The sequence below is a fragment of the Variovorax sp. 54 genome (genome assembly GCF_002754375.1).
Lineage (GTDB): Bacteria > Pseudomonadota > Gammaproteobacteria > Burkholderiales > Burkholderiaceae_C > Variovorax.
Genome location: NZ_PEFF01000001.1, coordinates 4,399,918 through 4,455,692 on the forward strand (window position 1 = coordinate 4,399,918; position 55,775 = coordinate 4,455,692).

59 protein-coding genes (1 of these 59 running past the window's edge) are annotated in these 55,775 nt (G+C 65.1%); 38 read left to right on the forward strand and 21 right to left on the reverse strand.

All coding sequences use genetic code 11. The annotated features are described in order from the left end of the window. Positions 1-26: 26 nt before the first annotated feature. On the reverse strand, positions 27-1,211 hold the full coding sequence (metK, locus tag CLU95_RS20270) for a methionine adenosyltransferase (RefSeq protein WP_099795257.1): 1,185 nt from the start codon (positions 1,209-1,211) through the stop codon (positions 27-29). A 233-nt stretch (positions 1,212-1,444) separates the two neighbouring features. Here metK and CLU95_RS20275 point away from each other — a divergent pair, with 233 nt between their 5' ends. Beyond that, the gene (locus tag CLU95_RS20275; RefSeq protein ID WP_099795258.1) at positions 1,445-2,344 is read left to right on the forward strand and encodes a lysophospholipid acyltransferase family protein; all 900 of its coding nucleotides are present in this window, start codon (positions 1,445-1,447) and stop codon (positions 2,342-2,344) included. Continuing rightward, positions 2,341-3,225 (forward strand): LpxL/LpxP family acyltransferase, encoded by an 885-nt coding sequence (locus CLU95_RS20280; protein ID WP_099795259.1) that lies wholly within the window; start codon positions 2,341-2,343, stop codon positions 3,223-3,225. The genes CLU95_RS20275 and CLU95_RS20280 overlap by 4 nt, the downstream gene beginning before the upstream one ends. Here CLU95_RS20280 and CLU95_RS20285 read toward each other — a convergent pair. Next, positions 3,219-4,133: an alpha/beta fold hydrolase gene (locus tag CLU95_RS20285; RefSeq protein ID WP_099795260.1), complete on the reverse strand. Its 915-nt coding sequence runs from the start codon at positions 4,131-4,133 to the stop codon at positions 3,219-3,221. The genes CLU95_RS20280 and CLU95_RS20285 overlap by 7 nt on opposite strands. Before the next feature lie 90 nt (positions 4,134-4,223). Continuing rightward, on the reverse strand, positions 4,224-4,979 hold the full coding sequence (yihA, locus tag CLU95_RS20290; protein ID WP_099795261.1) for a ribosome biogenesis GTP-binding protein YihA/YsxC: 756 nt from the start codon (positions 4,977-4,979) through the stop codon (positions 4,224-4,226). 70 nt (positions 4,980-5,049) lie between these two features. On the opposite strand from yihA, the gene CLU95_RS20295 reads away from it, so the two are divergent. From CLU95_RS20295 to CLU95_RS20315, 5 genes are all read left to right on the forward strand, one after another. Continuing rightward, positions 5,050-5,730, forward strand: a complete 681-nt coding sequence (locus tag CLU95_RS20295; protein WP_099795262.1) for a c-type cytochrome — start codon at positions 5,050-5,052, stop codon at positions 5,728-5,730. A gap of 120 nt (positions 5,731-5,850) precedes the next feature. After that, entirely contained in the window at positions 5,851-8,031 is a 2,181-nt protein-coding gene (locus CLU95_RS20300; RefSeq protein WP_099795263.1) for a cytochrome c biogenesis protein ResB, read from the forward strand. Beyond that, positions 8,028-9,347: a c-type cytochrome biogenesis protein CcsB gene (gene ccsB, locus CLU95_RS20305; protein ID WP_099795264.1), complete on the forward strand. Its 1,320-nt coding sequence runs from the start codon at positions 8,028-8,030 to the stop codon at positions 9,345-9,347. The genes CLU95_RS20300 and ccsB overlap by 4 nt, the downstream gene beginning before the upstream one ends. Before the next feature lie 116 nt (positions 9,348-9,463). Beyond that, on the forward strand, positions 9,464-10,480 hold the full coding sequence (gene msrP / locus CLU95_RS20310) for a protein-methionine-sulfoxide reductase catalytic subunit MsrP (RefSeq protein ID WP_099795265.1): 1,017 nt from the start codon (positions 9,464-9,466) through the stop codon (positions 10,478-10,480). 28 nt (positions 10,481-10,508) lie between these two features. Further along, complete coding sequence (locus CLU95_RS20315) at positions 10,509-11,162, forward strand: sulfite oxidase heme-binding subunit YedZ (protein ID WP_099795266.1); 654 nt, start codon at positions 10,509-10,511, stop codon at positions 11,160-11,162. Between the two features lie 7 nt (positions 11,163-11,169). On the opposite strand, the gene lysA is transcribed toward CLU95_RS20315, so the two are convergent. From lysA to CLU95_RS20330, 4 genes are all read right to left on the reverse strand, one after another. Continuing rightward, positions 11,170-12,447: a diaminopimelate decarboxylase gene (gene lysA, locus CLU95_RS20320; RefSeq protein WP_099795267.1), complete on the reverse strand. Its 1,278-nt coding sequence runs from the start codon at positions 12,445-12,447 to the stop codon at positions 11,170-11,172. After that, entirely contained in the window at positions 12,444-12,695 is a 252-nt protein-coding gene (gene lptM, locus CLU95_RS20325; protein ID WP_099795268.1) for an LPS translocon maturation chaperone LptM, read from the reverse strand. The genes lysA and lptM overlap by 4 nt, the downstream gene beginning before the upstream one ends. Positions 12,696-12,886: 191 nt before the next feature. After that, positions 12,887-13,831 (reverse strand): hypothetical protein, encoded by a 945-nt coding sequence (locus tag CLU95_RS30675; RefSeq protein ID WP_143606020.1) that lies wholly within the window; start codon positions 13,829-13,831, stop codon positions 12,887-12,889. 219 nt (positions 13,832-14,050) lie between these two features. Beyond that, the gene (locus CLU95_RS20330) at positions 14,051-14,626 is read right to left on the reverse strand and encodes a recombinase family protein (protein WP_306512874.1); all 576 of its coding nucleotides are present in this window, start codon (positions 14,624-14,626) and stop codon (positions 14,051-14,053) included. A gap of 65 nt (positions 14,627-14,691) precedes the next feature. Between CLU95_RS20330 and CLU95_RS20335 the strand changes: the two genes are divergently transcribed. Further along, a complete protein-coding gene (locus CLU95_RS20335; protein WP_143606021.1) occupies positions 14,692-14,940 on the forward strand; it encodes a hypothetical protein in 249 nt (82 codons plus the stop codon). Positions 14,941-15,047: 107 nt separating this feature from the next. Here the strand turns inward: CLU95_RS20335 and CLU95_RS20340 are convergent, their stop codons facing one another. From CLU95_RS20340 to CLU95_RS20385, 12 genes are all read right to left on the reverse strand, one after another. Continuing rightward, complete coding sequence (locus CLU95_RS20340) at positions 15,048-16,256, reverse strand: zonular occludens toxin domain-containing protein (RefSeq protein WP_099795271.1); 1,209 nt, start codon at positions 16,254-16,256, stop codon at positions 15,048-15,050. A 3-nt stretch (positions 16,257-16,259) separates the two neighbouring features. Next, positions 16,260-16,583, reverse strand: coding sequence for a DUF2523 domain-containing protein (locus CLU95_RS20345; protein WP_099795272.1), 324 nt, complete (start codon positions 16,581-16,583; stop codon positions 16,260-16,262). Positions 16,584-16,585: 2 nt separating this feature from the next. After that, positions 16,586-18,187, reverse strand: coding sequence for a hypothetical protein (locus tag CLU95_RS30680; RefSeq protein WP_143606022.1), 1,602 nt, complete (start codon positions 18,185-18,187; stop codon positions 16,586-16,588). A gap of 128 nt (positions 18,188-18,315) precedes the next feature. Then, on the reverse strand, positions 18,316-18,543 hold the full coding sequence (locus CLU95_RS20355) for a major capsid protein (protein ID WP_099795274.1): 228 nt from the start codon (positions 18,541-18,543) through the stop codon (positions 18,316-18,318). After that, positions 18,540-18,749 carry a hypothetical protein gene (locus CLU95_RS30685; protein ID WP_143606023.1) on the reverse strand — a complete coding sequence of 70 codons (210 nt, stop codon included), beginning with the start codon at positions 18,747-18,749 and terminating at the stop codon, positions 18,540-18,542. Before CLU95_RS30685 ends, CLU95_RS20355 begins: the two co-directional genes overlap by 4 nt. A 2-nt stretch (positions 18,750-18,751) precedes the next feature. Beyond that, a complete protein-coding gene (locus CLU95_RS30690; RefSeq protein ID WP_143606024.1) occupies positions 18,752-19,030 on the reverse strand; it encodes a hypothetical protein in 279 nt (92 codons plus the stop codon). A gap of 178 nt (positions 19,031-19,208) precedes the next feature. Then, positions 19,209-19,409 (reverse strand): hypothetical protein, encoded by a 201-nt coding sequence (locus tag CLU95_RS30695; RefSeq protein WP_143606025.1) that lies wholly within the window; start codon positions 19,407-19,409, stop codon positions 19,209-19,211. A 53-nt stretch (positions 19,410-19,462) separates the two neighbouring features. Beyond that, complete coding sequence (locus CLU95_RS20360; RefSeq protein WP_099795275.1) at positions 19,463-19,771, reverse strand: hypothetical protein; 309 nt, start codon at positions 19,769-19,771, stop codon at positions 19,463-19,465. 24 nt (positions 19,772-19,795) lie between these two features. Then, positions 19,796-20,947, reverse strand: a complete 1,152-nt coding sequence (locus CLU95_RS20365) for a replication initiation factor domain-containing protein (RefSeq protein WP_099795276.1) — start codon at positions 20,945-20,947, stop codon at positions 19,796-19,798. Positions 20,948-21,397: 450 nt separating this feature from the next. Next, positions 21,398-21,610, reverse strand: coding sequence for a hypothetical protein (locus CLU95_RS20375; protein ID WP_099795278.1), 213 nt, complete (start codon positions 21,608-21,610; stop codon positions 21,398-21,400). Between the two features lie 145 nt (positions 21,611-21,755). Continuing rightward, on the reverse strand, positions 21,756-22,007 hold the full coding sequence (locus tag CLU95_RS20380) for a hypothetical protein (protein WP_099795279.1): 252 nt from the start codon (positions 22,005-22,007) through the stop codon (positions 21,756-21,758). Further along, on the reverse strand, positions 22,004-22,357 hold the full coding sequence (locus CLU95_RS20385; protein ID WP_099795280.1) for a hypothetical protein: 354 nt from the start codon (positions 22,355-22,357) through the stop codon (positions 22,004-22,006). Before CLU95_RS20385 ends, CLU95_RS20380 begins: the two co-directional genes overlap by 4 nt. 84 nt (positions 22,358-22,441) lie before the next feature. Here CLU95_RS20385 and CLU95_RS20390 point away from each other — a divergent pair, with 84 nt between their 5' ends. Further along, positions 22,442-22,726: a helix-turn-helix domain-containing protein gene (locus tag CLU95_RS20390; protein ID WP_099795281.1), complete on the forward strand. Its 285-nt coding sequence runs from the start codon at positions 22,442-22,444 to the stop codon at positions 22,724-22,726. Next, positions 22,726-23,058, forward strand: coding sequence for an iron donor protein CyaY (gene cyaY, locus CLU95_RS20395; RefSeq protein WP_099795282.1), 333 nt, complete (start codon positions 22,726-22,728; stop codon positions 23,056-23,058). The genes CLU95_RS20390 and cyaY overlap by 1 nt, the downstream gene beginning before the upstream one ends. A 34-nt stretch (positions 23,059-23,092) precedes the next feature. Here the strand turns inward: cyaY and CLU95_RS20400 are convergent, their stop codons facing one another. Next, a complete protein-coding gene (locus CLU95_RS20400; RefSeq protein WP_441351512.1) occupies positions 23,093-25,528 on the reverse strand; it encodes a penicillin-binding protein 1A in 2,436 nt (811 codons plus the stop codon). Between the two features lie 226 nt (positions 25,529-25,754). Between CLU95_RS20400 and CLU95_RS20405 the strand changes: the two genes are divergently transcribed. The 20 genes from CLU95_RS20405 (at position 25,755) to CLU95_RS20500 (ending at position 47,693) form a co-directional block, all read left to right on the forward strand. Further along, positions 25,755-26,834: a pilus assembly protein PilM gene (locus tag CLU95_RS20405; protein WP_062471776.1), complete on the forward strand. Its 1,080-nt coding sequence runs from the start codon at positions 25,755-25,757 to the stop codon at positions 26,832-26,834. Beyond that, complete coding sequence (locus CLU95_RS20410) at positions 26,831-27,451, forward strand: PilN domain-containing protein (RefSeq protein WP_099795283.1); 621 nt, start codon at positions 26,831-26,833, stop codon at positions 27,449-27,451. Before CLU95_RS20405 ends, CLU95_RS20410 begins: the two co-directional genes overlap by 4 nt. Positions 27,452-27,457: 6 nt before the next feature. Then, positions 27,458-28,138, forward strand: a complete 681-nt coding sequence (locus CLU95_RS20415; RefSeq protein WP_099795284.1) for a type 4a pilus biogenesis protein PilO — start codon at positions 27,458-27,460, stop codon at positions 28,136-28,138. Continuing rightward, positions 28,135-28,677, forward strand: coding sequence for a pilus assembly protein PilP (locus CLU95_RS20420; protein ID WP_099795285.1), 543 nt, complete (start codon positions 28,135-28,137; stop codon positions 28,675-28,677). Before CLU95_RS20415 ends, CLU95_RS20420 begins: the two co-directional genes overlap by 4 nt. After that, positions 28,674-30,821 carry a type IV pilus secretin PilQ gene (pilQ, locus tag CLU95_RS20425; protein ID WP_099795286.1) on the forward strand — a complete coding sequence of 716 codons (2,148 nt, stop codon included), beginning with the start codon at positions 28,674-28,676 and terminating at the stop codon, positions 30,819-30,821. Before CLU95_RS20420 ends, pilQ begins: the two co-directional genes overlap by 4 nt. A 23-nt stretch (positions 30,822-30,844) precedes the next feature. Next, entirely contained in the window at positions 30,845-31,393 is a 549-nt protein-coding gene (locus CLU95_RS20430) for a shikimate kinase (protein ID WP_099795287.1), read from the forward strand. 33 nt (positions 31,394-31,426) lie between these two features. After that, a complete protein-coding gene (aroB, locus tag CLU95_RS20435; protein ID WP_099795288.1) occupies positions 31,427-32,551 on the forward strand; it encodes a 3-dehydroquinate synthase in 1,125 nt (374 codons plus the stop codon). Continuing rightward, entirely contained in the window at positions 32,548-33,684 is a 1,137-nt protein-coding gene (locus CLU95_RS20440) for a deoxyguanosinetriphosphate triphosphohydrolase (RefSeq protein ID WP_099797404.1), read from the forward strand. The genes aroB and CLU95_RS20440 overlap by 4 nt, the downstream gene beginning before the upstream one ends. Continuing rightward, entirely contained in the window at positions 33,681-34,961 is a 1,281-nt protein-coding gene (locus tag CLU95_RS20445; RefSeq protein WP_099795289.1) for an MFS transporter, read from the forward strand. The genes CLU95_RS20440 and CLU95_RS20445 overlap by 4 nt, the downstream gene beginning before the upstream one ends. After that, positions 34,958-35,533 (forward strand): DUF1415 domain-containing protein, encoded by a 576-nt coding sequence (locus CLU95_RS20450; RefSeq protein ID WP_099795290.1) that lies wholly within the window; start codon positions 34,958-34,960, stop codon positions 35,531-35,533. Before CLU95_RS20445 ends, CLU95_RS20450 begins: the two co-directional genes overlap by 4 nt. Positions 35,534-35,547: 14 nt before the next feature. Continuing rightward, positions 35,548-36,429 (forward strand): class I SAM-dependent methyltransferase, encoded by an 882-nt coding sequence (locus CLU95_RS20455; protein ID WP_099797405.1) that lies wholly within the window; start codon positions 35,548-35,550, stop codon positions 36,427-36,429. Between the two features lie 29 nt (positions 36,430-36,458). Continuing rightward, complete coding sequence (locus CLU95_RS20460) at positions 36,459-37,160, forward strand: transposase (protein WP_099795291.1); 702 nt, start codon at positions 36,459-36,461, stop codon at positions 37,158-37,160. A gap of 178 nt (positions 37,161-37,338) precedes the next feature. Next, positions 37,339-42,084 (forward strand): glutamate synthase-related protein, encoded by a 4,746-nt coding sequence (locus CLU95_RS20465; protein WP_099795292.1) that lies wholly within the window; start codon positions 37,339-37,341, stop codon positions 42,082-42,084. Positions 42,085-42,119: 35 nt separating this feature from the next. Then, positions 42,120-43,598 carry a glutamate synthase subunit beta gene (locus CLU95_RS20470; RefSeq protein WP_099795293.1) on the forward strand — a complete coding sequence of 493 codons (1,479 nt, stop codon included), beginning with the start codon at positions 42,120-42,122 and terminating at the stop codon, positions 43,596-43,598. A 65-nt stretch (positions 43,599-43,663) separates the two neighbouring features. After that, positions 43,664-44,527 carry an ABC transporter ATP-binding protein gene (locus CLU95_RS20475; protein ID WP_099795294.1) on the forward strand — a complete coding sequence of 288 codons (864 nt, stop codon included), beginning with the start codon at positions 43,664-43,666 and terminating at the stop codon, positions 44,525-44,527. Beyond that, positions 44,524-45,306, forward strand: a complete 783-nt coding sequence (mlaE, locus tag CLU95_RS20480; RefSeq protein WP_099795295.1) for a lipid asymmetry maintenance ABC transporter permease subunit MlaE — start codon at positions 44,524-44,526, stop codon at positions 45,304-45,306. The genes CLU95_RS20475 and mlaE overlap by 4 nt, the downstream gene beginning before the upstream one ends. A gap of 41 nt (positions 45,307-45,347) precedes the next feature. Then, the gene (gene mlaD, locus CLU95_RS20485; RefSeq protein WP_062471729.1) at positions 45,348-45,836 is read left to right on the forward strand and encodes an outer membrane lipid asymmetry maintenance protein MlaD; all 489 of its coding nucleotides are present in this window, start codon (positions 45,348-45,350) and stop codon (positions 45,834-45,836) included. Further along, positions 45,833-46,582 carry an MlaA family lipoprotein gene (locus CLU95_RS20490; RefSeq protein ID WP_099795296.1) on the forward strand — a complete coding sequence of 250 codons (750 nt, stop codon included), beginning with the start codon at positions 45,833-45,835 and terminating at the stop codon, positions 46,580-46,582. Before mlaD ends, CLU95_RS20490 begins: the two co-directional genes overlap by 4 nt. A gap of 160 nt (positions 46,583-46,742) precedes the next feature. After that, positions 46,743-47,405, forward strand: a complete 663-nt coding sequence (locus CLU95_RS20495) for an MlaC/ttg2D family ABC transporter substrate-binding protein (RefSeq protein ID WP_099795297.1) — start codon at positions 46,743-46,745, stop codon at positions 47,403-47,405. Positions 47,406-47,417: 12 nt separating this feature from the next. Continuing rightward, a complete protein-coding gene (locus tag CLU95_RS20500; RefSeq protein WP_099795298.1) occupies positions 47,418-47,693 on the forward strand; it encodes an STAS domain-containing protein in 276 nt (91 codons plus the stop codon). Positions 47,694-47,697: 4 nt separating this feature from the next. Here CLU95_RS20500 and CLU95_RS20505 read toward each other — a convergent pair whose 3' ends face one another. Continuing rightward, positions 47,698-49,314 (reverse strand): serine hydrolase domain-containing protein, encoded by a 1,617-nt coding sequence (locus CLU95_RS20505; RefSeq protein WP_099795299.1) that lies wholly within the window; start codon positions 49,312-49,314, stop codon positions 47,698-47,700. Positions 49,315-49,466: 152 nt separating this feature from the next. Here CLU95_RS20505 and CLU95_RS20510 point away from each other — a divergent pair, with 152 nt between their 5' ends. The 8 genes in view from CLU95_RS20510 to CLU95_RS20545 are tightly spaced (at most 42 nt apart) and all read left to right on the forward strand, a layout consistent with a single transcriptional unit that may run on beyond the window. After that, positions 49,467-50,414 carry an ABC transporter ATP-binding protein gene (locus CLU95_RS20510; protein ID WP_095949878.1) on the forward strand — a complete coding sequence of 316 codons (948 nt, stop codon included), beginning with the start codon at positions 49,467-49,469 and terminating at the stop codon, positions 50,412-50,414. Continuing rightward, entirely contained in the window at positions 50,411-51,175 is a 765-nt protein-coding gene (locus tag CLU95_RS20515; protein ID WP_099795300.1) for an ABC transporter permease, read from the forward strand. The genes CLU95_RS20510 and CLU95_RS20515 overlap by 4 nt, the downstream gene beginning before the upstream one ends. 19 nt (positions 51,176-51,194) lie before the next feature. Further along, a complete protein-coding gene (locus tag CLU95_RS20520) occupies positions 51,195-51,437 on the forward strand; it encodes a BolA family protein (protein ID WP_056572757.1) in 243 nt (80 codons plus the stop codon). A gap of 42 nt (positions 51,438-51,479) precedes the next feature. Then, positions 51,480-52,769, forward strand: coding sequence for a UDP-N-acetylglucosamine 1-carboxyvinyltransferase (murA, locus tag CLU95_RS20525; protein WP_099795301.1), 1,290 nt, complete (start codon positions 51,480-51,482; stop codon positions 52,767-52,769). Then, a complete protein-coding gene (hisG, locus tag CLU95_RS20530; RefSeq protein WP_099795302.1) occupies positions 52,766-53,407 on the forward strand; it encodes an ATP phosphoribosyltransferase in 642 nt (213 codons plus the stop codon). Before murA ends, hisG begins: the two co-directional genes overlap by 4 nt. 11 nt (positions 53,408-53,418) lie before the next feature. After that, on the forward strand, positions 53,419-54,741 hold the full coding sequence (gene hisD / locus CLU95_RS20535) for a histidinol dehydrogenase (RefSeq protein WP_099795303.1): 1,323 nt from the start codon (positions 53,419-53,421) through the stop codon (positions 54,739-54,741). A gap of 37 nt (positions 54,742-54,778) precedes the next feature. Beyond that, entirely contained in the window at positions 54,779-55,600 is an 822-nt protein-coding gene (locus CLU95_RS20540) for a hypothetical protein (protein ID WP_099795304.1), read from the forward strand. 11 nt (positions 55,601-55,611) lie between these two features. Beyond that, positions 55,612-55,775, forward strand: the start of a protein-coding gene (locus tag CLU95_RS20545; protein ID WP_099795305.1) for a hypothetical protein. It continues 217 nt past the right edge of the window; the window shows 164 of its 381 coding nt (coding positions 1-164); it begins with the start codon at positions 55,612-55,614; its stop codon lies beyond the right edge, outside the window.

The window sequence follows — 55,775 nt, forward strand, 5'->3', positions numbered from 1 at the left end:
TTTGGCGTCAGGCGTTCGCGGTGTGCTTACTTGAGGCCGGCCGCAGCGCGCAGTGCAGCAGCTTGCGTCGTGGCTTCCCAGGTGAACTCGGGCTCTTCACGGCCGAAGTGGCCGTAGGCGGCGGTCTTCTGGTAGATCGGGCGCAGCAGGTCGAGCATCTGGATGATGCCCTTCGGACGCAGGTCGAAGTGCTCGCGCACGAGTGCGGCGATCTTGTCGTCGGGGATGAGGCCCGTGCCTTCGGTGTAGACCGTGATGTTCATCGGCTCGGCCACGCCGATCGCGTAGGCCACCTGGATCTGGCATTGGCGCGCGATGCCGGCGGCCACGATGTTCTTGGCCACGTAGCGTGCGGCGTAGGCGGCCGAGCGGTCGACCTTCGACGGGTCCTTGCCCGAGAACGCGCCACCGCCGTGCGGGCAGGCGCCGCCGTAGGTGTCGACGATGATCTTGCGGCCGGTGAGGCCGCAGTCGCCCTGCGGGCCGCCGATGACGAAACGGCCGGTCGGGTTGATCAGAAAGCGCGTGTCCTTCAGCCATTCCTTCGGCAGCACCGGCTTGATGATCTCTTCGATGATGGCTTCGTTGAACGAAGCCTTCATCTTGGTTTGCGTCTCGCTCTGGTCGGGATGGTGCTGCGTCGACAGCACGACGGTGTCGATGCTGTGGGGCTTGCCGTCCACGTAGCGCATCGTCACCTGGCTCTTGGCATCAGGGCGCAGGAAGGGCAGGCGGCCGTCCTTGCGCAGCTGGGCCTGGCGCTCCACGAGGCGGTGCGCGTAGTAGATGGGCGCGGGCATCAGCTCGGGCGTTTCGTCGCAGGCGTAGCCGAACATCAGGCCCTGGTCGCCGGCGCCGGTGTTCAGGTGGTCGTCGGAGGCGTGGTCCACGCCCTGCGCGATGTCGTTGGACTGCTTGTCGTAGCAGACCATCACGGCGCAACCCTTGTAGTCGATGCCGTACTCGGTGTTGTCGTAGCCGATGCGCTTGATGGTGTCGCGCGCGACCTGGATGTAGTCGACGTGCGCGTTGGTCGTGATCTCGCCGGCGAGCACCACGAGGCCGGTGTTGGTCAGCGTTTCGGCTGCCACGCGGCTGCGGGGGTCTTGTTCGAAGATCGCGTCGAGGATCGCGTCCGAGATCTGGTCCGCGACCTTGTCGGGATGGCCTTCGGAGACCGATTCGGAGGTAAAGAGAAAGTCGTTCGCCACTGTAGTCACTCCTTGAAGTTGCAATTGGCGCGTTGCCAACTCTGCGGAGCCCTGGCGAACGCTTTAGCAGATGTCGATGAATCGACGGGACACAAGCGCATTCGCGCTTGTGGGTGTCGCCCTGCAAGTTGTTCCGTAACTCGGCGACAATTTGCATTCTATTCGAGCCGCGCAATACCATGCGCGCGCGTCCGCCTTTTGACGCTTCCTGACTCTCTCCCCCTCCCCGTTCAATGATCACCCTGTTCCGCCTGCTTGCCCGCGTGCCGATGCCGTTGATGCATCGGCTCGGCGCCTTGCTGGGATGGCTGGTCTGGTGGTGCGCGCCGGACTACCGCCGCCGCTTCAAGGCCAACGCCGAGAGCGCCGGTTTCTCGCCCGCGCAGTACCGTCCCGCCATCGCCGCCGCCGGCCACATGGCCTCCGAGTTGCCCTGGCTGTGGCTGCGCCCGCAGGGTGAGAGCGTGCTGCCCCGCGTGGTGCGCTGGGAAGGCGTCGAAGCTTTCGAGGCCGCGATGCGCGCCAAGAAGGGCGTGATCCTCGTGGCGCCGCACCTGGGCAGCTGGGAAATGTGCGGCCAGGCCATCGGCGAGCGCTTTCTCGCCGACTTCGGCCCGATCACCGCGCTGTTCCGTCCGGCGCGCAAAAAGTGGATGGCCGACCTGATCGCCGCGGGCTCGCGCGACCGGCCCGGCCTGCAGACCCTGCCGACCAACAACACCGGCGTGCGCGGCCTGATCCGCACGCTGCGCAGCGGCGGCTACACCGGCATCCTGCCCGACCAGGTGCCGCCGCTGGGGCAGGGCGTGTGGGCGCCTTTCCTCGGCCGCCCCGCGTACACCATGACCCTGCTTCCCCGTTTGGCCCAACAGACCGGTGCCGCCTGCTTCCTCAGCGTGTGCGAGCGCCTGCCGCGCGGCGCGGGCTACGTGATCCGCTTCGAGCCGATCGTCGGCACCGCGCTCACCGACCCCGACGCGTCCATCGAGGACGCCGCCGCTGCGATGAATGACGGCATCGGCCGCCTGATCCACAGCCTGCCCGGCCAGTACGTCTGGGACTACGCGCGCTACAAGGAGCCGCGCGGCGAACCCGCCGTGGTGGCTGGCACCGCCGGAGGGGCTGCGCCATGAGCCTCAGCTCCCGACTCGGCATCGGTTTCATGCGGGTGCTGGCCCCGCTGCCCCTGCCGCTCGTGCGCGGCTTCAGCAAGGTTCTCGGCCGCGTGCTGCACACCATCGCCGTGCCGCGGCGGCGCGTGGTCGACCGGAACCTGGCCCTGTGCTTCCCCGAAAAATCGGAGGCCGAGCGCCGCGCCATCGCACGCGAGACCTTCGTCTTCGTCGCGCAGTCGTGGCTGGACCGCAGCTGGCTCTGGCATGCGCCCGAACAGGTGGTGAAGAGCCGGCTGAAGATCGTTGGCTCTGCCTCCGAAATCCGCGAGATCGCCGAGGGCGACGCGCCGATGATCCTGTTCGCACCGCACTTCTACGGGCTCGATGCCGCGGCCACCGCGCTCACCATGCACACGGCGCGCCCGTCGGCCACGATCTACACGACGCAGCGCGATCCGATGGTCGACGCCTGGATTCGCGAAGGCCGCACGCGTTTCGGCGACGTGGCGGCACTGAACCGGGTGGACGGCATCAAGCCCATCCTCTCGGGGCTGCGCAAGGGCGGTTTGCTGTACCTGCTGCCCGACATGGACTTCGGGCGCGACCAGACCATCTTCGTGCCCTTCTACGGCGTGCAGGCGGCCACCGTGCCCTCGCTGTCGCGCTTCGCGCGGCTGGGCAAGGCCAAGGTGGTGCCGGTGGTGGCGAAGCTCACGCCCAGCGGCTACGAGATCCAGGTGCTGTCGGCGTGGCAGAACTTCCCGACCGACGACGTCGAGGCCGACACGGCGCTCATGAACGAGCGCCTGCAGGGCTACATCGACACGATGCCGTCCCAGTACTACTGGGTGCACCGGCGCTTCAAAACGCGCCCTGAAGGCGAGCCCCCGATCTACTGATTGCGGGCCAGGAAGCCTTCGATCTCGCGCGCGACCAGCTGCGGCTGTTCGTGCACGATCCAGTGGGTGGCGTTCGGCACCTTCTTGACCTCGAGCTTCGGCACGTAGTCTTCCAGCCCTTCGAGCAGGCCCGGCAGCAGCGCCGCGTCATCGAGCGCCCAGAACACGAAGGTCGGCATGGTCACCGTGAGGCGTTCGCGCGGCAGCACCGGAATGCTGTCGACGGTCTGGCCCGGCAGCGGCGGCTTCATCGGCGTCACGCGGTACAGGTTGCAGGCGCCGGTGAGGCCCGCGCTCCAGACTTCGCGGTACTGCTGCTTCACTTCTTCGGTGAGCCAGCCGAAACCATCGGGGCCGGCCTTCATCAAGAGGAAGAAGGGCCACATGCGCTTGAAGTCGTCGGCCGCGAGCAGGGCTTCGGCGTCGGGGCGCGCCAGGAAATGCATGTAGGCGCTGGCCTGCTGCTGCGCCGGGTTGTTGCGCAGCTCGCGCGTGAACGTGCCCGGGTGCGGCGAATTGATGATGACCAGCTTGCCGACCTGCTGCGGGAAGGCGTTGGCGTAGCCCCAGGCGAAGGCGCCGCCCCAGTCGTGGGCGACCAGCGCGGCCATGGTGCCGTCGGCGCTCTCGGTGGCCACGAGCTGCTGGATGTCCTGGATCAGCAGGTGGGCCTTGTAGTCGGCGACTTCCGTGGGCGCGCTGGACTTCTCGAAACCGCGCAGGTTGGGCGCCACGCAGCGGTAGCCGCCGTGGGCCGGGTCCGAGAAGTAGGCGAGCAGCTCGTCCCAGATGAACGCGGCCTCGGGAAAGCCGTGCAGGAACACCATCAGCGGCTGGCCCGGCTTGCCGGCGGCGCGGCAGCTCAGGGTGGTGCCGTTGGGCAGGCTGCGTTGGAAGGTCTCGGTCATGCTTCGTGTCTCCTTGGGTTGACTGTCGCTATTGTTTTGATAGTGAACTTCGCAGGCGAGGCGCTCGATGCAGCCGGTTCCGCTAGCGCATCAGGCGTCTTCGGCCGGTGGCGGCTCGGAGGCCACCGGTGTCGCCGGTGCCGCGGCAGCGTCGTCGGGATGCACCCAGCGCCACAGCAGCTCGGCCGCCTCGCCGACCCCTTGCTTCTTCAGGGCCGAGAACAGTTTGACCTCGCCGCCGCCGGCGTTCAGTCGCGTAATCGACAGCACCTTGGCGGCTTCGCTGCGCGTGAGCTTGTCGGATTTGGTCAGCAGGATCAGGAACTTGAGGCCTTGCTGCACACGCGGGCGGATCACGTCGAGCAGGATCTCGTCGAGCTCGGTCAGACCGTGGCGCGGATCGCACATCAGGACAACCCCGCGCAGGCTTTCGCGCGTCATGAGGTAGTTGCCCATCACGCGCTGCCAGCGCAGCTTGGCTTCCTTCGGCACGGCCGCGTAGCCGTAGCCGGGCAGGTCGGCCAGCACGGCGTCGTCGACCTTCTGCTTGCCGATGCCGAACAGGTTGATGTGCTGCGTGCGGCCCGGCGTCTTCGAGGCAAAAGCCAGGCGTGTCTGCTGCGTCAGGGTGTTGATGGCGGTCGATTTGCCGGCGTTGGAACGGCCGACAAAAGCGATCTCGGGCAGGTCGACCGGGGGCAGGTGTTCCAGCTGCGGAGCGCTGGTCAGGAAGTGGGCGGTGTGCAGCCAACCCAGGGCCACGCGCTCGCGTTCAGCGACCTGCGGGTCCACGGCAGGGGCCGCGCGGGGAGGATAAGCGGCGGACTTGGCGCGCGGGGAGGTCATCAATGGGCTTTCGGAACGGGGCGCCATTGTAGAATCGCGGGGTTTTGCGCCATAAATCTAAGCCCCCGATATGAAGTTGTTTGCCAATATTCTGCTTGCAGCCCTCATGGGCGTCACAGCCAGCGCGAGTTTTGCAGCCGATGAGCATGCCGCTGCCCCCGCAGCGGCGGCCATCAAGCCGGCCAAGCCAGCCAAGCCCGATCCCGCCAAGGGCGACACGCTGTTCAATGCGACGCCGGCCAACAGCCAAAGCTGTGCTTCGTGCCACAACGCGGACGGCAACTCGGCCATCGCAGCCAACCCCAAGCTGGCGCAACAACACCCCGAATACATCCTCAAGCAGCTCGAAGACTTCAAGTCCGGCAAGCGCAAGAGCGCGATCATGAAGCCGCTGGCGTCGGCGCTGTCTGAAGAAGACATGCGCAACATCGCCTGGTTCGTCGGCTCCAAGAAGATCAAGCCGGGCTTCTCGAAAGAGAAGGACACGGTCGCCCTCGGCGAAAAAATCTACCGCGGCGGCATCGGCGATCGCCAGATCCCCGCCTGCGCCGGCTGCCACAGCCCGAACGGTGCCGGCCTCCCGGCCCAGTACCCGCGCCTGGGCGGCCAGCACGCCGACTACACCGTGACCCAGCTCGTGGCCTTCCGCGACAACGTCCGCCTGAACAGCTCGCCGATGAACGGTGTGGCCGCCAAGCTTAACGACCGCGAAATCAAGGCCGTCGCCGACTACATCGCCGGCCTGCGCTGATTTCCGCTGTCGCGCTGTCCAGCGTGAACTAACCGCCGATAAAAATCCCAAACAAAGGGCGGGCCGATCCAGCAGGATGGCCCGCCCTTTTGTTTTTTCCCCTTTCCTGGTTCCCTTCCGATGACCGTTTCCACCCATGGCCTTCGCGTGCATCGCGGCCCGCAGCTGCTTCGCGCCGCGGTGGAACTGCTGTCGTCGATGCGCTTCGCGATCGCGCTGCTGACGGTCATCTGCATCGCCTCGATCATCGGCACCGTGCTCAAGCAGCATGAGCCGATCAACAACTACATCAACCAGTTCGGGCCCTTCTGGGCCGAGTTGTTCCGCGCGGCCCGGCTCGACTCGGTCTACAGCGCCTGGTGGTTCATGCTGATCCTGCTGTTCCTGGTGATCAGCACGTCGCTGTGCGTCGCGCGCAACACGCCGCGCATCCTGATCGACCTGCGCACCTTCAAGGAAGACATCCGCGCGCAGAGCCTCAAGGCCTTCGGCCAGCGCGCCGAAAACCGCCTGGCGGAAACGCCCGACATGGCAGCCAACCGCATCGGCCAACTGCTCGTGAGCGGCGGCTGGAAGGTCAAGCTGCAGCAGAGGAACGCCAGCGCCGACGGCAAGGCCGGAGCCGGCTGGATGGTGGCCGCGCGCGCCGGCGGTGCCCACAAGCTGGGCTACATCGCGGCCCACAGCGCCATCGTGCTGGTGTGCATCGGCGGCCTGCTCGACGGCGACCTCGTCGTGCGCGCCCAGACCTGGTTCAACGGCAAGAGCGTGTTCACGGGCGGCGGCATGATCGCCGACGTGGCGCCCGAGCACCGGCTGTCGACCAGCAACCCGACCTTCCGCGGCAACATCCTCGTGCCCGAGGGCGGGCGGGGCAACGTGGCCATCCTGAACCAAGCCGACGGCGTGCTGCTGCAGGAACTGCCGTTCACCATCGAGCTGAAGAAGTTCATCGTCGACTACTACTCGACCGGCATGCCCAAGCTGTTCGCCAGCGAGGTGGTGCTGCACGACCGCGAGAGCGGCGAGCAGGTGCCCGCCCGCATCGAGGTGAACCATCCGGCGAGCTACAAGGGCGTGGAGATCTACCAGTCGAGCTTCGACGACGGCGGTTCCACGGTGAAGCTCAAGGCGGTGCCGATGGCGGCCGCGGCCAAGCCCTTCGAGGTCGAGGGCATCATCGGCGGCCCGAGCACCGAGATCACCAACGGCAAGGACAAGCTCACGCTCGAGTACGCCGCGCTGCGCGTGATCAACGTCGAGAATTTTGCCGACGGCGGCGCGATGGGCAGCGGCGCCGACGTGCGCAAGGTCGATCTGCGTCACGGCATCGAGTCGCGCCTGGGCGCCGCCAACAAGACCAACAAACCCAAGGTGCTGCGCAACATCGGCCCGAGCATCGGCTACAAGCTGCGCGACGCGTCGGGCCAGGCGCGGGAGTACCAGAACTACATGGTGCCGGTCGATGCCGGCGACGGCCAGCCGGTGTTCCTGCTGGGCATGCGCGAGAAGCCCGAAGACCCGTTCCGCTACCTGCGCGTGCCCTCCGACGAGCAGGGCTCGATGGACGGCTTCGTGCGCATGCGTACCGCGCTGGGCGACCCCGCCACGCGCGAGCGCGCCATCGAGCGCTACATCGCCAAGGCGACCGACCCCAAGCGCCCTGAAATGGCCGAGCAGCTGCGCGTGTCGGCTGCCCGCGCGCTGGCGCTGTTCTCGGGTGCCGAGCGCGCCAAGCCCGATGCCGCGTCGCAGGGCGGCTGGCAGGCGATTGCCGAGTTCATGGAAGCCAACGTGCCCGAGGCCGAGCGCGAGCGCGCCGGCACGGTGCTGGTGCGCATCCTCAACGACGTGCTGTTCGAGGTGCTCAACCTGAGCCGCGAAGGCGCCGGGCTGGCCGCGCTGCCGAACGACGAGAAAACCCAGGGCTACCTGACGCAGGCTGTGCTGGCCCTGAGCGACGCGCACTTCTACCCGGCGCCGGTTGCGATGATGATGACCGACTTCACCCAGGTGCAGGCCAGCGTGTTCCAGGTGGCGCGCGCCCCTGGCAAGAACATCGTCTATCTGGGGTGTCTGTTGCTGATCATCGGTATTTTTGCCATGCTGTACGTGCGCGAGCGCCGTTTGTGGGTGTGGCTGACACCCGGCGGCGGCGCCTCTGGAGACAACGACGGGCACGAAACCGTCGCCACGATGGCGTTCTCGGTCAATCGCAAGACCCTGGACAGCGATCGCGAATTCGAGCATCTGAAGCACAAGCTGCTCGCCCTGAAGAAAGAAGAACCGGCGTCACCATGAACACCACGACCCTCACGCTCCACGAAAGCTGGCTCTCCCGCCGCAACCTGTTCGACTGGGTGTTCGCGGCGCTGGTGCTGGCCGGCGGCGCGTTTGCCTTCATGCGCCACGCCGCTTCGATGGACAGCTACGAAAAGCCGATCCTCGTGGCGGCCCTGGTCTCGGTCATCGGCATCTGCTGGTTCTGGCGTCCGCTGCGGGTGCTGGCGCTGGTGGTGGCCGCGGCCTCGCTGCTGGCCATCAGCTCCTACCAGGGCGACCTGGCGCGCGCCGATTCGGTGTTCTGGCTCAAGTACTTCCTGTCGAGCCAGTCGGCCATCCTCTGGATGAGCGTGCTGTTCTTCATGAGCACGCTGTTCTACTGGATCGGTTTTGTCGCCGGCAAGCAGCAGGCCGACACCTTCGACCTGATCGGCTCCCGCCTGGCCTGGGCGGCCGTGACCATGGCGCTGATCGGCACCATGGTGCGCTGGTACGAAAGCCACCAGCTCGGCCCGGACATCGGCCACATCCCGGTGAGCAACCTGTACGAAGTGTTCGTGCTGTTCTGCTGGCTGACGGCCGCGTTCTACCTCTACTTCGAAGAGCGCTACAACACGCGCGCACTGGGCGCCTTCGTGATGCTGGTGGTCAGCGCGGCGGTCGGCTTTCTGCTCTGGTACACGATCGTGCGCGAGGCGCATGAAATCCAGCCGCTGGTGCCTGCGCTGCAGAGCTGGTGGATGAAGCTGCATGTGCCCGCCAACTTCATTGGCTACGGCACCTTCGCGCTCGCGGCCATGGTGGCCTTCGCCTACCTCATCAAGGAGCAGGCCGACGAAACCCGCTGGTACAAGCTCACGCCGATCTGGCTGCTGGGCGCGGCGCTGTGCTTCGTGCCGGTGGCGTTCCGCCAGCGCGTGCAGGAAGCCGGCGGCAGCTACTGGGTGGTCTACGCGGGCATCTCGGCGCTGATCGCGGCGGGCATTCTGCTGGGCCGCAAGCGCATCGCGGCGCGCCTGCCGGCCAACGAGGTGCTCGACGACGTCATGTACAAGTCGATCACCGTCGGTTTCGCCTTCTTCACCATCGCCACCGTGCTCGGCGCCCTGTGGGCCGCCGATGCCTGGGGCGGCTACTGGAGCTGGGACCCGAAGGAAACCTGGGCGCTGATCGTCTGGCTCAACTACGCGGCCTGGCTGCACATGCGCCTCGTGAAGGGCCTGCGCGGCACCGTGGCGGCCTGGTGGGCGCTGGCCGGCCTGGCCGTGACCACCTTCGCCTTCCTCGGCGTGAATATGTTCCTGAGCGGCCTGCACAGTTACGGCACGCTGTAAGCGCAGGCTTTGCGCCTTTCGCGAAGAATTGAAACCACGCGCCGCCATGGCGCGTAACCGAACCGGGGCATGTCACGAACTACCCTGAGCATCCCGATTCACGCGAAAGGCCTGTCATGTCGCTTTCTTCCCGTCCGCACCGCCGCAGCAGCGGCGCCGGTTTTGTCCACCCGCTGTCGAGTGAGATCACGCCGCGCGCGGCCTACGAGGGCCGGCGCGACCTGCTCAAGCTGATGGCCGGCGGCGCCGCGGGCGCGGCGCTCGCCACCTTCGCCGGGCGGGAGGCCTTTGCCCAGGCGACCGGCCCGCACAAGCTGGCCTTGCTGCCGGGCGCCAAGTCGGCCGTGCCGGGCGCGCAGACCATGGAAAAGCTCACCGACTACAAGGACGCGAGCAGCTACAACAACTACTACGAGTTCGGCGTCGACAAGGGCGATCCGGTGAAGAACGCCGGCACCCTCAAGACGCGGCCGTGGACCGTGGAGGTCGAGGGGCTGGTCAAGAAGCCGGGCAAGTACGGCATCGAAGACCTGCTCAAGCTCAGCGCGCAGGAAGAGCGCATCTACCGCCTGCGCTGTGTCGAGGGCTGGTCGATGGTGATCCCGTGGGTCGGCTACTCGCTGGCCGAGCTCATCAAGAAGGTCGAGCCGCAGGGCAATGCCAAGTTCATCGAGTTCGTGACCCTGGCCGACCCGAAGACCATGCCCTTCGTCGGCTCGCGCGTGCTCGACTGGCCCTACACCGAAGGCCTGCGCATGGACGAGGCGATGCACCCACTCACCTTGCTGGCCTTCGGCATGTACGGCGAGGTGCTGCCCAACCAGAACGGCGCGCCGGTGCGGCTCGTGGTGCCGTGGAAGTACGGCTTCAAGTCGGCCAAGTCGATCGTCAAGATCCGCTTTGTCGAGAAGGAGCCGAGCACCGCCTGGAACAAGGCGGCGGCGCAGGAGTACGGCTTCTATTCGAACGTGAACCCGAATGTCGACCACCCGCGTTGGAGCCAGGCGACCGAGCGCCGCATCGGCGACGGCGGCGGGCTGTTCGCCAAGCGCAACAAGACGCTGATGTTCAACGGCTACGAAGCCCAGGTCGGCCAGCTGTATGCGGGCATGGACCTGAAGAAGAACTACTGAGCGCGCGGAGCGGCCCGGTCTTCGTCCCATGAACAAGCTGCTCATGCATCCGGCGACCAAGCCGGTCATCTTCCTGCTGTGCCTGCTGCCGTTCGCGTGGCTGGCCTATGGCGTGGTCGTCGAACAATTGGGACCCAATCCTCAGGAGTACCTGATCCGCGCGACCGGCGACTGGACGCTGCGTTTCATCTGCATCGTGCTGGCGGTGACGCCGTTGCGTGTCATGAGCAAATGGAACGCGCTCGCGCGCTTTCGCCGCATGCTGGGCCTGTTCGCGTACTTCTACGTCGTGCTGCACCTGCTGTGCTACAGCGGGTTCGACCAAGGCTTCGAGTGGGGCGAGATCGCCAAGGACATCGCGAAGCGGCCGTTCATCCTCGTGGGGTTCTCGGCCTTCGTGCTGCTGACGCCGCTGGCCGCCACCTCATTCAACCGCGCGATCAAGGCCCTGGGCGCGAAGCGCTGGCAGCTGCTGCACAAGCTGGTCTACGTGATCGCGGGGCTCGGGCTGTTGCACTTCTTCTGGATGCGCGCGGGCAAGAACAACTTCGCCGAAGTGTTCGTCTACGCCGCGATCATCGGGGTGCTGCTGGCGTGGCGTGTCTGGAATTTCGCGCGCAAGCGCCAGGCCAAGCCCGCCGTGGCTGCGCGCAGCAGCGAGAAGCCGCTGCGCACCGGCTGAGACCGGATCAGCCGTCGATCTCGGCGCGCAGCTGGTCTTCCATCGTCTCGCGGCGGCGGATCAGCTTCGCTGTGGCGCCGCTCACCAGAACCTCGGCGGCACGGCCGCGCGTGTTGTAGTTGCTGGCCATGCTCATGCAGTACGCACCCGCCGACAGCACGGCCAGCAGGTCGCCGGCCACCACGTTGAGCGCGCGGTCGCGGCCGATCCAGTCGCCGCTTTCGCAGACCGGGCCCACCACGTCGTAGGTCGGCGCATCGCCGGTGCGCTCGCGCAGCGGCACGATCTTCTGGAAAGCCTGGTACATCGCGGGGCGCGGCAGGTCGTTCATGGCCGCGTCGACGATGCAGAAATTCTTGTCTTCGCCGGGCTTCGTGTAGAGCACCTCGGTCACGCACACGCCGGCATTGCCGACCAGCGAGCGGCCGGGCTCGATCACCAGCTTGCGCTGGCCGAAGCCGCGCGCGTCGAGCTTGGCCAGCAGCTGCTGCCACAGCGCATCGGCCTTGGGCGGCACTTCGCCGTTGTAGTCGATGCCCAGGCCGCCGCCGAAGTCCAGGTGATGGATCGGCACGCCCGCCGTCTCGATGGCTTCCACCAGGTCGAGCACGCGGTCGCAGGCGTCCAGGTAGGGCGAGGCTTCGGTGATCTGCGAGCCGATGTGGCAGTCGATGCCGACCACCTCGAGACCCGGCAGCCGGGCGGCGTGCTGGTAGGCCTGCACCGCGCGGTCGTGCGCGATGCCGAACTTGTTGCCCTTGAGGCCCGTGGAGATGTAGGGATGCGTCTTCGGGTCGACGTTCGGATTGATGCGGATGCTGATCGGTGCGCGCGTGTTCTCGGCCAGCGCCACCTCGTTGAGCACGTCGAGCTCGGCCTCGCTCTCGACGTTGAAGCAGGCGATGCCGGCCGCCAGGGCCTGGCGCATCTCGGCGCGCGTCTTGCCGACGCCCGAGAAGATGATCTTCTTGGGATCGGCGCCCACCGCCAGCACGCGCGACAGCTCGCCGCCCGAGACGATGTCGAAACCGCAGCCGGCCTCGGCGAACACGCGCAGCACGCCGAGCGACGAGTTGGCCTTCATCGCGTAGCAGATCAGCGCTTCGCGGCCCTCGAAGCCGCGCTGGTAGGCGGCCAGGGCGTCGAGCATCCACTGCTTCGAATAGACGAACAGCGGCGTGCCGTGCGTGCGCGCCAGCGCGTCGAGCGCGACGCCCTCGACGTGCAGGGCGCCGTCGCGTTGGGCGATGTGGGGGTGGCCGGGCAGGGGGGTGTTCGTCGTCATTTCTGGGGGGAGGTGGGGGCGCTGCTCGCTGCGGCGGGCTTGGGGGCCGCTTCGTCGGAGGCTTTGGAGGAGCCGCCGGGCGTGAGCAATTGGGGCAAGGTGGCGCGCTGGGCGGCCGCCGGATCGGTCGGCAGGAAGAGCGCACCGCGCTGTCCGCACGCCGCAAGGCCGGCCGCGCTGGCGGCAAGGCAGACCATGAGCGCGGTGCGGGCGCGAGCGCTCACTAGAATTTGGCGAACATTCAACATGCTGAAATTGTACTTTTCGACACTGCAGGGCAGACCTCGATCTATGCGTGCATGGTTTTCGGCGAGTCTTCGACATTTCGACTGGGTGCCCAGCCTCTAGCGAAGGCGGCAAAACACCGAGCGACCCAAGCTCGAACGGAGTAAGTGCGAGTGTCCTGCGCCCACATCAGCACACGCAAGGGAGTCCCCCGTCAGATCAGCTTTTCGAGCTTGGAAGCAAGAATGCCAAGAGCGATATTCGAAGCAGCAGCAATAAAAAACTTCCAAACAACCCCTCTTTTCTTCTTCTCAAAGTCGGAAATTAGATTTTCATCCCCTTTGTTGAGTTTTAAATAGGAAAGCGTGGGGTAGCAATCAATCGCATCTTCTAGGGCCCGACCCGCTGCCGCCATCAGGTTGATGACGATAATTCCGCACCCACCATAAATGACGAAAAATCTTGCCAAGGTAACAAGATTGGATGGCTCTGAAAATAAATCAGGAATTGCTTTCCATGCAAATGCCGTGACAAGAATTGCACCCACGGTCTTTGCTATAGAAGGAATGGTATACGACCATTTGGTAAGAAAGCCCTGCGACTGATTTTTTGGGGTTTTCTTGCAGCCCTTTATCCATTCGTCAAATGCCTCTAGATATCCTCTTGCGACTACGTAATCGGCATAGTCGACTGATATCTCGGCAGTGCTCTCGCCCACAAAACCCAAAAGCCTCCCTCTCATAAAAGGCGGTGCCTGCTCCTCCAGTTGCCGGATGAAGGCAATTCGCGAAGTCAACCGAACATTGACCACATACTCTTGCGGATGATCCAAGCCGGCAGGTATTAGAGAGAAGTTGTACTTTAAAACAACACTCACGCAATGATTTGGCGAATTGGTGTTGTAAGCCTTGAATCGATCAAAAGAGGTAAAAACCTCTTTTCGGTCCTTGTCATGAAATACGGAAATAATTTCATTCTTGGCAACAATGTGGTGAATGTCGCAAAGCTGAAATATTTTGTGATTTAATTGCTCGATGTCGGAAAATTCAATCAGTAAATTTTCTGAGTATTGTTTTTTTATTTGTTCCGTCCGGCCTGTAATTTGATGGTAGAAATCCTGATAGGTCTTTAGCGAGATGACTTCATTTGAAGCCCCCATTCTGACTGTTCGATTGATTCGACCATTGCCGTTGCTATTGTGTTCTATTAAGCCAGACATACGAGGGTGAAAATATTAAAGGCCCGCGGGGCGGGTAGGTTGGAAATCGATGGTTACATGAGGGGCGGCGGGCTGTCCATGCTACGAACCCTTCTGCGGCAAAAAATGTGCGTAGCTCGACGGGTTTTGTAGTGAATGAGTCGTTCGATTGATGAAGCCCTATCGAAGGTACCGAGTTGAAAGCAATCCAGCCCGGCACAGCGGCCCGCGCACTGCACCCAGCCCAACGCCCAGCATCTGGGCAATCTGCGGAACGGTGTAGAACCCAGAGCGATACATTTCGACCACTCCGGCCTCATCCTCGCTCCCCAGCACCCGAGGCCTTCCCCACACTTGACCACGAGCTCGGGCCGCAATCTGCCCGGCCAGGCAGCGATCGCGAATCAGCGCGCGCTCGAACTCCGCGAACGATCCCAACATCTGCATGAATAGGCGCCCCACGGGCGTCTCTGTCTCGATAGGCTCAGTCAGTGACCGAAACCCCGCAGAGCGAGCCTCAAGATGCGCAAAAACGCTCAGCAGGTGGACCAGCGAACGCGCAAGACGATCCATCTTGTAGACCACCAACGTATCGCCCGGACCAATCCTCTGAAGCACATCCTCGAGCACAGGACGCTTCTTCACCGCAGATCGCTTTTCCTCGACAACGTAGCTCACGCCTGCCCTCAGAAATGCCTCGTATTGAATCGACGTGTTTTGATCCGCAGTAGATACCCGCGCGTATCCAATCAGCACCAGTAGCCCTCCCGTCCTCTTGAAGCTTTTGTAAGCACTTGTAGACTAGCCCAAAGGAGAAGAACGTGCGACCAGATCACCAATTCGAAGCATGGGCAATGCAGCTGCAGCGAGACGCCCAAATCTTCATCGCCATCAACCTCATTGCCGGAATTGCAGTGCTGGCTCTCATGTGCTGGGGCATCGCTTGGTCAATCAGCGTAGTGCGTCGCTGGGAGCAACGCGAAGAAGCAAAGCTTCGAGCCTTCCAGCGATTCGTCGCCAACATGAGCCCGAAGGAATCCCCAAATACCGACTATTTCCGCGCCGACTAGCGAACCGGTAACGAAACTCGAATCTCTCTCGGCGATACCAGCGCACCCGCACACCTCGAACGCGCTCAAATCGCGCGACTCACTACATAGAAAAAACAGCCGGCGATCTACTGCGGCTGTGTGGTGAAGGACCACTTTGAGCCGGGCTGGACGCGAGGCGTCGCCCCACCTTCCGCGATAGGAGCCACAGGAGCGCTCGGAGCAGTGGGGATGCCCCCACCTATCAAGACGAGGCCCGGGGACGCGCTGGCGACCATCTGCGCAGACTCCGGTGTCTTCGGCGATTGAATCTGCCGACCCACGCCCAGCCGATCCTCGCCTTCCGGTTGGAACGCAAGGAAAGCTCCATGCGCCACGAGCTGACGACACATCATCAGATCGACAGGGTAGGGCGTCGCATCCTGCGTGTAGCACTTGCACCCCTTACTCGCCATTTCCACACACGCAGCAGGCACAGGAACGCGCTTAGGCGTGGTCAAGCCATCGTAGGCCGGAGCGGTGTGCATCAGCCCCGGAATCCGCGGCTGATAACTCGCGATGTACTCCGAAGGGGTCTTCACCTGCACGACTGCACCGCCAGCGGCCGAGCCGCGCTGCGCCGAATCTGCTTTCGCCCCCGACTTCTTCGAAGGCTCATCGCCGCCGACGCGCGAGAACCCGCGCATGAACAAAATTGGGATCAACACGACCGCCGCAAGGATGAACCACACCCGCCACGGAATGCGTTTCTTGCCGGTGTGGATCGTGGCCGAGTCATACCACTTGTAGACGTCACTCGGATATGGCCGAGTCTTCGTGTCGGCATTCTTGGCACTACCGAACTTGTGGCACTCCAGCTCGACTGCATCCCACTGGTGAAAGTTTGCGACCGGCATCGCGCCGCCCAAACGCTTGATGTGTTGATGCCAACCCGGAGCCTGCACCAGATTGCGCACGAAGCTATCGACATTCTTGGGATGCTGGGTCAGCAGGAAAAAATCAAAGCCGCGTGAGCGATGCTCTGTAAGCCGCTGAATGTGACTCGGTGGCCGCTGGCTCGCTGGTCGTCCTGGCAGATCGTAGTGGCACTCATCGATGAGGAAGATGGTGCCGTCCTCTTGCGCTTCCCAATCCTCGAAGCGAACCTTCTTCCACCCGAACTCTTCGAGCTTCTCGGGCTTGATATTGCAGTAGGGCTCATTTGGCTTCTTCGGGTCATTCGCCGGGCGAATGTTGATGCACACCGGACGCCCGCTTTCCAGCTGAAGCGCGCGAACGTCCTTCAGCGTGAGCAGCGTTTTGCCCGAGCCATTCCCACCAGTGCGAAGGTAGAACATGGCTTACAGCTTGAAGAAGCGCTTGACCACAAGCGCACCGGCAGCGTTTCGAATCATGGTCATGCTCATGCGCGCGACCATGGCGCTTGTCACGATGTTGATGAACACACCAACCTTTGCGAACCCGAGCGCGCCGATGACTTCCGCAGGCAAGCCGCCGAGCGCCTGCATAGCCTGCTGCTTTAAAAAAGTGAGGCTGATATCCATGCCCGTATACGTGGCAACACCGATGCCGAGGCCGACCAACACCTGAACAGCGAGCGATCCTGCGACGTAGCGCAGGCCACCGAAAAAGGCCGCAAGGACCCAAGGAAGAAATGCAGGCATGGTCAGCCCCTTACGACGATACGTGCCGCGAGCAACGAGCCAACGACAACGAGGATGTTTCCCAGGATCTCAAGCCACGGGCAGACGACGGAAAGGGGAATCACGATGCTGCGCCCCCAGATAGATACGTTGCGATCACGGAAGCACTGCTGTGATCCGATCGCGCTGGAGTAATCGAAATCGCTGGGCCCAATCGTGTAATCACGCTTCGATCCTTCAGGCAGGTCGCCAGTTTGATCGCCGCCCTGCTTGCCCTTCGCGAGCATCGCGTCATAGGCGCGCGTCTCGTCGGTCGCATCAGGCTTCTTCTCAAAGAACTCGCAATTGCGCCTGTACTGCTCCTCTGCCATCGCGTTCAACACAGCGTCATCGCTCACTGCTTTAAAACCACCGGCGCATGCCCCACCAAAACTGGTATCAGCCCCATCGCCGTCGCACTGCTTGTCCTTGGAATTTTTCTCGCAAAAGCCAGACTGAGCTTCCGACGAAGTACCACTGGTCGTTCCGGTACACGTCCTGCGAGTCTGACCATTCACCGTCTTCGTACCGGGAGTCTGACCACTGGGACACGCATCGTTGCCGGGCGCATTCGTCGTCACATTGGTGACATTTGTCGTTGTCGTGCACTGCCCCTCTGCGCACTTTGTCGTGCCAGTCCTAGTGCTCGTGGTCGAGCTTCCATCACTGTTATTTGTCGTGCTATCGCCGTTCCCAGGAGCATCAGCGACCTGAGGACGATCAGTGCCGACAGGCTTACACATACTCGTTCCGTTGAAAGTGCCAGGAGCCTGCCCCACAGGGCAAGGCGCTGGCGCAGCCGTTCCCGGCGCAGGCTGATCCGGTGCTTTTGGTGGCATACCAACAGGGGGCGTCGATGGCATCGGATCGCTCGCGCTATCGCCAGTCCCACCGGGACCGCTTTGAGAACACTTCGAAGGCGCGGCGGCAGTACTGCCCGTATAGAACCCCTCACCAGAACACCGCCACCAACCGCCCTCCGCCTGACCGCACAGAGCCGTGCGAGACGGAACAGTCACCACGCACAAGCCGTTGCCCGCCGACTGATATTTGTCACAGACGCTAAAACCCACTTTCGCGGGCAAGCCGTTGTCATCGCCGGTGTCTTTCCACCAAACACCAGCTGACTGCCCCTTCAAAGCCAAGCAAGGGTCCGGCGGCGCCTCGCACGCTGTATGCGCAGCGTTCTCCACATAGGGCGCTGTGCACTGACACCCGCCAGCAACCTGAGCGCTATTGGCCGGGCAAGTCAAACCGCCCTTGACCGCATAGCCATTGGCGTTGTGCGTGAAAAGCGCACCAGTCGACTTATTGGTCAAGTCCGCATAGCACTGCCAAGAGTTGCCGCTGCTTCCGAACGGTGCGTTGCCCACATACACGGCGGAATAGGGACCACTCTGCGTGTTGTAAAAACTTTGAAAAGCAGTGCATGCACCATCGACCGTCGGGTAAGCAGTCCCACCGATGAAACCACCATCAGAAGCGGTTCCCGGCATATACCCGCTGGCCTGCGGGACAAGAGCGCTTGCCGACAGCGACAGTCCCAGCAATACGAAGGCAACGATCAGACGGAGAAGATGAGCCATGCCGCCCCCAAGATCGCGATGATGACGAACAGACCCATGTGACTTGCCCTCTGCGAAGCACTCGACGCGAGCACTTTGAAGAAGCCCCCGGGTGATCAAGCCGGGGTCCCGCGATCAACCGACCGTGATCACTTGAGGGAGCGACGCACCCAGACGAGGGCAGCGATGGTCAACACCACCAACAGGATCGCGCCGCCGATCTCCACGATGGGCGAATCGACACCGCTGTACTCGGCGATCTTGGCAACCACAGCCGAGACGTCGATGGCTGCACGTGCCGGAAGAACCGACAGCGCACCAGCGCCGACCACGACAGGCGCAAGACTGCGCTTCACATAGCTCGCAAACTTCTTCATGACTCTGTTTCCTCTTTTGATGCTCCGGATTGACGAACAGCGACGATCACTTGCCGGATGCACCAAGCAATCGCCCACACGCCCAAAATTGCGAGCGCGATTTCTTCTCCCTGCTCAGGCGTTAACTGAAGCAACGGAATTGAGAGTTCGTGCACCACCGTGACGGTGCACGCGGAGGCGCATTCGATGACGATCGGGTCAGCCACGGCTAAACCTCATCGACCCAATCACCGCGCCGAATGGCTTCACGACGATTGCGTGCAGCGATGCGCGAATGCGCTGCTGCCCAACGCCGAGCGCGCCGCTCGAATGCCTCCGCACGTTCAACGAACGGAGCACGTGCACCGCGACGACGCAACCAGTCCACACCGACCTGCATGAGCGTTCCGAAGAGAAATCCACCGACGTAGCCAGTCACGCCGGACACGAACGCCGTGATCGAAACAACTTGGAACAGGACCTTCATGTCCTCGGGTGTCAATGTCACGATGCGGCTCCTATCACCGCACGTATGCACGGCACTTTCGAGTGATCGCGACGGCGCGCACGATCGATGCGAACACGACGCTCAGCCGACTCGCCGGACCACCACGCGAGAGCGCAGAAGCCAAGCCCGAAGAGCAGACCGGTGAGCGCCGCAGCCATCAGATGTTCAGCTGTGAACATCACGACTCCAGCTGATAGCAACGGAACACAACCGCTTCACCGCCGCAGTGGTCCTGCACAGCATCAGCTGCTGCATCCGCACTAGTGAACGGCGTAGCGTTGGTAATGAGCGGCGTGTAATCCACACCGCCCTCGCCATCGGCACGCAGGAACGAGTGATCCTCTGTGCCTTGGACGTAGTAACGTGGTGCGACTTGCATGGCCGTGTACCGGAAACGAAATGCGGATTGCGCTTCCGAATACCCTTGGTGCGTCAGGCCGCTTTGTTGGCCGCACGGGCCACAGGCTTGAGGGCATGCATGACGGTCTTCGTCAGCTTGCCGTTCGTGACGATCTCCATTTCAGCCTCGGCCTCGAACGGAAACGGCAGGTGCTTGTACTTCGAGAATTCATCGCTGGTGCCCAGATTGAATTCCGAACTGGCCATGCCCTTCGCAGTGCCCTTGGACGCGTCAAGATCGACCAGTGCGTAAACCTTGGTGGAGTCGTAGCCGTTGCCGTTCTCCAGCGTGCCCTTGCTGGACTTCATGCCCACAACGTGGATGACTTGATTGAACTTCATGGTGATTTCCTTTAACCGGCTGAATCAAAGAACCGCGAGGGCCGGAACCTCGGGATTTGTGTACTTGCGCAGCGCCTCGGCGATTCCGTGCTGCATGGTGTGGTGATTGAGGCCGCGCAGCGAACGCGGCACGCGGCGGTTCTGTTCTTCAAGAACGAGGCCGACAAGCCAGCCCTCATCGGGCATCACCTTCGTGATTTGCACGAGGGTCGGCGCAACAACGCGGCGCACCCATGCAATGCAGCGCTCAGCACTTGCCTCGGCAACCTTGGTCGCCGTGGGCACACGAACAGCAATGTGGTGATTGCACAGCCAGTTGGTGGCCTCGTAGGCCCCCGCGTAGAACTGCGCGGGCTCGATGACTGCATCCCACGGAATGACGCGGTTGACGTTGCGCAGCTCGACTTCTCCGCGCAGCCACTTCGAGGACAGGTCGCCGAAGGCATGGCCCTTTTCGTAGCCGCGAAAGAGCTTGCCGCTTTCACGCAAGCCGACTTGAAACGTGCGCGAGTCGCCGGGCTTGAAAAGCGTCACAGCCGCGATCTTGCGAAAGTCGATACGGTCGAGCTTCACGCTGGTGAAGTCATCAGCATCGTCGTCATCGATGCCGATCCATGCGCCATGGCAGTTGTGCTTAGGCCTGCGATTGCGGTAGCTGAAGCCGTGAGCCTTGTAGAGCCCGACCAGCTCGCTGATATCGACCTCACCCTCGAAAAAATCTTTCGCCAGGTCGATGCGGGTGATCGTCGGCGCAAACTCGCCGAAGTACTCGTGGACACGCTTCTCCCAGCCCGGTAGAGCGTAGGTGCAACCCTCGCCCTTCACAGTCACGCAGATCGTGCCGCGCTGCGATTCGCCGCCCGCTGATACGCTCGCCACTTCATGGCCGAAAGCGTTGTCTATGGTCGTCGTGAACTCGTAGTAGTCACGACCCGGACGATCTACGCCGACGACAAAGCCGAGCAGCTGGGCGAAGACGTGCGCGAACCAGCGAGCCAGATTCTGGTCATCGGTGTCACCGGGAACCTTGCGGGTATGCGGCACATTGGCGCGCTTGAACGTGAAGCGGAAGTAATCAACGATCACTCCAGACTGAGCAACAGCGGCGACTTGCCGACCTTGGGTCAACACCTTCACGCGGTTGCCTTCGAGAACCAGCTTTTCGTCAACCGCCATTGCCCACCTCATCAACTTCGTTGTTTACCCCCGTGTTACTCGGGGGGGTATGAATACCGAGCGCCGCCGCGTCGGCGCCGGGCAAGCCCTGTCGCGCGACGCTGGCGTCGCCGGTCGTCGCAGCACAGCCCTCGCATCGGCGGTCGCAACGGTCGGCGAGGTAGAGGCATTGCAGGAGGCATGCGCCATCGAGTGCGGGCGCGTCCTGCGGACCGGGCTCTTGCCCTTCGGGTTGAGCCACCGGGTACGGCGTCTCAATCGCTTGCGCGACTAACGATCCCTCGCGCTTCAGGGGGATCACACGCTGCTGGCGGGCTACGTCTCTTCGAGCCGCAGCGATAGGCAGGCCGTGGCTGCACGCCACGGAGCAGCCGCTTAGCAAAGAAGGGGGCGAGGCGAGGGACCAGTCACGTAGCGCGCGCTGCACCGCCTCATAGGCCGTAATCGAGGTCATAGGCGACCCTGCTGACCTTCCAGGCGCAAGCACGCGACCATGGCGCGGTCGGGCTGCACACCGCGACGAACGAAGGCCGCGCAGACGGCAGCATCGTCGCGGTACTGAACCGAGACATTGGCCGAGCCGTCGCGAATAGCGGGAGGAATCGGCGCGGTGATCGCCGCACGTGCGCGGCGCTTCCATTCGAGCTTTTCGGCGGCGGTCATCGCACACACGGCGCGTTCAGCAGACAGTTCCAGTAGCCGTAGACGATCCCCGAGGCGATGCCAGCAGCGAGCGCAATCCCGATGCCACACAGAGCCCGATACGCCCAACGGTCGAAAGGCGTTTCATGTTGGCTGTCGTTCGCGCTCATTGCAGCCCCTTGGAGCCGTAGAGGCCGACCTGCTTCCAGTTGCGATTCGTCAGCGCGAAACGAGTAATAGACCGCAGCACATCGGCCTCAGAGCAGCCGAGTTCGCTGGCAATACCAGCAATGGTCTGCTTGATCTTGGGATCGTCTGTGAACTCGATACGGCCCTTCGCGGCACGATGCGCGCGGACCTTGGCGGCGTTATCGACGTGAATGGCTGGACGACCAACAGCAGCGCGAACGATGCTCATGCTGCCACCTGCAAACGAACCAAGGTCTCAACGAGATGCCCCTCGATCACCATCGCCGGCTTGGGCCGCCCCGCGAACTTGTAGACCCTCGGCCCCTCATCGCAATGAGCAACAACCGCCCAGCGATCGCACGAACCGACAAACCCGGCAGCACCCCAACGCCGCACCGCAGCACGCGATACAGCCTCAATTCGGCGATCACGAAGGGAGCACGCCCTCGACCCCGACGAGGCCGGAGCCGCCATGGCCTTGACCTCCTCGGTTTGGACGGCCGAGGGCGCGCAATCGAGGAAATCAGCATCGCGCTCAGCGTGCCGTTTCGCGAAGGCGGAAAAAGAGATTTGGTGCATGGCGGCTCCGGTGGCAGAATTACTAGACCTGCTAACGCTTAGCAAAGTTGCTAACGTAAGAGGATATTAGCAAAGGTGCTATCTATGAGCCAATTGAATATTCTTATCGAGCAAGCAGCATCGATAGCTGGAAGCGAATACAAGCTCGCTCAGGTGCTGGGCATGCAGCAGCCAACGATCAGTGCGTGGAAGAGTGGGAAGCGGGCATGCAGCCCGACGGACCGCGCAGCACTAGCCGATATCGCGGGGAAGGACCCGGCAGCCGAGGCGCTAGAAGGCGTAATCGCAGGGATCGACCTGGACACACCAAAAGGACAGCGAGCAAAGGCGGCGCTTACGAAAGCGCTTGCCCGGATTCAAAAACTGTAATGACCGACACCGAGTACATGGACCACGCCGAGGCGGCACTTGCCGCCATCGAGCAGGGCTGCGACCGCATCAACGACGCGACCGACGCCGACATCGACAACCAGCGGGTCGGCGGAATGATCACGATGTCGTTCCAGAACGGCAGCCAATTGATCGTGAACCTGCAGAAGCCGCTGCATGAAATCTGGCTGGCGGCACGCTCCGGCGGCTACCACTACCGGCACGACGGCCGGGTGTGGGTGGACACCAAGACCGGCGAGGAGTTCTTCGGCAACCTCTCCCGTGAGGCGACCCTGCAGGCGGGGCTGCCGCTGGTGTTCGCGGCGGCCTGAGCCGCCGCTTCCCGCCGCTTTCCTTCTTTTTTGATCAGTTCCTGAACAGGTCGAGGATGCGGTTGCGCTCCTCGGGCGGCGCGGGCGCGCTGATCGCCGGGCCACTCAGGGCTTCCGCAGGGGCCACCGGCGCAGAAGACTCCACGCCCAGGCTCGACACGCCGCGGCCTGGCGCGTAGTCGTCGTAGTACCACTCGCCGCCGACGGTCACGATGCCCGAGGGCGGCGTGGTCGACAGGTCGGTCACAGGCACGCCCTTGAGGGCGGTTTCCATGTAGTTGATCCAGATCGGCAGGCTCAGGCCGCCGCCGGTTTCGCGGTCGCCCAGGTTGCGCGGCGTGTCGTAGCCGATCCACGAGATCGCCGTCATGGTGGGCTGGAAGCCTGCGAACCAGGCGTCGAGCGAGTCGTTGGTGGTGCCGGTCTTGCCGTAGAGGTCGGGTCGCTTGAGCATCGCCTGCGCCTTTGCGGCCGTGCCGGCGCGCGTGATGGACTGCAGCAGCGTGTCCATGATGAAGGCGTTGCGCTGCGGGATGGCGCGCGACGTTTCATTCAGCAGCGGCGGCTGGACGTCGACCAGCACGCGGTCTTTGTGGTCGGTGATGCGGGTCACGAGGTACGGATTCACGCGGTAGCCGCCGTTGGCGAACACCGAGTAGCCCACCGCCATCTGCATCGGCGTGACGGCACCGGCGCCCAGTGCCATCGGCAGGTAGGCGGGGTGCTTGTCCTTGTCGAAGCCGAAGTTGGTGATCCAGTCTTGCGCGTAGCGCGTGCCGATGGATTGCAGGATGCGGATCGACACGAGGTTGCGCGACTTCATCAGCGCCGTGCGCATCGACATCGGACCGTCGAAGCCGCCGCCGTAGTTCTTGGGTTCCCAGGGCTGGCCGCCGGTGGTGCCGGCGTCGAAGAACAGCGGGCCGTCATTGATGACCGTGGCAGGGGTGAAGCCCTTTTCGAGCGCCGCCGAGTAAATGAAAGGCTTGAAGCTCGAGCCCGGCTGGCGCCAGGCCTGTGTGACGTGGTTGAACTTGTTCTTGCCGAAGTCGAAGCCGCCGACCAGCGCCTTGATGGCGCCGTCGCGCGGGTCCATGGCGACGAACGCGCCTTCGACCTCGGGCAGTTGGGTGATTTCCCAGGTGTTCTTGGGCGTCTTCGCGACGCGGATCACGGCGCCGCGGCGGATCTTGATGTTGGGCGGTGCCTTGTCCGACAGGCCGGACTGCGCAGGCTTGAGGCCGTCGCCGGTGATCTGCACGGCATCGCCGTTGGCCCGGATGGCCTGGATTTCCTTGGGCGTGGCCTTGAGCACCACGGCCGCCATCACGTCGCCGTTGTCGGGGTGGTCGTTCAGCACGTCGTCCACCGCTTCGTCGAGCTCCTTGGGGTCGTTCGGCAGGTCGATGAACTTCTCGGGGCCGCGGTACACCTGACGGCGTTCGTAGTCCATGATGCCCTTGCGCAGCGCCTTGTAGGCAGCCGCCTGGTCGGCCGCGACCAGCGAGGTGTAGACCTTGAGGCCGCGCGTGTAGGTGCTGTCGCCGTATTGCGCGTACATCAGCTGGCGCACGGTTTCGGCGACGTACTCGGCGTGCAGGCGGTTCGGATCGGCAGCGTCGCGCAGGTGCAGCTGTTCTTTCTTGGCCTCGGCCGCCTGCTCGGCGGTGATGAAACCGGCTTCCTGCATGCGGTCGATCACGTAGAACTGGCGTCCACGTGCGCGCTGCGGGTTGTTGACCGGGTTGTTCGCCCCGGGTGCCTTCGGCAGGCCGGCGAGCATGGCGGCCTCGGCGATCGTCATCTCGGACAGGGGCTTGCCGAAATAGGCTTCGGAGGCGGCTGCGAAACCGTAGGCGCGGTTTCCGAGGTAGATCTGGTTCAGGTAGATCTCGAAGATCTGGTCCTTGCTGAGCATGTGCTCCAGCTTGAAGGTCAGCAGCACTTCGTAGATCTTGCGCGTCAGCGTCTTCTCGGAGCTCAGGTAGACGTTGCGAGCCACCTGCATGGTGATGGTCGACGCGCCCTGGCTCTTCACGCGATTCAGATTCGCCAGGCCGGCGCGAACCAGGCCCTTGTAGTCGACCCCGCCGTGGTCATAGAAGCGGCTGTCTTCGGCGGCGAGGACGGCGTCCTTCACGACCTTGGGGATCGCGGCAATGGGGGTGAGGTTGCGTCGTTCTTCCCCGAATTCGCCGATCTGCGTGCCTTCGGCGGAGAAGACGCGCAGCGGCAGCTTGGGGCGGTAATCGGAAAGCTCAGAGATGTCCGGCAGGTTGGGATAGGCCACTGCCAGGGCCACGGCCACCACGCACAGGATGGAAAGCAGGCCCGCCGCAGCGATGCCCGCGCCCCAGAACACGAAACGCAACAGCCATTTCAGCCAGAAGGGGCGTTCGGGGGAGGGGTCTTGGCGCGCCCCTTGGGGCTGGAAGTTTCTTGCATGGGGGCCCGGAGAGTCACCGGACATTATAAAAAGCCGCCCCCTCGGCGCCTGCTGATCTTTGTTACCTCGCGCATTCCCTCTCCTGGGGCTAAGCAGAAAGTTACAGAATGCGGCTTTGACGTCACGTTTTGACAACGGTTGTCGGTTCCGGGCTTTCTGCACGCTTGGTGGGCGCTGTGCCTGCTGCTAGCATGCAACCGAACGCATATTTTTCCATTGGTTACAAATAACAGGGGGAGAGGGACCTAACTTGGCTGCTCTTGGATCATTGTTTCGTCGTCAGAATGCCCCCCTGCTGGGACTGGATGTCAGTTCGTCCAGCGTAAAGCTGGTGGAGCTCGGCCGCGAGGCCAGCGGCAAGCTGGTTCTGGAGCGCTGCGCCATCGAGCCGCTCGAACGCGGCTGGATCACCGACGGCAACGTCGAAAAATTCGACGAAGTCGCCGAAGCCGTGCGCCGTGTGGTGCGCAAGAGCGGCACCAAGACCCGCAACGTCGCGCTGGCGCTGCCGCCCTCGGCGGTCATCACCAAGAAGATCATTCTTCCGGGCGGCATGAGCGAGCAGGAGCTCGAGATCCAGGTCGAGTCCGAAGCCAACCAGTACATCCCGTTCTCGCTCGATGAAGTGAGTCTCGACTTCTGCGTGACGGGTCCGAGCACGACGTCCGTTGGCGACGTTGAGGTGCTGATCGCCGCCTCCCGCAAAGAGAAGGTGCAGGACCGCGAAGGCCTGGCGGAAGCCGCCGGCCTCAAGGCGATGATTCTTGATGTCGAGTCATACGCCTCTCGGCTGGCCACGGCGCGCCTGATCGAGCAGCTTCCCGGCAAGGGCGTGGACGCCATCGTGGCGCTGTTCGAGGTGGGCGCCTTCACGACCAGCATGCAGGTGCTGCGCAACCAGGAAGTGCTGTACGACCGCGACCAGGCTTTCGGCGGCGCACAACTTAGCCAGTTGATCGTGCGCCAGTACGGTTTCTCCGCTGAAGAGGCCGAGGCCAAGAAGCGCAGCGGCGACCTGCCCGACGACTACGGCTCGGGCGTGCTCAAGCCCTTCGTCGAAAGCATCGCGCAGGAAATCGCGCGCGCGCTCCAGTTCTTCTTCACCAGCACGCCGCACAACCGCGTCGACTACGTGCTGCTCGCGGGTGGATCGTCGTCGCTGCCGGGGTTGACGAATGCCGTGACCCGCCAGACCTCGTTCGCCTGCTCGCTCGTGAATCCGTTCGACGGTATGGACTTCGGCCCCAGCATTCGCGAGAAGAAGGTTCGCCGTGAAGCGCCTTCCTATCTGACCTCGTGCGGCCTGGCCATGCGGAGGTTCCTGCAGTGATCCTGATCAATCTGCTCCCACACCGCGAAGCCGCGCGCAAGCGCCGCCGCGAGGCCTTCTACGGCACCCTGGGCGCCGCCGCGCTGCTTGGCGTTCTGATCGCCGGCCTGGGCTACCTCTGGTTCGAAGCCCAGATTTCCGCGCAACGTTCGAAGAACGGTTTTCTGCAGGCCGAGATCAAGAAACTCGAAGTCGAGATCAAGGAAATCTCGACGCTGCAGGACGAAATCGCGGCCCTTCGCGCGCGCCAACTGGCTGTGGAAGACCTGCAAGGCGACCGCAATCTGCCAGTGCACCTGCTCAACGAGCTTGTCCGGCAATTGCCCGACGGCGTCTATCTCACCAGCATGAAGCAGGACAACCAGACCGTGACCCTGCAAGGCATGGCGCAGTCGAACGAACGCGTGTCGGAATTACTGCGCAACCTCGGCAACAACAGCCCCTGGCTGGTGAAGCCCGAGCTGGTCGAAATCACCTCGACCAACGTGAACCTGAGCCAGCGCGACCAGCGCCGTGTGGCGAACTTCACGATGCGCATCGGCCTCAAGCGGCCCACCGATGCCCAGAAGGCGGAGGCCGACAAAGCCCTGGCCGCCAAGGCACAGGCGAAGGGGTAACCGATCATGGCCATCAGCAACCGATCTCTCCCCAAAGTCGACGTCGCCACCGCACTGCGGAACTTCGGCGACCAGTTCCGCGGACTGAATCCGAACGATCCCTCGATGTGGCCGGCGGTGCCGCGCTACGCGCTGTGCCTTGCCGTGACCGCAGCGGCGCTGGCAGGCCTGTGGTTTGTCTGGCTCACGAACTCCAATGACGAGCTTGAAGCCGAGCGCGCCAAGGAAGTCACGCTCCGAGCTGACTACAAGAAGAAGGTGGCCCAAGCCGCCAACCTCGACCTGCTGAAAAAGCAGCGCGAACAGGTGCAGCAGTACGTGATCCTGCTCGAGAAGCAACTGCCCAGCAAGGCGGAAATGGATGCACTGCTCTCCGACATCAACCAGGCCGGCCTCGGCCGCAGCCTGCAGTTCGAGCTGTTCCGCCCGGGCCAGGTCTCGGTCAAGGACTATTACGCCGAGCTGCCGATCGCCGTGCGCGTCACGGGCCGGTATCACGACATGGGCGCCTTCGCGGCCGACGTGGCCAGCCTGTCGCGCATCGTGACGCTCAACAATGTGACCGTCACACCGCAGAAGGACAAGGACGTGCTGACGATGGACGCCACCGCGCGCACCTACCGCTACCTCGATGAAGACGAGCGGGCCGCCCAGAAACGCGCCACGGCGCCGAAGGCGAAGAAATGAAGCCGGTCGCCAGAGTTCTGTGGCTGGCATTGGCCACGCTGGGCCTGAGCGCCTGCGGCAATTCCGACCAGGAAGACCTGCAGCGCTGGATGGTCGAGGAGCGCGCCCAGGTGAAGCCTTCGGTGCCGCCGATCTCGGAGCCCAAGAAGTTCACGCCACAGGCCTACACCGAGGCCTCGTCCTTCGAGCCCTTCAACATGCTGAAGCTGACGCAGGCGCTGCGCCGCGAGTCGAACCAGCCGAGCACCTCCGAGTTGATCGCTCCTGAACTGGCGCGCCGAAAGGAGGCGCTCGAGGGGTTTCCGCTCGACACCATGGCGATGGTCGGCAGCATGAACCGCAACGGCCAGCCGGTGGCGCTCGTGCGCGTGGACAAGCTGCTCTACAAGGTGCGCGTCGGCGAGTACCTGGGGCTCAACTACGGGCGCATCACCCGTATCAACGAAACCGAAGTCGCCCTGCGCGAGATCGTGCAGGACGCCGCCGGCGAATGGATCGAACGCGTAGCCACGCTGCAGTTGCAAGAGAGTGCGAAATGAACCAAAAAAAATCAACGATGGCACAGTGGCTGCGCGCCGCCGGGCTGGGTCTGCTGGCTTTCGGTGCCCTGACCGTCGCCCATGCGCAAAACGCGATTGAATCGGTAACGAGCTCGACCCAGTCGGGTGCGGAAGTGATCCGTATCGACCTGGCCCAGCCGCTCACTGCGGTGCCCGCCGGGTTCTCCGTGCAGACACCGGCGCGCATCGCGCTGGACTTCCCGGGCGTGACGAACGCCATCGGGCGTTCGGCCATCGAGGTCAACCAGGGCAACCTGCGTTCGGTCAACGTGGTGCAGGCCGGTGATCGCAGCCGCGTGGTGTTGAACCTGAAGCAGGCCACGGCCTACAAGGCCGAGATCCAGGGCAAGTCGTTGCTGGTCGTGCTCGAGCCGGTCGCCGGAACGGCGCTCGCGGTCTCTGCCGCGACCACTTTCGCCGAGAACCGCAACCGCGACACCCTGCCATTGCGCGATGTTGATTTCCGCCTCGGTGCCGACGGCACCGGCCGCGTGCTGGTCGACCTGCCGAACAACCAGGTCGGCGTCGATGTGAAGCAGCAAGGCAAGAGCCTGGTCGTGGAATTCACCAAGTCGACGCTGCCCGAAGGCCTGCGCCGCCGCCTGGATGTGGCCGATTTCGGAACGCCTGTGCAACTCATCACGTCGCAGCAATCGGGTGACCGCGTGCGCATGACGATCGATGCCAAGGGCGACTGGGAGCACAGTGCCTACCAGAGCGAGAACCAGTTCGTGGTGGAAGTCCGTGCCCGCAAGATCGATCCGAGCAAGCTCACGCAGGGTGTGGGCTACAACGGCGAGAAGCTGTCGCTCAACTTCCAGAACATCGAGATCCGCTCGCTGCTGCAGGTGATTGCCGACTTCACGAACTTCAACATCGTGACCTCCGATTCGGTCAACGGTGCGCTGACGCTGCGGCTGAAGGACGTGCCCTGGGACCAGGCGCTGGACATCATCATGCAGGCGAAGAACCTGGGCATGCGCAAGAACGGCAGCGTGCTGTGGATCGCGCCCAAGGATGAGATCAACGCCAAGGAAAAGCTCGAATTCGAAGCCAAGGCGGCGATCGAGAACCTGGAGCCGCTGCGGACGCAGTCGTTCCAGCTGAACTACACGAAGGCTATTGCGATTGCACAGGGCCTGACGGGGACTGGCGCATCGGCGGGCGGTGGTGGTGGTGGCGGCGGTGGTACCACCTCGCGCATCCTGAGCCCTCGCGGCAGCGTGATCGCTGAATCGCGGACCAATCAGCTGTTTGTTTCCGACATTCCCTCGCGCCTGGCGCAGGTCACCGATCTGATCCAGAAGCTGGACATTCCCGTTCGGCAGGTGCTGATCGAAGCGCGCATCGTGGAAGCCTCCGACACCTTCGGCAAGTCTCTCGGCGTGCGGATGGGCGGCGGTATCTCCCGCGAACGCGTCGCGTCGGCCAACGGCAATCCGGCATACGGCACCTTCGGCGTCATGCCCACCACCACCACCGGTGGCGTCGGCGCCGCCGCAGCCACCTGGACCAACTCCAACTTCATCAACCTGCCCGCAGGCGATGCCGGCGGCACCGGCAATGCGGCCGGTGCCTTCGCGATCTCGCTGTTCAACTCGAGCTTGTCGCGCATGCTGAACCTTGAAATCTCGGCCCTCGAAGCCGACGGCAAGGGCAAGCTGGTGTCCAGCCCCCGCGTCATCACGGCCGACCAGACCAAGGCGCTGATCGAGCAGGGCGAAGAAATCCCCTACCAGCAGGCCACCTCCAGCGGCGCCACCTCGATCTCGTTCCGCAAGGCGGTGCTGAAGCTGGAAGTCACGCCGCAGATCACGCCCGAGGGCAACATCATCCTGACCCTGGATGTGAGCAAGGACGCCCGTGGCGTCAACACCTCGGCGGGTCCGGCCATCAACACCAAGCACGTGCAGACCGAGGTGCTGGTCGAGAACGGCGGCACGGTCGTCATCGGTGGTATCTTCGAACTCACCGAAACCAATGACGAATCGCGCGTGCCGGTGCTGGGTGAAATCCCCTACATGGGGGCATTGTTCCGCAAGCGCGAACGCGTTGCCAACAAGACTGAAATGCTCGTCTTTATCACCCCGAAGATGATTACCGACCGCAACGCCGCGCGCTGACGCGCGGGCGTAGCAGCCACCGCGTGGCGGTCGCACTCGTCGGGTTGCCCGGCGCCGGAAAGTCCGCAGTGGGCCGGCGCCTGGGCGCTCGGCTGAACACTCCCTTCATCGACACCGATCACGTGATCGAGCAGCGCATCGGCTGCACGATCCGTGATTTCTTCGATCGCGAAGGCGAAACCGCCTTTCGCGACATCGAGCAGGCGGTCATTGCCGACCTGGCCACCAGCCCCCACGGCGTGCTGGCGACGGGCGGTGGCGCCGTGCTGCGCGAGGCCAACCGCCAGCAGTTGCGCGGCCATTTCCACGTCATCTACCTGCGTTCGTCGCCCGAAGACCTGTTTCGGCGCCTGCGCCACGACGTCAAGCGCCCGCTCCTGCAGGTGGCCGATCCACTGGGCCGGCTGCGCGAGCTGCACGATGCGCGTGATCCGTTCTACCGGGAAACGGCCCATGACGTGGTCGACACCGGCCGCCCGTCGATTGCGGTGCTCGTCAACCTCATCGTGATGCAGCTCGAACTGGCCGGCGTGGTCGAGCCCGGCGCCCATCCGGAAGAGCCCTCCGACTGACCCCGGCAGGCCCGAGCGCCTAAACTCGCGGCCATGTCCCTGTCCGTTTCGCCCGCACTTTCCGCCTCACAACAGCCCGAACGCGTCGAGATCCAGCTCGGCGAGCGCAGCTACCCGATCCTCATCGGTGGCGGCCTGCTGGGAGACCCCGCCAGCTTCGGCGTCGTTCCCGCGGCCGCGAGCGCATTGGTCGTCAGCAACACCACCGTGGCGCCGCTCTACGCCCAGGCACTGCGCACCGTGCTGGCTGACCGGTTCCGCACGGTCCACCTGCTCGAACTGCCCGATGGCGAGGTGCACAAGAACCTCGAAACGCTCAACCTGATCTTCGACGCGCTCCTGGGCCACGGCAGCGACCGCAAGACGGTGCTGTTCGCGCTCGGCGGCGGGGTGGTGGGCGACATGACGGGTTTCGCGGCCGCCAGTTACATGCGCGGCGTGCCCTTCGTGCAGGTGCCGACCACGCTGCTGGCGCAGGTCGATTCCTCGGTGGGCGGCAAGACGGCCATCAATCATCCGCTGGGCAAGAACATGATCGGCGCGTTCTACCAGCCGCAGCTCGTGTTGTGCGATCTGGACACGCTGCAGACGCTGCCCCCGCGCGAACTGAGCGCGGGCCTGGCCGAAGTCATCAAGTACGGCCCGATCTACGACACGGCCTTTTTCGACTGGATCGAGTCGAACATCGACGCGCTGGTGGCGCGCGACCCTGCTGCGCTGGCCCATGCCGTCAAGCGCAGTTGCGAGATCAAGGCGCTTGTGGTCGGCCAGGACGAGCGTGAAACCGGCTTGCGCGCCATCCTCAATTTCGGCCACACCTTCGGCCATGCCATCGAGTCGGGCCTCGGCTACGGCGAGTGGCTGCACGGCGAGGCCGTCGGCTGCGGCATGGTCATGGCGGCGCAGCTGTCGCAGCGGCTCGGCGGCGTCGACGCGGCCTTCGTCGCGCGGCTCACCCGCCTGATCGAGCGGGCCGGCCTGCCCATCGTGGGACCGGCACTGGGCGCCGAGCGCTACCTCGAGCTGATGCGCGTCGACAAGAAATCGGAAGCCGGCGAGATCCGCTTCGTGGTGATCGACCGACCCGGCTCCGCCGTCGTGCGCAGCGCGCCCGACGCGATGGTGCGCGACGTGCTCGCGCAGTGCTGCGCGGCATGAGCCTTGCGGCGTACGCCTGCCATCCCGCGCGCTCGCGCGGACGGCGTCACGCGGAGCCGCCCGCGCCCACGCGCGACGCCTTCCAGCGCGATCGCGACCGCATCGTTCATTCGACCGCCTTCCGCCGGTTGGTCTACAAGACCCAGGTCTTCCTGAACCACGAAGGCGACCTGTTTCGCACGCGGCTCACCCATTCGCTCGAAGTCGCGCAGCTGGGCCGCTCCATCGCGCGCGCGCTGCGCCTCAACGAAGACCTGGTCGAGGCGATCGCGCTGGCCCACGACCTCGGCCACACGCCCTTCGGCCACGCCGGCCAGGACGCGCTCAATGCCTGCATGGCCGAACACGGCGGCTTCGAGCACAACCTGCAGAGCCTGCGCGTGGTCGATGCGCTGGAGCACCGCTACCCGCAGTACGACGGCCTGAATCTCAGCTTCGAAACGCGCGAAGGCATCCTCAAGCATTGCTCGCGCGCCAACGCCGAACGCATCGAGGCCGCCGAGCCGCAGGGCGTGGCGCGCCGCTTTCTCGACCGCACGCAGCCGGGGCTCGAAGCGCAGCTGTGCAACCTCGCTGACGCCATCGCCTACAACGCGCACGACATCGACGATGGCGTGCGCTCGGGCCTCATCAGCGTCGAGCAACTGGCCGATGTCGAACTGTTCGAGCGCTACCGCCGTGAGGCGCTGGCCGAGCATCCGCAGCTGCCGGGCCAGGGTCGACGCGTGCTCTATGAAACCATCCGCCGCATGCTCAGCGCGCAGGTCTACGACGTGATCGACACGACGCGTGCGGCCATCGAAGCGCTGGGGCCGTTCGATGCCGACGCCGTGCGCCAGGCGCCACCGCTGGTGGCCTTCAGCGGCGCCATGCAGGCGCAGTCGGAGGCGCTCAAGCAGTTCCTCTTCCGCAACCTCTACCGCCACCCGCAGGTCACGCAGACCACCGACCAGGCGAGCGAGGTCGTGCGCGAGCTGTTCGATGCTTACCTTGCGCGCGGCACCGAGATGCCCGCGTCGTACGCCGAGCGCCGCGACCGGCACCGCGCCGTGGCCGACTACATCGCCGGCATGACCGACCGCTTCGCCATGCGCGAGCACGAGCGGCTGACCGGTCGCCGGGGCATCGCATGACGGCGGCCGTGCGCTCGAACAGCACGTCGGCCCGCGTGCCGGCCGCGGCTTTCGCCGTCGTGCTGGGTGGCGTCAGCGCCGCGCTGCACCTGGGCAAGCTGCCGCCTGCCGTTCCGGCGCTGCAGGCATCGCTGGGCATCGACCTGGTCGAAGCTGGTTTCCTGCTCTCGCTGGTCCAGGTCGCGAGCATGACGCTCGGGCTGCTGGCCGGGCTCGCGGCCGATTCCATCGGGCTGCGGCGCAGCATGCTGGTCGGGCTGGCGGTGCTGACGACGGCCAGCCTGCTCGGAGGTGCCGTCGGCGCCGGCCTGCTGGGCGAGTCGCACGCGGTGCTGTGGCTGTTCGTGCTGCGCGCAGCCGAAGGCATCGGTTTCCTGATGGCGGTGATGCCCGGCCCGGGGCTCATCCGCGCACTGACGCCGGCGGGCGCCGACAAGGCCGCGCTGGGCTTGTGGGGCGCCTACATGCCGCTCGGCGTGGCGCTCGCGCTGCTCATCGGGCCGGCCCTGATCGCCTGGGGCGGATGGGCCGACTGGTGGTGGACGCTGTCGCTGGTGTCGGCGGGTGCTGCGCTCTGGGTATGGCTGGCGGTGCCACACGACCGGGCCCGCGTCGTCGGCGCGAGCTCCCAGCCCGCATCGTCCGGCTGGGCCTCGCGGCTGCGCGAGACGGTCGGGGCGCGCGCGCCGTGGCTGATCGCGCTGACCTTCGCCGTGTACTCGTCCCAGTGGATGGCCGTGATCGGTTTTCTTCCCGCCATCTATGCCGACGCGAAGGTGCCGGCCGCCTGGAGCGCGGTGCTGACCGCGCTGGCCGCGGCGATGAACATCGTCGGCAACCTCATGGGCGGCCGCTGGCTGCAACGCGGCGTGGCACCTGAACGCCTGCTGCAATGGGGTTTCCTGACCATGGCGCTGGGCGGTGTCGCCGCCTTCGCGCAGGTGGGGCAGGGCGCCGAGGCGCTGGGCCTGCCACCCGCGCTGCGCTACGCCGCGATCTGTGCTTTTTCGCTCGGCGGCGGCATGGTGCCTGCGACGCTGTTCCTGCTGGGTGTGCGGCTGGCGCCGGGGCCGAGCACCGTGTCGACCACGGTCGGCCTGATGCAGCAGGCGTCGTCACTCGGCCAGTTCCTGGCGCCGCCTGCGGTGGCCTGGGTGGCGCACCGCGTCGGTGGCTGGCACTGGACTTGGACCGCCACACTGGCTTGCTCGCTCGCCGGCATGGCGGTCGCCACGCGCCTCGGGCGCATTCGCAAGCTGGCGGAGGCCACGCCATGAGCGACTCAAACATCATTGAAACCGCACAAGCCGAAGCCGACACCCGCCGTTGGCTTGAGCGTGCCGTGATCGGCCTCAACCTGTGCCCCTTCGCCAAGGCGGTGCATGTGAAGGGCCAGATCCACTACGTCACCTACCTCGATACCCACGAAGGCCGCCTGATCGACGCGTTGCTGGCCGAAGCCCGCGCGCTCGTGGCGCTCGACGCCGAGGTGCGCGACACCACCTTGCTGATCGTCCCCCACGCCCTGGCGGACTTTCTCGACTTCAACGATTTCACGGAGCGCGCCGAGCACAAGCTGGCCCGTGCGGGCTTCGACGGCGTGCTGCAACTCGCCAGCTTTCACCCGCACTTCCAGTTCGGCGGCACCGAGCCCGACGACATCACCAACGCCACCAACCGCGCGCCGTACCCCACGCTGCACCTGCTGCGTGAAGACAGCATGGACCGCGCGGTCGAAGCCTTTCCGGAGGCCGAGGCCATCTTCGAGCGCAACATCGAGACGCTTGAAGCCCTGGGTCCGACCGGCTGGGCCGCGCTCGACGTCGGCCCGGGAAGCGCCACGCCATGAACAACAAGAGCACCATGATCCGTCCCGCGAAAGCGCACCCCACAAACAAGGCTGCCAAGGCCGAGGCCGAGCTGGCCGAAGTCCTGCGGCCGGGCCAGTCCATCGAGCTCCTCAAGGAGCTGCACATCCTCACGCGCGAAGGCCGGCTCAACCAGGATTCGCGGCGCAAGCTCAAGCAGGTCTACCACCTGTTCCAGTTCATCGAGCAGCTGCTGCGCGAGCTGCCGGGCGAGGGCGCCGAGGCCACGCTGGCCGATCACGGGGCGGGCAAGTCGTACCTCGGCTTCATCATTTACGACCTGTTCTTCCGCGCGCGGCAGGGCGGCCATGTCTACGGCATCGAGACGCGCAGCGAGCTGGTCGAGCGCTCCCGCGCGCTGGCGCAGCAGCTGGGCTTCGGGCGCATGTCGTTCCTGAACCTCACCGTGGCCGAGTCGGCGCAGGCGAGCGAACTGCCGGCGCAGATCGACGTGGTCACCGCGCTGCACGCCTGCGACACCGCCACCGATGACGCCATCGCCTTCGGCCTTGCCAAGAAGGCGCGCTGCATGGTGCTCGTGCCCTGCTGCCAGGCCGAAGTGGCGGCTTGCCTGCGCGAGACCAAGGCACTGGCCCTGTCGCGCACGCCGCTGGCCGAACTCTGGCGCCATCCGCTGCACACGCGCGAGATCGGCAGCCAGCTCACCAACGTGCTGCGCTGCCTGTACCTGGAAGCCAACGGCTACAGCGTCACCGTGACCGAGCTGGTCGGCTGGGAGCACAGCATGAAGAACGAGCTGATCCTGGCGCGCTACACCGGCCAGCGCAAGGCGAGCGCGGCGACGCGGCTGCGCGAGCTGCTGGCGCAGTTCGGGCTCGACACGCTGGGCGACACGCGCTTCCGCCTCGCCGACTGAGTACCCGGACGGCGTCGTCCACCGCCCCCATGGCCCGTCTCCCCCGTCTCACGCTGGCCGGCATGCCGCACCACGTGATCCAGCGCGGCAACAATCGCCAGCCGATCTTCGTCGACCGTGCCGACCACGAAAAGCTGCTCGGCCTGCTGGCCGAGAACGCTGCGCGCTTCGGCATCGCGCTGCACGCCTACGTGCTGATGGACAACCATTTCCACCTGCTGGCCACGCCCGACAGCGCCACCGGCCTGCCGCAGTTCATGCAGTCGGTCGGGCGCAGCTACGTGCGCTATTTCAACGACCGCCACGGCCGCAGCGGCACGTTGTGGGAAGGGCGCTACAGATCGACCCTGATCCAGACCGAGCGCTACCTGCTGACCTGCATGGCTTACATCGACCTGAACCCGGTGCGCGCCGGCATGGTTGCCGAGGCGCGCGACTTTCCGTGGTCCAGCCACGGCCACTACGCTGGCCTGCGGCAAGACCGGCTGCTGACCCCGCATCCGCTGTACTGGGAACTCGGCAACACGCCCTTTGCGCGGGAGGCGGCGTATGCCGAACTGGTGCGTGGCGGGGTTCGTGCGGCCGATCAGCAGGCCCTGACCGACGCCACGCTGCGCGGCTGGGCGGCCGGCGATGGTGACTTTTTGGACACGTTGCAGAGGTCCACAGAGCGCCGAGTGATCAAGGCCAAGGCCGGCCGGCCGCCGACATCCCCCAAAGATCAAGACTGAAAACGGCGAGATGCCGCATGTGTGTTGGGGTTTGTGCTTCTATTTTTAACATGTCCCCAATTTAATTCTGACAAGAAAACTCAAGATTTAATGGGAATCTGACCCCCATTAAAGTGTTTGGCATTCTTTGTGCATCGCAATATGCTCCCTTTCCCTGCGAAAACTGAAGGAGCGCGCCATGACGACGGCTGCCGAGATTCAACACCTCCAAGAACACGGTCTGTATTCCGGTGCCGATGAGCACGACGCCTGCGGCGTCGGCTTCGTCGCCCATATCAAAGGCGAGAAAAGCCACGCCATCGTGTTGCAGGGTCTGAAGATCCTCGAGAACCTCGACCACCGCGGTGCCGTCGGCGCCGACAAGCTGATGGGCGACGGCGCCGGCATCCTGATCCAGCTGCCCGACCTGCTGTACCGCGAAGAAATGGCCAAGCAGGGCGTCACGCTGCCCCCGCCCGGCGAATACGGCGTCGGCATGATCTTCCTGCCCAAGGAACACGCCTCCCGCGAAGCCTGCGAGCAAGAGATGGAACGCGCCATCAAGGCCGAAGGCCAGGTGCTGCTGGGCTGGCGCGATGTGCCGGTCAACCGCGACATGCCGATGTCGCCCACCGTGCGCGAAAAAGAACCGCTGCTGCGCCAGATCTTCATCGGCCGCGGCAACGACGTGATCGTGCAGGACGCGCTGGAGCGCAAGCTGTACGTGATCCGCAAGACCGCCAGCGCCAACATCCAGCGCCTGAAGCTCAAGCACAGCAAGGAATACTACGTTCCGAGCATGTCGAGCCGCACCGTGGTCTACAAGGGCCTGCTGCTGGCCGACCAGGTCGGTACCTACTTCCTCGACCTGCAAGACAAGCGCTGCGTCTCGGCCCTGGGCCTGGTGCACCAGCGCTTCTCGACCAACACCTTCCCCGAGTGGCCGCTGGCCCACCCGTACCGCTATGTTGCGCACAACGGCGAAATCAACACGGTCAAGGGCAACTACAACTGGATGAAGGCACGCGAAGGCGTGATGTCGTCGCCCGTGCTCGGCGCCGACCTGCAGAAGCTCTACCCGATCAGCTTCGCCGGCCAGTCCGACACCGCCACCTTCGACAACTGCCTCGAGCTGCTGACGATGGCCGGCTACCCGATCAGCCAGGCCGTGATGATGATGATTCCCGAGCCCTGGGAACAGCACGCCACCATGGACCCGCGCCGCCGCGCGTTCTACGAATACCACGCCGCCATGCTCGAGCCGTGGGACGGCCCGGCTTCCATCGTGTTCACCGACGGCCGCCAGATCGGCGCCACGCTCGACCGCAACGGCCTGCGCCCCTCGCGCTACTGCGTGACCGACGACGACCTGGTCATCATGGCTTCGGAGTCGGGCGTGCTGCCCGTGCCCGAGCAGAAGATCGTGCGCAAGTGGCGCCTGCAGCCCGGCAAGATGTTCCTGATCGACCTGGAGCAGGGCCGCATGATCGACGACGAGGAGGTCAAGTCCACCCTCGCCAACAGCAAGCCCTACAAGCAGTGGATCGAGAACCTGCGCATCAAGCTCGACAGCGTCAAGGCCGAGCCGGCCGCGATCCCCGTGAGCCAGGTCGCGCTGCTCGACCGCCAGCAGGCCTTCGGCTACACCCAGGAAGACATCAAGTTCCTGATGAGCCCGATGGCGCAGGCCGGCGAAGAAGGCATCGGCTCCATGGGCAACGACAGCCCGCTGGCCGTGCTCTCCAGCAAGAACAAGCCGCTGTACAACTACTTCAAGCAGCTGTTCGCGCAGGTGACGAACCCGCCGATCGACCCGATCCGCGAAGCGATCGTGATGTCGCTCGTGTCCTTCATCGGCCCCAAGCCGAACCTGCTGGACATCAACCAGGTCAACCCGCCGATGCGGCTCGAAGTGAGCCAGCCCATTCTCGATTTCGCCGACATGGCGAAGCTGCGCGACATCGGCACCTACACGCAGGGCAAGTTCAAGAGCTACGTGCTCGACATCACCTACCCGCTGGGCTGGGGCGATGAAGGCGTCGAAGCCAAGCTGGCCTCGCTGTGCGCCGAAGCGGTCGATGCCATCAAGGGCGGCCACAACATCCTGATCGTGAGCGACCGCGGCGTGGGCCCGACGCAAGTGGCGATCCCCGCCGTGCTGGCCCTGTCGGCCGTGCACCAGTACCTCGTGCGTGAAGGCCTGCGCACCACCGCCGGCCTCGTGGTCGAGACCGGTTCGGCGCGCGAAGTGCATCACTTCGGCGTGCTCGCCGGCTACGGCGCCGAAGCCGTGCACCCGTACCTCGCGATGGAAACGCTGGCGGCGATGCACGCCGACCTGCCGGGCGACCTGAGCGCCGACAAGGCGGTCTACAACTACGTCAAGGCCATCGGCAAGGGCCTGTCGAAGATCATGTCGAAGATGGGTGTCAGCACCTACATGAGCTACTGCGGTGCCCAGCTGTTCGAAGCCATCGGCCTGAACACCGAGACGGTGAACAAGTACTTCACCGGCACCGCCAGCCGCGTGGAAGGCATCGGCGTCTTCGAGATCGCCGAAGAAGCCATCCGCATGCACAAGGCCGCCTTCGGTGACGACCCGGTGCTCGCCAACATGCTCGACGCCGGCGGCGAATACGCCTGGCGCACGCGCGGCGAAGAGCACATGTGGACGCCCGACGCCATCGCCAAGCTGCAGCACAGCACGCGTTCCAACAACTGGAACACGTACAAGGAATACGCGCAGCTCATCAACGACCAGAACCGCCGCCACCTCACGCTGCGCGGCCTGTTCGAGTTCAAGATCGATCCGGCCAAGGCCATTCCGGTCGACGAGGTCGAAGCGGCTGCCGAGATCGTCAAGCGCTTCGCCACCGGCGCGATGTCGCTGGGCTCGATCAGCACCGAGGCACACGCCACGCTCGCCATTGCGATGAACCGCATCGGCGGCAAGAGCAACACGGGCGAAGGCGGTGAAGACCCCGCGCGCTACCGCAACGAACTGAAGGGCATCCCGATCAAGCAGGGCGACACGCTCAAGAGCGTGATCGGCGCGGCCAACGTCGAGGTCGACCTGCCTTTGAAGGACGGCGACTCGCTGCGTTCGCGCATCAAGCAGGTCGCGTCGGGCCGCTTCGGCGTCACCGCCGAGTACCTGCACTCGGCCGACCAGATCCAGATCAAGATGGCGCAAGGTGCCAAGCCGGGCGAGGGCGGTCAGCTGCCCGGTGGCAAGGTCACCGAGTACATCGGCAAGCAGCGTTATGCCGTGCCGGGCGTGGGCCTCATCTCGCCCCCGCCGCACCACGACATCTACTCGATCGAGGATCTTGCGCAGCTGATCCACGACCTGAAGAACACCGCGCCGCACGCCAGCATCAGCGTGAAGCTGGTGAGCGAAATCGGCGTCGGCACCATCGCCGCGGGCGTCGCCAAGTGCAAGAGCGACCACGTCGTGATTGCCGGCCACGACGGCGGCACGGGCGCTTCGCCCTGGTCGTCGATCAAGCATGCGGGCAGCCCGTGGGAAATCGGCCTGGCCGAAACGCAACAGACGCTGGTGCTCAACCGCCTGCGCAGCCGCATCCGCGTGCAGGCCGACGGCCAGATGAAGACCGGCCGCGACGTCGCCATCGGCGCGCTGCTGGGCGCCGACGAGTTCGGCTTTGCGACCGCACCGCTGGTGGTCGAGGGCTGCATCATGATGCGCAAGTGCCACCTGAACACCTGCCCGGTGGGCGTGGCCACGCAAGACCCGCTGCTGCGCAAGAAGTTCTCGGGCAAGCCCGAACACGTCGTCAACTACTTCTTCTTCGTGGCCGAAGAAGTGCGCCAGATCATGGCCCAGCTGGGCATCCGCAAGTTCGACGACCTGATCGGCCGCGCCGACCTGCTCGACATGCGCAAGGGCATCGAGCACTGGAAGGCCTCGGGTCTCGATTTCAGCCGCCTGTTCGCGCTGCCGATCGTGCCGGCCGACGTGCCGCGCTTCCATGTCGAGAACCAGGACCACGGCCTCGAGCGCGCCCTGGATGTGAAGCTCATCGAGAAGTCGCGTCCCGCCATCGACAAGGGCGAGAAGGTGCAGTTCATCGAGGTGGCGCGCAACGTCAACCGCTCGGTGGGCGCCATGCTCTCGGGCGCACTGACCAAGGTGCATCCGCAAGGCCTGCCCGACGATTCGATCCGCATCCAGCTCGAAGGCACGGGCGGCCAGTCGTTCGGCGCCTTCCTGGCACGCGGCATCACGCTGTACCTGATCGGCGACGCCAACGACTACACCGGCAAGGGCCTTTCTGGCGGCCGCGTGGTGGTGCGACCCAGCCTCGACTTCCGCGGCGAAGCCGTGCGCAACACCATCGTCGGCAACACCGCGCTGTACGGCGCGACGACCGGCGAGGCCTACCTGTGCGGCGTGGCCGGCGAACGTTTCGCGGTGCGCCTGTCGGGCGCCACGGCGGTCATCGAAGGCACCGGCGACCACGGCTGCGAGTACATGACCGGCGGCACGGTCGCCGTGCTCGGCAAGACGGGCCGCAACTTCGCGGCCGGCATGAGCGGCGGCGTGGCTTTCGTCTACGACGAAGACGGCCAGTTCGCCACGCGCTGCAACCTCTCGATGGTCTCGCTCGACAAGGTGCTGACCTCGGCCGAGCAGACCGCCAGCGTGCATCGCAAGATCTGGCACGGCGGCGAGACCGACGAAGCACAGCTCAAGAAGCTGCTCGAGGAGCACCACCGCTGGACCGGCAGCAAGCGCGCGCGCGAGCTGCTCGACACCTGGGCCGAGTCGCGCACCAAGTTCGTCAAGGTGTTCCCGAACGAATACAAGCGCGCCCTGGCCGAACTGCACGACCGCCAGGTCGAGCTGGCCAGCAGCGGCAACAACGCCCACGTGGGCCTCGAGCCGCACGCACTGGCCGCGCCCGCCACGGCCGCCGTCTGAGCGCGCCATAGATACGAAGAACAGAGGACAGCACGATGGGAAAAATCACCGGCTTCATGGAGCATGAGCGTGTCGAAGAGGGCTACAAGCCCGTCGAAGAGCGCGTCAAGCACTACAAGGAATTCGTGGTCGGCCTGAACACCGACCAGGCCAAGGTGCAGGGCGCACGTTGCATGGACTGCGGCACGCCGTTCTGCAACAGCGGCTGCCCGGTCAACAACATCATTCCGGACTTCAACGACCTCGTGTACCGCGACGACTGGCAGAACGCCTTCGCGGTGCTCGACTCGACCAACAACTTCCCCGAGTTCACCGGCCGCATCTGCCCCGCGCCCTGCGAGGCTGCCTGCGTGCTCAACGTGAACGACGACGCGGTCGGCATCAAGTCGCTGGAACACGCGATCATCGACCGCGCCTGGGACGAAGGCTGGGTGGCACCGCGCGTCGCCAAGCACAAGACCGGCAAGAAGGTTGCCGTGGTCGGGGCCGGCCCCGCCGGCATGGCGGCGGCTCAGCAACTGGCGCGCGTCGGCCACGACGTGACCCTGTTCGAGAAGAACGACCGCATCGGCGGCCTGCTGCGCTACGGCATCCCCGACTTCAAGATGGAGAAGACGCACATCGATCGCCGCGTCGAGCAGATGAAGGCCGAGGGCGTGACCTTCCGCACCGGCGTCATGGTCGGTGCTGCGAAAGATCCGCTGGGCAAGGGTTCCAAGGTCACCAACCTGGCCAAGGAAACCATCACGCCCGAGCAGCTGCAGAAAGACTTCGACGCCGTGGTGCTCACCGGCGGCGCCGAGCAATCGCGCGACCTGCCCGTGCCCGGCCGCGACCTCGACGGCATCCACTTCGCGATGGAGTTCCTGCCGCAGCAGAACCGCGTCAACGCGGGCGACAAGGTCAAGGGCCAGTTGCGCGCCGAAGGCAAGCACGTGATCGTCATCGGCGGTGGCGACACCGGCTCCGACTGCGTGGGCACCAGCAACCGCCACGGTGCCGTGAGCGTCACGCAGTTCGAACTGATGCCTCAGCCGCCCGAAGAAGAGAACCGCCCGCTGACCTGGCCCTACTGGCCGATCAAGCTGCGTACCAGCTCCAGCCATGAAGAAGGCTGCGAGCGCGAGTTCGCCATCTCCACCAAGGAGTTCATCGGTGAGAAGGGCAAGGTCACCGGCCTGAAGACCGTTCGCGTCGAATGGAAGGACGGCAAGATGCAGGAAGTGCCCGGCAGCGAGCAGATCCTCAAGGCCGACCTCGTGCTGCTCGCGATGGGCTTCATCAGCCCCGTGGCCACCGTGCTCGACGCTTTCGGTGTCGAGAAGGACGCTCGCGGCAACGCGCGTGCCACGGTCGACTTCATCGGCGGCTACGCAACGAATGTGCCCAAAGTGTTTGCAGCCGGTGACATTCGCCGTGGCCAGTCGCTGGTGGTGTGGGCAATTCGCGAAGGGCGTCAAGCGGCGCGCTCGGTTGACGAATTTTTGATGGGATTCAGCGACTTACCGCGCTGATTTTTGTTTCAGTGAAGCGGCGCCGTTCGCGGCCCCGTTATCATCCGCGGAAACCGCATGCCGGGATGCCTGAGAAGGCGCCCGGCTTTTTTATTGTGATGGACCCAGCCACACCACCGTCTTCCTCCTTCGTCGAATTCCGCGATGTCTCGTTCGGCTACGGCGCGCGCGCGATCCTCGACGGCGTGTCGTTCTCCGTGCCGCGAGGCAAGGTGACGGCGTTGATGGGGGCGTCGGGTGGTGGCAAGACCACCGTGCTGCGCCTGATCGGCGGCCAGCAACGCGCCCAACGCGGCGAGGTGTTGTTTGACGGCAAAGACGTCGGCCGCTTCGATGTCGCAGCGCTGTATGCGGCGCGGCGCCGCATGGGCATGCTGTTCCAGTTCGGCGCGCTCTTCACCGACATCAGCGTGTTCGACAACGTGGCCTTCCCGCTGCGAGAGCACACGCAGCTGTCGGAAGCGCTGGTGCGCGACATCGTGCTCATGAAGCTCGATGCCGTCGGTCTGCGCGGTGCGCGCGACCTGATGCCCAGCGAGATCTCGGGCGGCATGGCGCGGCGCGTGGCGCTGGCCCGTGCGATCGCACTCGACCCCGACCTCGTCATGTACGACGAACCCTTTGCCGGTCTTGATCCGATCTCGCTTGGCACGGCCGCGCGTTTGATCCGTCAGCTCAATGATGCGTTGGGCCTCACCAGCATCATCGTGTCGCACGACCTCGAAGAAACCTTCCGCATCGCAGACCACGTGATCGTCCTTGCCAACGGCGGTATCGCCGCGCAGGGGCGGCCCGCGGAGGTGCGCGAAAGCGCCGACCCGCTGGTGCACCAGTTCGTCAATGCGCTGCCTGACGGGCCTGTGCGTTTCCATTACCCGGGCGTCAGCATCGAGGACGATTTCGGGAACAGGGAAGGGGGGCGGTCATGAGCTGGTGGAAGCCTGCCGATGTCGGCTTTGCCGTGCGCAGTCAATTGGCTGGCATGGGCCATGCCGCCAAACTCTTCCTGCGGCTGCTCGGTCCGGGCGCGCAGATCATGCGCCGCTTCGGGCTGGTGCGCGACCAGATCCATTTTCTGGGCAACTACTCGCTCGCGATCATCGGCGTGTCGGGGCTGTTCGTGGGCTTCGTGCTCGGGCTGCAGATGTACTACGCGCTGCAGCGCTACGGCTCCTCCGAAGCGCTTGGACTGCTGGTCGCGCTGAGTCTCGTGCGCGAACTCGGCCCCGTGGTGGCGGCCCTGCTGTTCACCGGCCGGGCCGGCACGTCGCTGACCGCCGAGATCGGCCTCATGAAAGCCAACGAGCAGTTGAGCGCCATGGAAATGATGGCGGTCGACCCGGTGCAGCGCATCCTTGCGCCGCGCTTCTGGGCCGGTGTCATCACCATGCCGTTGCTGGCTGCCGTGTTCAGCGCGGTCGGCATCATGGGCGGCTACGTCGTGGGCGTGATCATGCTGGGCGTCGACCCGGGCGCGTTCTGGGGCCAGATGCAGGGCGGCGTCGATGTCTGGCGCGACGTCGGCAACGGCGTCATCAAGAGCATCGTGTTCGGTTTCACCGTGACCTTCGTTGCGCTGCTGCAGGGCTTCGAGGCCCAGCCGACGCCCGAGGGTGTGTCGCGCGCCACCACGCGGACCGTGGTGATGGCGTCGCTGGCGGTCTTGGGGCTGGACTTCCTGCTCACCGCCATGATGTTCAGTATCTAAAGGGGCCCGGGCTCCATCGTTCTAGACAGAGAGTGCAAACCATGCAACGTTCCACCAACGACATCTGGGTCGGCCTGTTCGTGCTGATCGGCGGCGCCGCGCTGCTGTTCCTGGCGCTGCAGTCGGCCAACCTGTTGAGCCTGAACTTCCAGAAGACCTACACGGTCACCGCGCGTTTCGACAACATCGGCGGGCTCAAGCCCCAGACCGCGGTCAAGAGCGCTGGCGTGGTGGTGGGGCGTGTGGAATCCATCGCATTCAACGACAAGGCCTTTCAGGCCGACGTGACGCTGGCGCTTCAAAACCGTTACAGTTTTCCCAAGGACAGCTCGCTCAAGATACTGACCAGTGGCCTGCTCGGCGAGCAGTACATCGGCATCGAGGCGGGCGCCGAGGAAAAGAACCTGCAAGCCGGCGACACCATCACCGCGACCCAATCGGCCGTGGTGCTGGAGAACCTGATCAGCCAGTTCCTGTACAGCAAGGCCGCCGAGGGGAATACGGCGCCGGGAACAGCCAACAAGAAATGACCACACGACTTTTTTCGTCGCATGCTATTAAAAGTGTAGCGAGACCCGCCCGCTGGGCAACCGCAGCCGCCTGTCTTGCACTCGTGGCCGGATGCGCCACCGGGCCCGGGGCAAGCCCGGTCGACCCCTTTGAGCCGTTCAATCGCGGCGTGACGCGCTTCAACGACACCGTCGACGAGGCTGTGCTCGAGCCCGTGGCCAGCACCTACCAGAAGGTGGTGCCCTCGCTGGTGCGCCAGGGCGTGACCAACTTCTTCAGCAACATCGGTGACGTCTGGAGCCTGGCCAACAACGTGGCGCAGCTCAAGCTGCAGAACAGCGCCGAGACCTTCATGCGGCTGAACGTCAACACCTTCTTCGGTCTGGGCGGCCTGCTCGACGTTGCGACCGAGGCGCGCCTGCCGCGCCATGAGGAAGACTTCGGCCAGACGCTGGGTTACTGGGGCGTGGGCGCCGGCCCGTACATCGTGCTGCCGCTGCTTGGGCCGTCCACCCTGCGTGACACGGTGGCCAAGCCGCTCGAACTCTACGGCGATGCGCAGGGCTACATCCACGATGTCGCCTGGCGCAATTCGCTGTCGGCCCTGCGTGTCGTGGACACCCGTTCGCGCTACCTGGGCGCGACCCGCCTGCTCGACGAAGCCGCACTCGACAAGTACTCGTTCACGCGCGATGCGTTCCTGCAGCGCCGCCGCAACCAGGTCTACGACGGCAATCCGCCGGACGACGACAACGCCGGCAAATGATGGCGGCGCGGCGGACGGGAAGCCTGCTTGCATCCGGTTGCAGGCTTCACCTCCGCTTCAGGAACCCGGTCGGCCTGGCGCCTGTCGAAACCGTTCCTGTCTCAGCACGGGGCCATTGGCTGCACCGTGCAGGGGAGACAATTCAACCTGAGGGACTTACATGAACAACAAGATCTTGCTGCAACGACGCGACCTGGGCCGCCTGGCATTGGCCGGCGCGCTGCTGTTCGGCGCCGCCACCGCTTTCGTGCACCAGCCCGCCTACGCGGCTGATGAAGCCCCCGACGCGCTCGTCAAGCGCCTGTCGACCGACGTGCTCGAGACCATCAAGGCCGATTCGTCGATCAAGGCCGGTGACATCAACAAGATCATGCTGCTGGTCGACAGCAAGATCATGCCCAACGTCAACTTCCAGCGCATGACCGCCTCGGCCGTCGGCCCGGCCTGGCGCCAGGCCACGCCCGAGCAGCAAAAGCGTCTGCAGGACGAGTTCAAGACTCTGCTGGTGCGCACCTACGCCGGCGCGCTCGACCAGGTGAGCGACCAGACCGTCACCATCCGCCCGTTCCGCGGCGCGCCCACCGACACCGACGTGCTCGTGCGCACCGAGGTCAAGGGCCGCGGCGATCCGGTGCAGCTCGACTACCGCCTCGAAAAGACGCCGGGCCAGGGTGCCGGCTGGAAGGTCTACAACCTGAATGTGCTGGGCGTGTGGCTGGTCGACACCTATCGCACCCAGTTCGCGCAGGAAATCAACAAGAACGGCATCGATGGCCTGATTGCCGCGCTGGCCGCGCGCAACAAGGGCAACGGCAAGGGCTGACGGGCGCACGCCATGCTGGTCCTTCCCTCCCGGCTCACCCACGACGAGGCTCCTGCCTGCATGCGCATGCTGCAGCAGGGGCTCAAGGGCCAGACCGACTCGACCTCCACCGTGGTCGATGCCACGCCATTGGCCCAGTTCGATTCCTCCGCGCTGGCGGTGCTGCTCGAGTGCCGACGTGAGTCGAGCGCGCTGGGTCGCAGCTTTTCCGTCAAAGGCCTCTCGCCGCGCCTGCGCGAGCTGGCGGCCCTGTACGGCATCGCGGGCCTTTTGCCCGCTGCGCCCTGACACCCTAGCGCGTGCGTGGCACTGCTGCGGTCAGCAGTGCGAGCGCCTTGTTCAGGGTGGAGGTCGCGAATCGCTCCCCCTTGGAGTGGCCGATGCGCACGACGACAAGATCGTGCGACGGAATCACGAGCACGAACTGGCCCCCTGCGCCGAGCATGTAGTAGGCCGTCGTCGGCACCGCCAGCGCCCCTGTTCCATTGATCCAGAAGAATCCCCCGTAGATGGGGCGCTGATCTGCGGCCCAGGCAGGTGCGGCCGTGCTCACGAAATTGACGAACCCCTCGGGAAGGATGCGCTCGCCGTTCCACACGCCGTCCTGCAGGTAGAGGTTGGCCAGTCGGGCCCAATCGCGGGCCGACATGAAGTCGTAGCCTTGCGTGAGGAAGTTGCCGTAGGGATCGGTCTCGATCACCATGGAGCGGATGCCGATCTTGTCGAAGATGGCGCGCTGCGGGAACGAGAGGTACTCTTCACCGCGCTTCTCGACGGCAAGGCGGACCAGGTAATTGGCAAGCACCGGATCGGTGTTGCGGTAGCGGCCCACCGTGTTGGGCGGCCATTGCTGCGGTCGGGTCGCGGCGTAGTTGAAGGCGTTGATCCGACCCGTGTAGTAGTAGAGGTGATCGGGGTAGGTGCCGTTGGGATCGAAGTCCGGATCGTCCGGGGCCTTGATGCGCAGCCCGCTGGACATGCGCAGGATGTCGGCAATGCGGATCTGCTGCCGGCCGTCGCCGGCACCTTGCCACTCGGGAATCGGCGCGGGCTGGTCGAGCTTGTACGTGCCCTGCTTGATCAGCACGCCCATCATCGTGGCCACGACGCTCTTGCCCATCGACCATGACTCGAGCGGCGTTGTCGTGCCGATGCCGTTCATGTAGCGCTCGCCAATGAGCCGCCCCTTGTGCGTGACCACGAAGGCCGCGGTGTAGGCCTCCGTGTTTTCAAAGGCGGCGCCGAGGGCCTGGGTCACCTTGGCCATGTCGACATCGGCGGGCGGCGGGTCGTTCGGCAGCACATCCCCCATGGGCCAGGGCATGGTCGCCGGGTCGGCCAGCGCGCTCTTGACATTGACGGGTGTGAAGAAAACGTCGTCCTTGCCGGGCGGCAGCGTGATGCAACCCTGGGAGCCGAAATGGCGGGCCACCAGCGTCGGACCGCCGTTGGGCATCGTGATGCGGACCTCCTTCTTGGCGCGGTCGACCACCGGCGCGCCCACCTTCTTGCGCTGCTCGTACGGCCCTGTGAAGTACCCGATGGTTTCGGCGGCGACAGCAGGGTCGAGTCCGGTGATGAACACCGCCGAGCACATGGCCTTGGCATACCCGGACGTGTTGTGCTCCAGCACATCACCGGGTGGCGGGACGTAGGGCGTGTCCAGCTCCAGGCACTTGGCGCGCGCAATGAGCGCATCGCGGGCCGGCAGTTGGGTCGAACCGGAAGAGGCGTTGCAAGGTGGGGCGGTGCCACCCCCTGCGCCAGTGCCCGCGCCGGCACCGAGTCCAAGGCCGATGCCACCACCGCCGCCGCCGCCACCTCCACCTCCTCCCCCGCAAGCGGTCAGCACCATCGCCAGGAGAAGGGCGGCAACAGTTGAGAGGGGGCTGCGGATCAAACACTTCATGGGCGTTCCTCGCGATGGGCGGTTGCGGTGCGCAAAATCGGCACCGGCGGGATTGTGTGTGAACTCCGGACCGATGCCTAGGGCGACCGGCCCTGTGCGTTCACCCCTGCACTGCGCTGAAAACCCCATCGCCCGTAAAATCGCGGGCTCCCATGCCCGCGATCTCATTCCAGTCGGTCTCCAAGACCTACCCTCCCTCCCGTCAGCAACGCGCCCAAGGCAAGCAAGGGCTGCGTGCGGTCGACGAGGTTTCCTTCCAGATCGAGCCGGGCGAGTTCTTCGGCCTGCTCGGTCCCAACGGCGCGGGCAAGACCACCCTCATCAGCATGCTCGCGGGCCTGTCGCGGCCCACGGCGGGCGCGATCAGCGTGCACGGCTTCGACGTGCAGCGCGACTACGCCGAAGCCCGGCGCCAGCTCGGCATCGTGCCTCAGGAGCTGGTGTTCGACCCCTTCTTCAACGTGCGCGAGTCGCTGCGCATCCAGTCGGGCTACTTCGGCATCAAGAACAACGAGGCCTGGATCGACGAGCTGCTGCAGAGCCTGGGTCTGGCCGACAAGGCCACCGCCAACATGCGCCAGCTCTCGGGCGGCATGAAGCGCCGCGTGCTGGTGGCGCAGGCGCTGGTGCACAAGCCTCCGGTCATCGTGCTCGACGAGCCCACGGCCGGCGTCGACGTCGAGCTGCGCCAGACGCTCTGGCAGTTCGTCGCCAAGCTCAACAAGCAGGGCAGCACCGTGCTGCTCACCACCCATTACCTCGAAGAGGCCGAGGCGCTGTGCAACCGCATCGCGATGCTCAAGCTCGGCAAGGTGATCGCCCTGGACCGCACCAGCGAACTGCTGAAATCGGCCGCGAGCAACGTGCTGCGCTTCAAGACCGACGCCATGCTGCCCTGGGCCATCGCCCAGCACGCGCGCATCACCGGGCGCATCGTGCAGCTGCCGGCGCAGAACGCGCATGAAGTCGAACAACTGCTGGCCGCGATCCGCGAAGCCGGCGTCGCGGTGGAAGACGTGGAAATGCGCAAGGCCGACCTGGAAGACGTGTTCATCGACCTGATGGCGGGCGAGCAGACGCCGCTGGAGGTGTCGCGATGATGGCCGTCACCGGTTGGCGCGCGCTGCTCTACAAGGAAACGCTGCGCTTCTGGAAGGTGGGCTTCCAGACCGTCGGCGCGCCGGTGCTCACCGCGCTGCTGTACCTCATGGTGTTCGGCCATGTACTCGAAGGCCGCGTGACGGTCTACGGCACCGTGGGCTACACCGCCTTCCTGATCCCCGGCCTCGTGATGATGAGCGTGCTGCAGAACGCGTTCGCGAACAGCTCGTCCTCGATCATCCAGAGCAAGATCATGGGCAACCTCGTGTTCGTGCTGCTCACGCCGCTGTCGCACTGGGGTTGGTTCTTCGCCTACGTGGGCTCCTCGGTGATCCGCGGGCTGGCGGTGGGCGTGGGCGTGTTCGCCGTGACCATCTTCTTTGCCGTGCCGAGCTTCGTGGCGCCGGTGTGGATCGTGGTCTTCGCGCTGCTGGGCGCTGCCATGCTGGGCACGCTGGGCCTCATCGCCGGGCTCTGGGCCGAGAAGTTCGACCAGATGGCCGTGTTCCAGAACTTCCTGATCATGCCCATGACCTTCCTGTCGGGCGTGTTCTATTCGATCGGTTCGCTGCCGCCGTTCTGGCAGAGCGTGAGCCACCTGAACCCCTTCTTCTACATGATCGACGGCTTCCGCTACGGCTTCTTCGGGGTGAGCGACGTTTCGCCCTGGCTGAGCTTCGGCATCGTCGGTTCCGCCTGGCTGGTGGTGAGCGCCATCGCCGTCCACCTGCTGCGCATCGGCTACAAAATCCGCGGCTGACCGCGACTTCCAAGACCCCATGACCGCTGACGAACTCCAGACCATCATCGCTGCCCATCTGCCGTGCGAGCACATCACGCTCGAGGGCGACGGCCGGCATTGGTACGCGACCATCGTCTCGGCCGAATTCGAGGGCAAGCGCGCCATCCAGCGCCACCAGCGGGTCTACGCCACCCTCGGTGCGAAAATGCACACCGACGAGGTGCATGCGCTCTCGATGAAGACCTACACGCCGGCCGAATGGGCGGCAGTGGACAAATGACTTTCCGGCCCCTGCGGGCCTCCTGATTTCGCTGGATCCTTCATGGACAAACTTCTGATTCGCGGCGGGCGTGAGCTTCGCGGCGAAGTGCTCATTTCCGGCGCCAAGAACGCCGCGCTGCCCGAGCTGTGCGCGGCGCTGCTGACCGACCAGCCCGTGGTGCTGCACAACGTGCCGCGCCTGCAGGACGTGTCGACCATGCTCAAGCTGGTGCGCAACATGGGCGTGACGGCCGAGGCCGACGACAACGGCACCGTGCGCCTGAACGCCGGCGCACTCGGCAACCCCGTGGCCCCCTACGAACTCGTGAAGACCATGCGCGCCTCGGTGCTGGCGCTGGGCCCGCTGCTGGCGCGCTTCGGCCACGCCAAGGTGTCGCTGCCCGGCGGTTGTGCCATCGGCTCGCGGCCGGTCGACCAGCACATCAAGGGCCTGCAGGCGATGGGCGCCGAGATCCTGGTCGAGCACGGCTACATGGTCGCGCGCCTGCCCGAAGGCCGCACGCGGCTGCAGGGCGCACGCATCCTGACCGACATGGTCACCGTCACCGGCACCGAGAACTTCCTCATGGCTGCCGCGCTGGCCGAAGGCGAGACGCTGCTCGAGAACGCCGCGCAAGAGCCCGAGATCATCGACCTGGCCGAAATGCTCATCCGCATGGGCGCGAAGATCGAAGGCCACGGCACCAGCCACATCCGCATCCAGGGCGTCGAGACGCTGCACGGCTGCGAGCACGCCGTGGTGGCCGACCGCATCGAGGCCGGCACCTTCCTGTGCGCTGTGGCAGCCACGGGCGGCGAGGCCTTCCTGCGCCATGCGCGCGGCGACCACCTCGACGCCGTGATCGACAAGCTGCGCGATGCCGGCTGCACCGTCGTGACCGAACCCGACGGCATCCGCATCGGCTCGCTGGGCCCCGCGTACGACCACCTGAAGGCACAGAGCTTCAGCACCACCGAATACCCGGGCTTCCCGACCGACATGCAGGCCCAGTTCATGGCTTTGAACGTGATCGCGCGCGGCGCCTCGATGGTCACCGAGACCATCTTCGAGAACCGCTTCATGCACGTGAACGAGATGGTGCGCCTGGGCGCGCGCATCCACGTCGAAGGCAAGGTCGCGATGGTCGAGGGCGTGCAACAGCTCTCGGGCGCCACCGTGATGGCCACCGACCTGCGCGCCTCCGCCAGCCTTGTCATCGCCGGCCTCGTGGCCGAGGGCGAGACGCTGGTCGACCGCATCTACCACCTCGACCGGGGCTATGACCGCATGGAATCGAAACTGCGCGGCCTCGGTGCCGACATTGAACGCGTGACGGGAGCCGCCGCATGATCACCTTGGCTCTTTCCAAAGGCCGCATCTTCGAAGAGACGATGCCCCTGCTGGCCGCCGCCGGCATCGAAGTCACCGAAGACCCCGAGAAGTCGCGCAAGCTCATCCTCGAAACCACCCGCCCCGACGTGCGCGTGGTGCTGGTGCGCGCCTCCGATGTGCCGACCTACGTGCAGTACGGCGGCGCCGACCTCGGCGTGACCGGCCTCGACGTGCTGCTCGAGAACGGCAACCAGGGCATGTACCAGCCGCTCGATCTGCGCATTGCGGCCTGCCGCCTCAGCGTGGCCGTGCGCGCCGACTACGACTACGCCTCGGCCGTGAAGCAGGGCTCGCGCCTGCGCGTGGCGACCAAGTACGTGGGCCTGTCGCGCGACTTCTTCGCCAGCAAGGGCGTGCACGTCGACCTGATCAAGCTCTACGGCAGCATGGAGCTGGCACCGCTCACGGGCCTGGCCGACGCCATCGTCGACCTGGTCTCGACCGGCAACACGCTCAAGGCCAACCACCTCGTCGAGGTGGAACGCATCATGGACATCAGTGCCCGGCTGGTCGTCAACCAGGCCGCGCTCAAGCTCAAGCGCGAACCCATCCGCCGCATCATCGACGCCTTCGCGTCAGCCATTCCTTCCGCCTGAACCTCACGCACATGACTCTGCAAGCAGCCCCCGCCCGACTGTCCACGAACTCAGCCAGCTTCGACGCTGAATTCAAGGCGCGGCTGCATTGGTCCGCGGACGACGACGCGGCCATCGAGAAGGTGGTGGCCGACATCCTTGCCGACGTGCAAAAGCGCGGCGACGACGCGGTGCTCGAGTACACGAACCGCTTCGACAAGCTCGATGCGAAGACGTTGCCCGAGCTGGAGCTGACGCAGGCCGAGCTGAAGGCCGCCTTCGAAGCATTGCCCGCAGCTCAGCGCGACGCGCTCGAAGCCGCCGCGCGCCGCGTGCGCAGCTACCACGAGGCCCAGAAGAAGGCCTCCGGCGAAAGCTGGAGCTACCGCGACGCCGACGGCACGCTGCTGGGCCAGAAGGTCACGCCGCTCGACCGTGTCGGCATCTACGTGCCGGGCGGCAAGGCCGCGTACCCGTCGAGCGTGCTGATGAACGCCATTCCCGCGCACGTCGCGGGTGTGAGCGAGATCATCATGGTCGTGCCGACCCCGAAGGGCGAGAAGAACCAGCTCGTGCTCGCTGCTGCCTACGTGGCCGGCGTGACGCGCGGCTTCACCGTCGGCGGTGCGCAGGCCGTGGCCGCGCTGGCCTACGGCACGGCCACCATCCCGGCCGTCGACAAGATCACCGGCCCCGGCAATGCCTACGTGGCCGCCGCCAAGCGCCGCGTGTTCGGCACCGTGGGCATCGACATGATCGCGGGCCCGAGCGAAATTCTGGTGCTGGCCGACGGCTCCACGCCACCCGACTGGGTGGCCATGGACCTGTTCAGCCAGGCCGAGCACGACGAGCTGGCCCAGAGCATCCTGCTGTGCCCCGACGCCGCCTACATCGACCGCGTGCAGGCCGAGATCGACCGCCTGCTGCCGACCATGCCGCGCGCCGAGATCATCGCCGCCTCGCTCAACGGCCGCGGCGCGCTGATCCACACGAAGAGCATGGAAGAGGCCTGCGAGATCAGCAACCGCATCGCCCCCGAACACCTCGAAGTGAGCAGCAGCGAACCGGGCCGCTGGGAGCCGCTGCTGCGCCACGCCGGTGCGATCTTTCTGGGCGCGTTCACCAGCGAGAGCCTGGGCGACTACTGCGCTGGCCCGAACCACGTGCTGCCGACCAGCGGCACGGCGCGCTTCTCGAGCCCGCTGGGCGTGTATGACTTCCAGAAGCGCTCCAGCCTCATCGAAGTGAGCGAGGCCGGCGCCCAGGTGCTGGGCCCGATCGCCGTCACGTTGGCCGAAGGCGAGGGCCTGCAGGCGCACGCCGAAGCCGCGCGCATGCGCCTGCGTAAGATCTGAGGCTCCAACAACCCCGCTTCAGGGAGGAGCACGCCAGATGATTCAACGCCTCTATCGTTCGCGATTTTTCCGCTTCGCCACCGGCCTCGTTGCAGGTGCCGCCTTGCTGGCCGCCTGCACCCAGATGCCGCAGACGCGCACCCAGACGGCCGCGATGTCGGCAACCCCCAGTGCCGCACCCGCGCCCGCACAACTGGGCACGCAATGGGGCGAAGGCATCGAGTCGAAGACCCGCACGGTGGCTGCCAAGCGCCTGTCCGACCAGCCCGACGACGTGGCTTCGGTGGGCTACAACGAAGCGTCCGCCGTGCGCCGCGACGTGGGCAGCAACCCCGAGCGCCGGCTCAACCTGCAGCTGGCCCAGGGCGACATCGAATGGTCGGTGCTCGACGAGAACGACCGCCCGCTGCCGCTGCAGCGCGCACGCCGCAGCAGTGGCGATGACATGTTCCGCCTCGCCGGCGTCGAAGGCGCGCGCTACACGCTGCGCTTTCGCAACCTCAGCGACCGCAGTTACGAGGTGATTGCCACCGTCGACGGCCTGGACGTGCTCAACGGCAAGCCCGGCAGCCTGCGCAACGGCGGCTACGTGCTGCGCCCGCAGCAGACGCTCAACATCGAGGGCTTCCGCAAGAGCCAGAGCGAAGTGGCCGCCTTCCGTTTCGCCACGCCGGGCCGTGCCTACGCCGCGAACACCGACGCCGGCGACGTGCGCAACATCGGCGTGATCGGCGCCGCGCTGTTCGAGCTCGAAGAGCCGAATGTGCCGCGCCGCACGCGCCGCGATGCCTCGCCGTCGCAGCCCAGCGCCTTCCCGGCCGACGGCGCGCACGCCCCGGCGCCGCGCTACCGCAAGTAAGCAGCGAGGCCATGCAACGCGCCGCCGCCCTGCTGTTGCCGCGCCTGTCGGCGCTGCTGCTTGCACTGGCGGCCGGCGTGATCGGCGTCGGTGCGCAGGCCATGAGCATCCGCGAGCTGCGCACCCTCGAAGCCGGTGAAAAAGACGGCAAGGCCTACGCCAGCTACTACCTCGT

Excerpts from the sequence above, each read along its gene's own strand:
- lptM (WP_099795268.1), bottom strand. The coding sequence starts at position 12,695 with ATGTTGAATGTTCGCCAAATTCTAGTGAGCGCTCGCGCCCGCACCGCG.
- CLU95_RS20345 (WP_099795272.1), bottom strand. The coding sequence starts at position 16,583 with ATGCCTGCATTTCTTCCTTGGGTCCTTGCGGCCTTTTTCGGTGGCCTG.
- CLU95_RS20280 (WP_099795259.1), top strand. The coding sequence starts at position 2,341 with ATGAGCCTCAGCTCCCGACTCGGCATCGGTTTCATGCGGGTGCTGGCC.
- CLU95_RS20275 (WP_099795258.1), top strand. The coding sequence starts at position 1,445 with ATGATCACCCTGTTCCGCCTGCTTGCCCGCGTGCCGATGCCGTTGATG.
- murA (WP_099795301.1), top strand. The coding sequence starts at position 51,480 with ATGGACAAACTTCTGATTCGCGGCGGGCGTGAGCTTCGCGGCGAAGTG.
- CLU95_RS20455 (WP_099797405.1), top strand. The coding sequence starts at position 35,548 with ATGATCCGTCCCGCGAAAGCGCACCCCACAAACAAGGCTGCCAAGGCC.
- CLU95_RS20460 (WP_099795291.1), top strand. The coding sequence starts at position 36,459 with ATGGCCCGTCTCCCCCGTCTCACGCTGGCCGGCATGCCGCACCACGTG.
- CLU95_RS20465 (WP_099795292.1), top strand. The coding sequence starts at position 37,339 with ATGACGACGGCTGCCGAGATTCAACACCTCCAAGAACACGGTCTGTAT.
- CLU95_RS20420 (WP_099795285.1), top strand. The coding sequence starts at position 28,135 with ATGAAGCCGGTCGCCAGAGTTCTGTGGCTGGCATTGGCCACGCTGGGC.
- CLU95_RS20505 (WP_099795299.1), bottom strand. The coding sequence starts at position 49,314 with ATGAAGTGTTTGATCCGCAGCCCCCTCTCAACTGTTGCCGCCCTTCTC.
- CLU95_RS20510 (WP_095949878.1), top strand. The coding sequence starts at position 49,467 with ATGCCCGCGATCTCATTCCAGTCGGTCTCCAAGACCTACCCTCCCTCC.
- CLU95_RS20450 (WP_099795290.1), top strand. The coding sequence starts at position 34,958 with ATGAGCGACTCAAACATCATTGAAACCGCACAAGCCGAAGCCGACACC.
- CLU95_RS30675 (WP_143606020.1), bottom strand. The coding sequence starts at position 13,831 with ATGGGGGCTTCAAATGAAGTCATCTCGCTAAAGACCTATCAGGATTTC.
- CLU95_RS30680 (WP_143606022.1), bottom strand. The coding sequence starts at position 18,187 with ATGGCTCATCTTCTCCGTCTGATCGTTGCCTTCGTATTGCTGGGACTG.
- CLU95_RS20400 (WP_441351512.1), bottom strand. The coding sequence starts at position 25,528 with ATGTCCGGTGACTCTCCGGGCCCCCATGCAAGAAACTTCCAGCCCCAA.
- CLU95_RS20285 (WP_099795260.1), bottom strand. The coding sequence starts at position 4,133 with ATGACCGAGACCTTCCAACGCAGCCTGCCCAACGGCACCACCCTGAGC.
- mlaE (WP_099795295.1), top strand. The coding sequence starts at position 44,524 with ATGAGCTGGTGGAAGCCTGCCGATGTCGGCTTTGCCGTGCGCAGTCAA.
- CLU95_RS20520 (WP_056572757.1), top strand. The coding sequence starts at position 51,195 with ATGACCGCTGACGAACTCCAGACCATCATCGCTGCCCATCTGCCGTGC.
- CLU95_RS20390 (WP_099795281.1), top strand. The coding sequence starts at position 22,442 with ATGAGCCAATTGAATATTCTTATCGAGCAAGCAGCATCGATAGCTGGA.
- pilQ (WP_099795286.1), top strand. The coding sequence starts at position 28,674 with ATGAACCAAAAAAAATCAACGATGGCACAGTGGCTGCGCGCCGCCGGG.
- CLU95_RS30695 (WP_143606025.1), bottom strand. The coding sequence starts at position 19,409 with ATGCAAGTCGCACCACGTTACTACGTCCAAGGCACAGAGGATCACTCG.
- cyaY (WP_099795282.1), top strand. The coding sequence starts at position 22,726 with ATGACCGACACCGAGTACATGGACCACGCCGAGGCGGCACTTGCCGCC.
- CLU95_RS20340 (WP_099795271.1), bottom strand. The coding sequence starts at position 16,256 with ATGTTCTACCTTCGCACTGGTGGGAATGGCTCGGGCAAAACGCTGCTC.
- lysA (WP_099795267.1), bottom strand. The coding sequence starts at position 12,447 with ATGACGACGAACACCCCCCTGCCCGGCCACCCCCACATCGCCCAACGC.
- CLU95_RS20495 (WP_099795297.1), top strand. The coding sequence starts at position 46,743 with ATGAACAACAAGATCTTGCTGCAACGACGCGACCTGGGCCGCCTGGCA.
- CLU95_RS20315 (WP_099795266.1), top strand. The coding sequence starts at position 10,509 with ATGAACAAGCTGCTCATGCATCCGGCGACCAAGCCGGTCATCTTCCTG.
- CLU95_RS20500 (WP_099795298.1), top strand. The coding sequence starts at position 47,418 with ATGCTGGTCCTTCCCTCCCGGCTCACCCACGACGAGGCTCCTGCCTGC.
- CLU95_RS20445 (WP_099795289.1), top strand. The coding sequence starts at position 33,681 with ATGACGGCGGCCGTGCGCTCGAACAGCACGTCGGCCCGCGTGCCGGCC.
- hisD (WP_099795303.1), top strand. The coding sequence starts at position 53,419 with ATGACTCTGCAAGCAGCCCCCGCCCGACTGTCCACGAACTCAGCCAGC.
- CLU95_RS20355 (WP_099795274.1), bottom strand. The coding sequence starts at position 18,543 with ATGAAGAAGTTTGCGAGCTATGTGAAGCGCAGTCTTGCGCCTGTCGTG.
- CLU95_RS20295 (WP_099795262.1), top strand. The coding sequence starts at position 5,050 with ATGAAGTTGTTTGCCAATATTCTGCTTGCAGCCCTCATGGGCGTCACA.
- CLU95_RS20440 (WP_099797404.1), top strand. The coding sequence starts at position 32,548 with ATGAGCCTTGCGGCGTACGCCTGCCATCCCGCGCGCTCGCGCGGACGG.
- mlaD (WP_062471729.1), top strand. The coding sequence starts at position 45,348 with ATGCAACGTTCCACCAACGACATCTGGGTCGGCCTGTTCGTGCTGATC.
- hisG (WP_099795302.1), top strand. The coding sequence starts at position 52,766 with ATGATCACCTTGGCTCTTTCCAAAGGCCGCATCTTCGAAGAGACGATG.
- CLU95_RS20380 (WP_099795279.1), bottom strand. The coding sequence starts at position 22,007 with ATGAGCATCGTTCGCGCTGCTGTTGGTCGTCCAGCCATTCACGTCGAT.
- CLU95_RS20360 (WP_099795275.1), bottom strand. The coding sequence starts at position 19,771 with ATGAAGTTCAATCAAGTCATCCACGTTGTGGGCATGAAGTCCAGCAAG.
- ccsB (WP_099795264.1), top strand. The coding sequence starts at position 8,028 with ATGAACACCACGACCCTCACGCTCCACGAAAGCTGGCTCTCCCGCCGC.
- CLU95_RS20375 (WP_099795278.1), bottom strand. The coding sequence starts at position 21,610 with ATGACCGCCGCCGAAAAGCTCGAATGGAAGCGCCGCGCACGTGCGGCG.
- CLU95_RS20515 (WP_099795300.1), top strand. The coding sequence starts at position 50,411 with ATGATGGCCGTCACCGGTTGGCGCGCGCTGCTCTACAAGGAAACGCTG.
- CLU95_RS20415 (WP_099795284.1), top strand. The coding sequence starts at position 27,458 with ATGGCCATCAGCAACCGATCTCTCCCCAAAGTCGACGTCGCCACCGCA.
- yihA (WP_099795261.1), bottom strand. The coding sequence starts at position 4,979 with ATGACCTCCCCGCGCGCCAAGTCCGCCGCTTATCCTCCCCGCGCGGCC.
- msrP (WP_099795265.1), top strand. The coding sequence starts at position 9,464 with ATGTCGCTTTCTTCCCGTCCGCACCGCCGCAGCAGCGGCGCCGGTTTT.
- CLU95_RS20475 (WP_099795294.1), top strand. The coding sequence starts at position 43,664 with ATGCCTGAGAAGGCGCCCGGCTTTTTTATTGTGATGGACCCAGCCACA.
- CLU95_RS20385 (WP_099795280.1), bottom strand. The coding sequence starts at position 22,357 with ATGCACCAAATCTCTTTTTCCGCCTTCGCGAAACGGCACGCTGAGCGC.
- CLU95_RS20470 (WP_099795293.1), top strand. The coding sequence starts at position 42,120 with ATGGGAAAAATCACCGGCTTCATGGAGCATGAGCGTGTCGAAGAGGGC.
- CLU95_RS20540 (WP_099795304.1), top strand. The coding sequence starts at position 54,779 with ATGATTCAACGCCTCTATCGTTCGCGATTTTTCCGCTTCGCCACCGGC.
- aroB (WP_099795288.1), top strand. The coding sequence starts at position 31,427 with ATGTCCCTGTCCGTTTCGCCCGCACTTTCCGCCTCACAACAGCCCGAA.
- CLU95_RS20490 (WP_099795296.1), top strand. The coding sequence starts at position 45,833 with ATGACCACACGACTTTTTTCGTCGCATGCTATTAAAAGTGTAGCGAGA.
- CLU95_RS20300 (WP_099795263.1), top strand. The coding sequence starts at position 5,851 with ATGACCGTTTCCACCCATGGCCTTCGCGTGCATCGCGGCCCGCAGCTG.
- CLU95_RS20365 (WP_099795276.1), bottom strand. The coding sequence starts at position 20,947 with ATGGCGGTTGACGAAAAGCTGGTTCTCGAAGGCAACCGCGTGAAGGTG.